Raw genomic sequence first — 54,584 nt, 5'->3', positions numbered from 1 at the left:
GCTCGTCGGCCCGTCCGGCTGCGGCAAGACGACGACCATGAAGATGGTCAACCGCCTCGTCGAACCGACCGAGGGGCGGATATTCCTGGACGGGGACGACATATCCACCATCGATCCCGTAGAACTGCGGCGCCGGATCGGCTATGTGATCCAGCAGGTGGGCCTCTTCCCGCACAAGACCGTGCTGGAGAACACCGCGACCGTGCCCCGCCTCCTGGGCTGGAAGCGCTCCAAGGGCCGCGAGCGGGCCGCCGAGCTCCTCGATCTCGTCGGCCTCGATCCCCGCGTGTACGGCGACCGCTACCCCGAGCAGCTCTCCGGCGGCCAGCGCCAGCGGGTGGGCGTGGCCCGGGCCCTGGCGGCCGATCCGCCGGTCCTGCTGATGGACGAGCCGTTCGGCGCCGTGGACCCGGTCGTCCGGGAGCGGCTGCAGAGCGAGTTCCTGCGACTGCAGGCCGCGGTCCGCAAGACGGTGCTCTTCGTCACCCATGACATCGAGGAGGCCGTCCGGCTCGGCGACCGCATCGCCGTCTACGGGCAGGGCAGGATCGAGCAGTTCGGCCCACCCGCGGCCGTGCTCGGGGCACCGGCCGGCCGCTACGTGGCGGACTTCGTCGGCGCGGACCGTGGCCTCAAGCGGCTGTCCGTCACCCCCGTCGAGGAGGGCGACCTCGAGCAGCCGCCGGTGGTCCGCCTCGACGACCCGCTGCCGCGCGTTCTGGACGCGCCCTGGGCGGTCGTCCTGGACTCCCGTGGCGACCTGCACGGCTGGATCTCCGCCGAGCACGCGGGCCGCACCGGCACCGTGCGCGAGCACGCCCGCCGCATGGACGCCTGGATGCCGGTCGGCGCCTCCCTGAAGCAGGCGTTCTCCACGATGCTGCAGCACGACGCGGGGTGGATCGCGGTCGTCGACCGGGAGGAGAAGGGACGCTTCCTCGGCGTACTGACCCCGGATCGGCTGCACGAGGCCCTGCGCCGCTCCGTCGACGCGGACACCCGGGACGTCCCCCGCACCGCGGTGGACATCGACAAGGTCCCGTCGCGCTGATCACGGCCGACCCACCCGGGCCGGTCGTGCCGGACGAGGCCGGACGAGGCCGGACCGCGCCGGCCGGATGTCAGCCCGTGCCGAGCCGGCCGCTCATCCACACCAGCGCCGGCGGGATCTCACGGCGCCAGGTGTTGAAGTTGTGCCCACCGCTCTCCAGCGTGATGGACGACACGCGCGCGGGGGCCTTCACCTTCCTGATGAACTCGCGCGTCCCCGCGAGGTTCCCCTCGCCCTGCTCGGAGGTGGTCACCAGGAACGAGGAGGCGCCCTGCGGCCGGTGGTCCAGGCTCCACAGCAGGTTCGCACGCCTGCGCTCGGCCTGGTTCCCGTGGAAGAGGTCACCGGTCGTCGGGTCCTCCGCGGCCTTGTAGTACGCGGACAGGCCCGCCCCCGCGGCGAACCGCCCGGGGTGGTGCAAGGCGATCTTCAGCGCGCAGTATCCCCCCGTCGAGTTGCCCATGATGCCCCAGTTGCGCGGCCCGGTGCCCACCCGGTAGGTCTGCGCCACGGCGGCCGGCAGGTCCTGAGCGAAGAACGTCTCCGTCTGCGGTCCGTCCGGGACGTCCACGCACTCGGTGTCCCTGGGCGGCGCCACCGTCGGCCGGAGCATCACCAGGATCATCGGCCGCATCCGCCCCTCGCGGGCTTGCATGAACGCGGTCCTCGGATACTCCAGGCCTGTGATCAGGTTCTCCGCGGTGCCCGGGTAGCCGGTCAGCACGACGGTCACGGGAAAGGCCCTGCTCGCGTGGGCGGGCTGGAAGTACTCCGGCGGCAGATACACGTACGCCGGGCTGTCGATCCCCGACCTCTCGCCCACGATCACCACCTTGTGGATCTGGCCGCCCGTCTCCGGCCGCGCACCTCCCGGCACGTCCGGCCGCTGCTTTCCGACCACCTTGACGGTCCTGCTGCTCGCCGAGTGGTCCACGACCACGCCCATCTCCTGTTCCCGGCCGAGGAGATCGGCCCAGGAGCCGTAGAAGAGGAAGGACTTGTTCGCGGCCAGACCCACCGCGGCGAAGATTGCCGACTGCGTGGCGAGCAGCAGGCCCACCCGGCCGAGGACGGCGCGCCGGCCGCGGTGGGAGAGGCGCGGCCACAGCCGGATCGTCGCGACGAAGAGGGCCACGGCGGCCAGAACGGCCAGCGCCAGAACCTTGTTGCTGGTGAGACCCATGGGGCGATCGAGCTTCTTCCGTGAGAATTTCCTGAGAGCCGATGAACCCGCCACCCGCAAGTGCCGTCCTAGAAAGCGCAAATCGTCCGAGCCGAACGTTCTGCGGCGATGGACTCCACCATCTCTCTCGAGAGCCTCAGGAAGCGATGTCTGCCACCATAGATGGGGATAAGTCGGGGTTGGTTCCGGAACGCGTACGCCGGATCCTGCGCGGCCCGCGCGCCGAATCCGTTCCCGCGCTGGTCGGCACGGCCTGCACCTTCATCGGCCTGATCGACATCGCCGCGGGAGTCTTCCCGCGCTTCCGGCACAGCCGGATGCACGCCCTCGCCGAGGTACTCCCGGGCGCCCTGGGGTCGTTCGCGGCCGCGCTGTCGCTCAGCGCGGGCGTCCTGCTGCTGCTCCTGGCGCACGGGCTCAAGCGGCACAAGCGGCGCGCCTGGCGGGCCGCGGTGATCCTGCTCCCCGCCGGCGCCGCCGCCCAGTTCGCCTACCGCCACTCGGTCGTCGGCGTCGTGCTGTCGCTGGCACTGCTGGCCCTGCTGCTGCGCCACCGCAGCGAGTTCGCCGCCCTGCCCGACCCGCGCAGCCGCTGGAAGGCACTCGCCAACTTCGTGCTGATGGGCGCCGGTTCGATCGGCCTCGGCCTGGTCGTCGTGAGCGCCCATCCGGGCAGGGTCATCGGGAGTCCCAGCCTCACCGACCGCCTGGAGCACGTCCTGTTCGGGCTGTTCGGCTTCGAAGGACCGGTCGGGTACGAGGACGGCGTCGACTGGACCGTCGGCTACTCGCTCGGCGCGCTCGGCCTGCTGACCGCCGTGACCACGATCTACCTGGCCCTCCGGCCCGAGCACCCGGCCGCGACACTCACACCGGACGACGAGAGCCGGCTCCGCGAACTGCTCGAGAGGCACGGCGGCCGCGACTCCCTCGGCCACTTCGCGCTCCGCCGCGACAAGGGCGTGGTCTTCTCCCCCAGCGGCAAGGCCGCCGTCACCTACCGCGTCGTCTCCGGCGTCATGCTCGCCAGCGGCGACCCGATCGGGGACGTCGAGGCGTGGCCGGGTGCCATCGAGCGCTTCATGGACGAGGCCAAGGCGCACTCCTGGACTCCCGCCGTCATGGGGTGCTCGGAGACGGGCGGCCAGGTGTGGACCCGGGAGACCGGCCTCGACGCCCTGGAGCTGGGGGACGAGGCGGTGGTGGACGTGGCGGATTTCTCGCTCACCGGGCGCGCCATGCGGAACGTGCGCCAGATGGTGAAGCGCATCGAGCGGAACGGTTACGAGACCCGCGTCCGCCGTGCCCGTGATCTCTCCGACGCCGAGCTGGACCGGATACGCCGCGCCGCCGGCGCCTGGCGGGGCACGGACACGGAGCGCGGCTTCTCCATGGCCCTCGGCCGGATCGGCGACCCCTCGGACGGCGACAGCGTGATCGCCACCGCCCACAAAGCCGACGACGGCGAGGCGGGCCCGTACGGCGACCTGAAGGCCGTGCTCCACTTCGTGCCCTGGGGGACGGACGGCATGTCCCTGGATCTGATGCGCCGCGACCGCTCCGCCGACCCCGGCATGAACGAGCTGCTGATCGTCGCCGCCCTGCAGGCCTCCCCCAGGCTCGGCATCGCCCGGGTGTCGCTGAACTTCGCGATGTTCCGGTCGGCGCTCGCCCGCGGGGAGCAGCTGGGTGCGGGGCCGGTCCTGCGGGTCTGGCGGGGGCTGCTGGTCTTCCTCTCCCGCTGGTTCCAGATCGAGTCGCTGTACAAGTTCAACGCCAAGTTCCGGCCGCGCTGGGAGCCGCGGTTCGTGGTCTTCCGCAAGACCCGTGACCTGCCCCGGATCGGATTCGCCGCCATGCAGGCGGAGGGCTTCGTGACGCTGGCCGTGCCGCGGCCGTTCCGCCGCCGGACGCCCCGGGCGCCCCGGCCCTGCGCCCACATCCGCCCGGTCGCCGCCGACGAGCACGAGGCGCGGGCCGCGTAGGCGTAGCGGGCCGCGCACCGGGCAGCCGCGGGGCGGGGCGGGGCAGCCGCGGGCCCGGGCAGCCTCGGACAGGGCCGGGGCCGAGGACGGACGGAGCCGAGGACGGCCGGACCCGGGCAGCAGGGGCGCGGCTCCACCGGGCCTAGGCTGGTCGTATGAGTACCTTGCGCGGACGGGGCACGCCCACGGGCCTGCCGGAGTGGGACCGCTGTGCGGTCATGGGGGTCGTCAACGTGACGCCCGACTCCTTCTCCGACGGAGGCCGCTGGTTCGACACCACGGCCGCCGTCAAGCGCGGCCTCGACCTCGTCGCCGAGGGCGCGGACCTGGTGGACGTCGGAGGTGAGTCCACCCGGCCCGGCGCCTCGCGCGTCGACGAGGAGGAGGAGCTGCGGCGCGTCCTCCCCGTCGTGCGGGGCCTGGCGGGCGAGGGCGTGACGGTGTCCGTCGACACCATGCGCGCCTCCGTCGCCGCGCAGGCGGTCGCCGCGGGCGCCACGCTCGTCAACGACGTCTCCGGCGGGCTCGCCGACCCGCAGATGGTCCCGGCCGTCGCCGCCGCGGAGGTCCCGTTCGTCGTGATGCACTGGCGCGGCTTCAGCGAGGACATGAACAGCAGGGCGGTGTACGGGGACGTCGTCGCCGAGGTCGTCGCGGAACTGCGCGAGCGGATGGACGCCGTGGTCGCGGGCGGGATCGCCGCCGAACGGCTCGTCGTCGACCCGGGCCTCGGCTTCGCCAAGCGGGCCGGGGACGACCTCGCCCTGGTCGCCCACCTCTCCGAGCTGCGTGCGCTGGGCCGTCCGCTCCTGGTCGCCGCGTCCCGCAAGCGGTTCCTCGGCCACGTCCTGGCCGGTGGCGCCCCGACCCCGCCGCCCGCCCGCGAGCGGGACGCCGCCACCGCAGCGGTGTCCGCGATCGCCGCCCACGAGGGTGCCTGGGCGGTCCGGGTCCACGAGGTAAGGGCCACGGCGGACGCCGTACGGGTCGCACGGGCCGTCGAGGGAGCCCGGTGACCTCGCGTACCGACGTCGAGAACGTGGAAGCGGCCAACACCGCCTTCTACGAGGCCGTGGAGCGGGGCGACTTCGAGGAGGTCTCCGGGCTCTGGCTGGACGGCGGGGACGCCGGCGACATCTCCTGCGTGCACCCGGGCTGGCCGGTGCTCTCGGGGCGCGGCGAGGTGCTGCGCTCGTACGCCCTGATCATGGCGAACACCGAGTACATCCAGTTCTTCCTCACCGATGTGCGGGTCAGCGTCTGCGGTGACACCGCCGTCGTCACCTGCACCGAGAACATCCTCAGCGGCGGCCCCGCGGAGGAGGCCGGCGAGCTCGGGCCCCTCGTCGGGCAGCTGGTCGTGGCCACCAATGTGTTCCGCCGCACACCCGAGGGGTGGAGAATCTGGTCACACCACGGTTCGCCCGTTCTGGCGGAATCGGACGACGAGGAGAACGGCGATTCCGCCCCGTGAGTGGGTAAACCGGCTAGTGGGAGGTTGGTTTCCGCGGCCGCGGGTAGGGGCGGCCACCAGCCGGTGACGCTTCCGTCCGCGGCCCCCGCGGGCCGGTCGTGTCCGAGCCCGCGGGTAGATTCGCATCCGTGCACTGCTGCCGCCCGCACGCGGCCGGGTGCGCGCCGGACTACGACAGCAGGAGTGATTCGCGTGGATCGTGTCGCGCTGCGCGGCCTGAGGGCCCGCGGGCACCACGGCGTCTTCCCCCGGGAGCGCGAGGAGGGTCAGACCTTCGTCGTGGACCTGGTGCTCGGCCTCGACACCCGTCCCGCGGCGGCCGACGACGACCTGGCGAAGACCGTCCACTACGGAGTGGTGGCGGAGGAGGTCGTCGACGTCGTCCAGGGGGAGCCGGTGGACCTGATCGAGACGCTGGCCGAGCGCATCGCCCAGCAGTGCCTCAAGCACGCCGGCGTCCAGGAGGTCGAGGTCGTCGTGCACAAGCCGGAGGCCCCGATCACCGTTCCGTTCGACGACGTCACCATCACCATCACCCGGAGCCGTGCATGAGCGACCCCACCGTGCAGCCCGTGCCCACCGCCGTCGTCGAGCAGGTCGACGCGGCCGACATCACCCTGTCCAACCCCAAACGCGCCGTGATCGCGCTCGGATCCAACCTGGGCAACCGGCTGGAGACGATCCAGGGCGCCATCGACCTGCTGGAGGACACGCCCGGGGTGCGGGTCAAGGCGGTCTCCCCCGTGTACGAGACGGAGCCGTGGGGCGTCGAGCCGGGCACCCAGCCGTCGTACTTCAACGCGGTGGTGCTCGTGCGGACGACCCTGCCGCCGGGCTCCCTGCTGGAGCGCGGTCAGGCGATCGAGGAGGCGTTCGACCGGGTGCGCGAGGAGCGCTGGGGTCCGCGCACGATCGACGTCGACATCGTGGCGTACGCGGACGTGGTCTCGGACGATCCGCTCCTCACCCTTCCGCATCCCCGGGCGCACGAGCGGGCCTTCGTCCTCGCCCCGTGGCACGACGTGGAGCCCGAGGCCCAGCTGCCCGGCCGGGGCGGCGTCGCGGAGTTGCTGGACGGCGTGGGGCGGACGGGTGTCGCTCCGCGCGCGGACCTGGAACTCCGTCTCCCCGAGTAGTCGTTACGCTCTTCAGGGTCTCCGGCACCAAGACGAAGGGCACAGGGGCGCGTGGTGAAGCAACTACGGCTTGGGGTACTGGCCGGGCTGTTCGTGGCGGCCGGGGTGCTGTCCTGGGGCGGCGCCCGGCTGTGGGACTCGGTGGGCACGCTGCCGAGCGTGCCGCTGGCGGCGCCCATCGTCCTCGCGGCGATCGCCGCGATCCTCCTGGCGACCGCGCTGTCACTGCGCGCCCGGCTGCGGGCCCAGCGGGAGCGCCGCCCGGGGGCCAAGGGCGTCGAGCCGCTGATGGCCGCCCGCGCCGTCGTCTTCGGCCAGGCGAGCGCCCTGGTGGCGGCGCTCGTCAGTGGCGTGTACGGCGGTGTGGGGGTCTTCCTGCTCGGCTCGCTCGACGTGCCGGCCCGCCGTGACCAGGCGATCTACGCCGGCTTCTCGGTCCTGGCCGGAATGGCGGTGATCGCCGCGGGACTGTTCGTGGAGCGGGTCTGCAAGCTCCCGGACGACGAGGACGACGGCACGGGCCAGGTCCCGGCGCGCTGAGGGTCCTCCCGGCCGTACATCACGACGGAGCACCCCCGGCCCGAGAGGCCGGGGGTGCTCCGTCGTTCGGGCGCGGCGGCGGATCAGCGCGCCATGATGAGGCTCATCGCCTCGTTGCGCGTGGCGACGTCGCGGAGCTGGCCGCGGACGGCCGAGGTGATCGTCTTGGCGCCCGGCTTGCGGATGCCGCGCATCGACATGCACATGTGCTCGCACTCGATGACCACGATCACCCCGCGCGGCTCCAGGATCTCCATCAGGGAGTCGGCGATCTGCGTGGTCAGGCGCTCCTGCACCTGGGGGCGGCGGGCGAACACGTCGACGAGGCGGGCGAGCTTGGACAGACCGGTGATCTTGCCTGTGGTGGACGGGATGTAGCCGACGTGGGCGACGCCCCGGAAGGGGACCAGGTGATGCTCGCAGCAGCTCACCAGCTCGATGTCCTTCACCAGGACCATCTCGTCGTGGCCGAGGTCGAACGTCGTGGTGAGCACGTCCTCCGGCTGCTGCCAGAGGCCCGCGAATATCTCCCGGTACGCGCGCGCCACCCGCGCCGGGGTCTCCCTCAGACCCTCGCGGTCCGGGTCCTCGCCGACGGCGATGAGGAGCTCGCGCACGGCGTTCTCGGCGCGCTTCTCGTCGAACTCGCCGATCGTGCCCTCGCCGTCCAGGGTCACCGGGTCGGTCATCTGTGCCTCGTTCCTGTGCTCTGCCGTGGCGCGAAAACGCCGCACCTCCCAGGCTAGAACCCGGGAGATGCGGCGTTCATTCCGGTACGGCGGTTCTCACCGCCGCATCATGCCTGGTCAGGCGTCCGGACGCTCGTCCTGGACCGCCTCCTTGGGCGTCTTGGTGACATCGGTCACCGTGGGGGCGGAGGTCCCGTTGGCACCGTTGGTGAGCGCGAGCTCCTTCGGCGACAGCACCGGCGGGCGGGTGGACGGCGTACGGCGGGAGGACCCGGTCCACGCCGGCCGGGCCGGGCGCTTCACGATCGGGGCGAAGATCTCCGCGATCTCCTCCTTGCCGAGGGTCTCCTTCTCCAGCAGCGCGAGGACGAGGTTGTCGAGGACGTCGCGGTTCTCGACGAGGATCTCCCACGCCTCGTTGTGCGCGGCCTCGATGAGCTTCTTGACCTCTTCGTCGACCAGCGCGGCGACCTCTTCGGAGTAGTCGCGCTGGTGCGCCATCTCGCGGCCCAGGAACGGCTCCGAGTTGTCGCCGCCGAACTTGATCGCCCCGAGGCGCTCGGTCATGCCGTACTGCGTGACCATCGCCCGGGCCGTGGCCGTGGCCTTCTCGATGTCGTTCGCCGCGCCCGTGGTCGGGTCGTGGAACACGAGCTCCTCGGCCGCGCGACCGCCCAGCATGTACGCCAGCTGGTCCAGCATCTCGTTGCGCGTGGTCGAGTACTTGTCCTCGTCCGGGAGCACCATCGTGTAACCGAGGGCACGCCCGCGGGACAGAATCGTGATCTTGTGGACCGGGTCCGAGTTCGGGGAGGCCGCCGCGACCAGGGCGTGTCCGCCCTCGTGGTACGCGGTGATCTTCTTCTCCTTGTCGGACATGATCCGGGTCCGCTTCTGCGGGCCCGCGACCACGCGGTCGATGGCCTCGTCCAGGAAGTGGTTGTCGATCAGCTTGGCGTCACTGCGGGCCGTCAGCAGGGCGGCCTCGTTCAGCACGTTCGACAGATCGGCGCCGGTGAAGCCGGGGGTGCGGCGGGCGACGGCCGAGAGGTCGACGTCCGGTGCGACCGGCTTGCCCTTCTGGTGGACCTTGAGGATCTCCAGACGGCCCTGCATGTCCGGGCGGTCGACGGCGATCTGCCGGTCGAAGCGGCCCGGGCGGAGCAGCGCCGGGTCGAGGATGTCGGGCCGGTTCGTGGCGGCGATCAGGATGACGCCGCCCTTCACGTCGAAGCCGTCCATCTCGACGAGGAGCTGGTTCAGGGTCTGCTCGCGCTCGTCGTGACCGCCGCCGAGACCGGCGCCGCGGTGGCGGCCCACCGCGTCGATCTCGTCGACGAAGACGATCGCCGGGGCGTTCGCCTTGGCCTGCTCGAAGAGGTCGCGGACCCGGGAGGCGCCGACACCGACGAACATCTCGACGAAGTCGGAGCCGGAGATCGAGTAGAACGGCACGCCCGCCTCGCCCGCGACGGCGCGGGCGAGCAGCGTCTTGCCCGTACCGGGCGGGCCGTACAGCAGCACGCCCTTCGGGATCTTGGCGCCGACGGCCTGGAACTTCGCCGGCTCCTGCAGGAACTCCTTGATCTCTTGGAGCTCCTCGACGGCCTCGTCGGACCCGGCCACGTCGGAGAAGGTGGTCTTCGGCGTGTCCTTGGTGATGAGCTTGGCCTTGGACTTCCCGAAGTTCATGACCCGGGAGCCGCCGCCCTGCATCTGGTTCATCAGGAACAGGAAGACGACCACGATGAGCACGAAGGGCAGCAGCGAGAGGAGAACCGAGAGGAACGGGCTCTGCCGCTCGGGCGTGACCGTGTAACCCTTCTCGATCTCACCCGCGTCGTACTTCTGCTGCAGGGTCGTGGCCAGCTCGACGCCCTGGTCGCCGATGTAGCTCGCCTGGACCTTGTCGCTGCCGTCGACCTTCTGGCCGTCCTTCAGCTCGATCTTGATGATCTGCTCGTCGCCGGTGGTCAGCTTGGCCTGATCGACCTGGTTCTTGGTGATCGCCTGGACGACCTTTGCGGTGTCCACCGTCTTGTAGCCGCCCGACGAGCCGACGACCTGCATCAGCACGACCACGGCGAGGACGGCCAGCACGATCCACATGACCGGCCCACGGAAGTATCGCTTCACGTCCATCCATACGGAGCGGTGCCGCCCCGTCCCTCCTGCCCGTAGGTAAATGCTGCTCTGAGACTGCTGCTGTGAGACTGACTGAAAGACTGCTCTTCGGACGGTACCCCAGCATTGTCACTCGGGACCGCCTTCCCATGCTCCAACGGCGGGAAGGCGGCCGGGGTTCCCCGGGGCGCGTCCGTGCCTCAGCCCCCGTACACGTGGGGCGCGAGCGTACCCACGAACGGGAGGTTGCGGTACTTCTCCGCGTAGTCGAGGCCGTATCCGACGACGAACTCGTTCGGGATGTCGAACCCGATCCACTTCACGTCGATCGCCACCTTGGCGGCGTCCGGCTTGCGGAGCAGCGTGCAGACCTCGAGGGAGGCCGGCTCGCGGGAGCCGAGGTTCGACAGCAGCCAGGACAGGGTCAGCCCGGAGTCGATGATGTCCTCGACGATCAGGACGTGCCTGCCCTTGATGTCGGTGTCCAGGTCCTTGAGGATCCGGACCACTCCGGACGACTGGGTGCCCGCGCCGTACGAGGACACCGCCATCCAGTCCATGGTGACGGGCGTGGACAGGGCACGCGCCAGGTCCGCCATCACCATCACGGCGCCCTTGAGGACCCCGATGATGAGCAGGTCCTTGCCCGCGTACTCCGCATCGATCTTCGCGGCCAGCTCGGCCAGCTTCGCGTCGATCTCTTCCTTGGTGATGAGCACCGATTTGAGATCGGCGCCCATGTCCTTCTCGTTCACCCGCGTCGCTTTCTGTATCGGCGTCCCGGCACCCGGCCCGCTGCCGGCTCAGCTTTGCCGAATGACCAGTCTGCCACCCTGGCGGCGCGCCTCGACCCGGCCGGGCAGGTTCAGGGGCTTCTGCCCCCGCCATCCCACGATCAGCCGCTCGACCTCCTCCACATGCCGGGCGAACAGCGAACCCGCAGGTGAACCGGCTGCCACCAGGGCCCGGCGGAGCACCCGGCGGCGGACGGCGGGGGGCAGTGCGTACAGCTTGGCGCATTCGAGCAGCCCGGCGTCGTCGCGGACGGTCTCGTCGGCCTGCGCGGCCCAGGCGTCCAGCGCGTCGGCGTCGTCACGGGAGAGCCGGGCGGTGCGCGCCAGCGCCTCGACCACGCCCTTGCCGAGGGCCTTCTCCAGCGCGGGCAGGCCCTCGTGGCGCAGCCGGGAGCGGGTGTAGGCGGGATCCGCGTTCATCGGGTCGTCCCAGACGGGCAGGTGCTGGACCAGGCACGCCTTGCGGGCGGTCTGGCGGTCCAGCCGGAGGAAGGGGCGCCGGTAGCGGCGTCCGGCGCCGGAGACGTCCGCCATGCCGGACAGCGAGCGGATGCCGGAGCCCCTGGCGAGGCCGAGGAGGACGGTCTCCGCCTGGTCGTCGCGGGTGTGGCCGAGGAGGACGGCGGCGGCGCCGTGGCGCTCGGCGGCCTCGTCGAGGGCGGCGTAGCGGGCGTCGCGGGCGGCGGCCTCGGGGCCGCCGGCGCGCCCGACGGTCACGGCGACGGACTCGACGGGGTCCAGCCCCAGGGCGGTGAGCCGGGCGGCGACTTCGGCGGCGCGCAGATCGGATCCGGCCTGCAGGCCGTGGTCGACGGTGACGGCACCGGCGCGGACGGCCAGCTTGGGGGCCTCGAAGGCGAGAGCGGAGGCGAGCGCCATGGAGTCGGCGCCGCCGGAGCAGGCGACCAGCACGACGGGGCGGTCGTCCGGGCCCGGCGCGGCGGTGGAGCACCCGCCGGAGCTGGGTACGGCGCTCGGGATCTTGTGCAGTTCGTTGAGTACGTCGTGGAGTACGCGGCGGACCGCCAGGCGTATCGCCGCGACCGCAGGATGCGGACCCATGTCCGGTGCCCTTCGTGGAGTCGGGGGGTGGTCGGGGGTACCTCCGACCGGAGGCCGACCGGAGGCCGACCGGCGGAGTGGAGGTGAGGGGGTTTGGTCACTCAGAGTGTCTCGATGGTGACAGAACCGTGCCGTTCCCCGAGCATTGCACGCCTACCCCTCGCCCACGGTCCCTCGGACGGGTGATTACGACGGCGTCCGTCTGCCGTCGGCCGCACGGGGGCTCAGGAGGCCCAGCAGGCTCACGAGTCCGTCCTCCGGTGCACCCTCGCGATCCAGTCCGCCGGTTTGGTGATCTCGGCCTTGGTGGGCAGGGTGTTCGGCGACGTCCAGACCCGGTTGAAGCCCTCCATTCCGACCTCCTCGGCGACCGCCCGCACAAACCGCTCGCCGTCCCGGTACTGGCGCAGCTTGGCGTCCAGCCCGAGCAGCTTGCGCAGCGCCAGGTCGAGGCGGGAGGCCCCGCGTGCCCGGCGCTGCTGGAACTTCTCGCGGATCTCGGCCACGGACGGGACGACCTGCGGCCCCACGCCGTCCATCACGAAGTCGGCGTGCCCCTCGAGCAGGGACATCACGGCGGTGAGCCGGCCGAGGATCTCGCGCTGCTCGGGGCTCTGGACGATCTCGACCAGCGAGCGCCCCTCGTCCTCCTCGCCCTCGGGACGGCCGCCGGCGAGCGTCTGGGCGGCCTCGCGGAGCCGCTCCAGCACCGTCATGGGGTCCACGTCGGTCTCGGCGAGGAACGACTGGATCTCGCCCTCGAGATGGTCGCGCAGCCAGGGCACGGCGGTGAACTGGGTGCGGTGGGTCTCCTCGTGGAGGCTCACCCACAGCCGGAAGTCGTGCGGGGCGACGTCGAGTTCGCGTTCCACGTGGACGATGTTGGGGGCGACCAGGAGCAGCCGCCCGCCGCTGCCCGGCGCCCCGGGCAGCTCGCGCGTGGGCGGGGCGAAGGTCTCGTACTGGCCGAGGACCCGGGAGGCGAGGAACGACAGCAGCATGCCCAGCTCGACTCCGGTCACCTTGCCGCCGACGGCGCCGAGCACGGCTCCGCCGGCGGTGCCGGCGCGACGCTCCTGCATCTTGTCGAGCAGGGGTTTCAGCAGTTCGCGGAAGCCCGCGACATTGGCCCTGACCCAGCCCGGCCGGTCGACGACGAGGACCGGCGTGTCCTCGGGTTCGTGCCCGTCCGGGATCATCCGGGTGAAGTCGCGGACGTGCTCCTCGGAGGCCTTGGCGTGCCGGCGCAGCTCGGCGACGACGGCACGGGCCTCTTCCCGGGTGACGTCCGGCCCTGGCCGGACGAGGCGGATCGCGGTCGCGACCGCGAGGTTCCAGTCGACCATCTCGGCACCACCGATGCTCGTCATGCGTCAACCGTACGTTGTCGCCCCGGCACACGGTGAGGTGTCGGCTCCCCGGGCCCCGGCGCACGCGGTCACCCGGCCCCGCGGCACCAGGCCACGCGGGGGTGGCGGGTGGCCGTGCGGGCGGCCGCGGACGCGAAGGCGGCATGGCGACCTTGTTGCTGGAAGCGGCGACCTGGTCGAAGTCCTTCTTGAACGAGTTGGTCTGGGCGCCTTTCGACATGCGCCGAGCTCAAGGCCGCCAAGCGGGCCGGTACCGAGGTGCAGCGCCTGCGCGGCAAGAACATCGCCCTGATCTTCGAGAAGACCTCCACCCGGACCCGCTGCGCCTTCGAGGTCGCCGCCGCCGACCAGGGCGCGTCGACGACGTACCTCGACCCGGCCGCCTCCCAGCTGGGGCACAAGGAGTCGGTCAGGGACACCGCCCGGGTGCTCGGCCGGATGTTCGACGGCATCGAATACCGGGGGGAGAGCCAGGCGGCCGTCGAGGAGCTCGCCGCGGCCACGCCGGGGTGACGGGGCGACGGGGCCGTCAGGGCAGCAGGGCTGCCGCGAGGCGGTCCAGGGCGGGGCGGGCCGCGGACGCGGACGGCGTGTCACCGGCGAGGAAGGCGAAGGCGAGCAGCCGGCCGTCCGCGGACAGCACCGTGCCGGCCAGGGTGTCGACGCCCCGGAGCGTGCCGGTCTTGGCCCGCACCAGACCGCCGGACCCCGCGGCTGCGCGGCCGCTGAGGGTGCCGGTGAAACCCGCGACCGGGAGGCCGGTGAGCACGGGGCGCAGCTCGGGGTGGGCGGGGTCGGCGGCCCGGACCAGCAGCGTGGTGAGGAGCGCCGCCGAGACCCTGTCGGCGCGGTTCAGCCCGCTGCCGTCGGCGAAGCGCGCCCCGGCCAGGGGCAGCTTCAGCCTCTTGAGCCGGTCGGTCACCGCGGCCTGCGCCCCGGCGAAGCTCGCCGGGCGGCGGGTGGCGAGCGCGGTCTGCCGGGCCAGCGCCTCGGCGATGTCGTTGTCGCTGCTGGTCAGCATCCGCTCGACGAGTGCCGGGACCGGCGCCGAGTACGTGGTGGCGAGGGCCGGGCCCTTCGCCGGGGCCTTGCCCGGGACGGGGCCGGCCGCGGTGTTCACGCCGTGCTCGCTGAGCAGGCCGACGAAGGCGCGGGCGGCGTCGCCCGCCGGGTCGGCGCTGCGGGGCGCGGTGCCCTCCGTCGAGTCGTCGAGACGCCCGGCGTTGACCATCAGGGCGGTGACCGGGGCGATGTTGTCGTTGCCGGCGCCGATGGGGTGGATCACCGGCCCCTGGTAGAGCGTGGTGTCGTAGGTGAGCCGGACCGTGGTGACGCCCCGGTCGCGCAGGGACTTCGCGGTCCGGCTGGCGAGGGTCCGCATCCGGGGCAGGTCGAGGGTGGGGTCCCCGCCGCCGACGAGGGTGATCCCCCGGAAGTCGGGCGTGGCGACGACGCCGGTGGGGATGCGGTGCGCGGGGCCGGTGGCGGACAGCACCGCGGCGGCTGTGGCGATCTTGACGGTGGAGGCCGGGGTCATGGGCGTGCCGGTGGCCCGGCCGTACAGCTGCTCGCCGGTGGCGGCGTCCACGACGGAGGCGGTGCGCAGCGGGCCGAGTCCCGGGTCGTCGAGCAGGGGGCCGAGGACATCGGCGAGGGCGGGCGCGAGGGCGGGCGCGGCGGACGGCGCCTTGGGGGCGCTCGCGGCGGCGAGTACGCCGGGGGCGCTCGGTGCCGGCGCGGGCCCGGGCGCCTCCGCCGCTTCCCGCCCCCGCCCTGTGACCTGGTGATCTGCGCCACCTGTCCGGCCGAGAGCGGCGGCGTGCTCGCGCTCGGCCTTACGCTGGCCGTTGTCCCAGGGGCCGGCCGCGGTCACCGCCGCTGCCGCGAAGGCCAGGCCGATCACGGCCGCACCTGCCGTGAGCTGCCACGTTCCTCGGTCGGGCACCATCGGCCAGCCCCTTTCGCGATCACACGCCTGCGTAGGGGACACTTAATCACTGCGGACAGCCGCATCACCTACATATGTGTTGATCATGGAGGAGTGCCACCCGTGGAGTTCGACGTCACCATCGAGATCCCGAAGGGGTCGCGGAACAAGTACGAGGTGGACCACGAGACCGGCCGGATCCGTCTGGACCGTCGCCTCTTCACCTCGACCAGCTACCCGGCCGACTACGGCTTCGTCGAGAACACCCTGGGCGAGGACGGTGACCCGCTCGACGCCCTGGTCATCCTGGACGAGCCCACCTTCCCCGGCTGCCTGATCAAGTGCCGCGCCATCGGCATGTTCCGGATGACCGATGAGGCGGGCGGCGACGACAAGCTGCTCTGCGTCCCGGCGTCCGACCCCCGTGTGGAGCACCTGAGGGACATCCACCACGTGTCGGAGTTCGACCGCCTGGAGATCCAGCACTTCTTCGAGGTCTACAAGGACCTGGAGCCGGGCAAGTCGGTCGAGGGCGCCAACTGGGTGGGCCGGGCCGAGGCCGAGGCCGAGATCGAGGCCTCCTTCAAGCGCCTCGAGGCGCAGGGCGGCGCGCACTGACGCGTCACCCCGTACGCACGGCCGGGCGGTGCACCCCTCGCGGGTGCACCGCCCGTCGCATACTGGGGCGCACACGCAGTACGCCAGCGGGAGGAGTCGGTAGAGCGTGGTGGCGGAGCCGGAAGGTCCCCTCGAGGACCGGAAGCCGCAGTCCGACGAGGCACGCAGCGCCTTCACCCCACCGGAGGGTGTCGACCAGCCGGGACCGCCCGAGGAGGACCATCCCTCCTCCGAGTTCGCCGTTCCCGAGGGGCTGGCCACGGAGGCACCGGCCGAGCCGGAGGGCTCGGCGTTCGCGCCCCCGTCGACCTACCGCGCCAAGTCGTCCCCGCCGGTCTACACGCCCGCCCACGGCTTCCCGGTGGTCCAGCTCTCCAAGGACGTGCCCTGGCAGGACCGGATGCGCACGATGCTGCGGATCCCGGTGAGCGAGCGCCCCGTACCGGAGCCCGTGCAGCGGCACGACGAGTCCGGGCCGGCCGTGCCCCGCGTGCTCGACCTGACGCTGCGCATCGGGGAGCTGCTGCTCGCGGGCGGCGAGGGCGCGGAGGACGTCGAGGCGGCGATGCTCGCCGTCAGCAGCGCGTACGGTCTCGACAACGCCGAGCCGACGGTGACGTTCACGCTGCTGTCGATCACCTACCAGCCGTCGCTCGTGGACGACCCGGTGACGGCGAACCGGACCGTGCGCCGCCGGGGCACCGACTACACCCGGCTGACCGCCGTGTACCAGCTGGTCGCGGACATCAGCGGCGACGACCACGAGGTCAGGCTGGACGAGGCGTACCGGCGTCTGGCCGAGATCCGCCGGAACCGGCACCCGTACCCGGGCTGGGTCCTCACGCTCGCGGCGGGCACCCTGGCCGGGGCGGCCTCCGTGCTGGTGGGCGGTGGCGTGCTGGTGTTCCTGGCCGCGGCGGTCGGCGCGATGCTGGGCGACCGGCTGGCGTGGCTGTGCGCTGGCCGTGGGCTGCCGGAGTTCTACCAGTTCGTGGTGGCCGCGATGCCTCCGGCCGCGATCGGTGTGGCGCTCAGCGCCCTGCACGCCGATCTGCGCCCCTCCGCGGTCATCACCGGTGGCCTGTTCGCCCTGATCCCGGGGCGGGCGCTGGTGGCGGCGGTCCAGGACGGGCTGACGGGCTTCTACATCACGGCGTCGGCCCGGCTGCTGGAGGTCGCCTACTTCTTCGTGGCGATCGTCGTCGGAGTGCTCACGGTCCTGTACGTGGGCGTCCAGTTCGAGGCGAACCTCAGCCCTGAGGGGGCGTTGATCAGCGTCGAGCGGCCGGTGACGCAGATCCTGGCCTCGATGGTGCTGAGCCTGACCTTCGCGGTACTGCTCCAGCAGGACCGTTCCACGGTGCTGGTCGCCGCCGCCAACGGCGGGGTGGCGTGGGTGATCTACGGCGCGGTCGCGCTGGCGGGCAACGGGTCCGCCGTGCTGGCGACGGCGGTGGCGGCCGGGCTGGTGGGTCTGTTCGGGCAGCTGCTGGCCCGCTTCCAGCACACCTCCTCGCTGCCGTACGTGACGGCCGCGATCGGCCCCCTGCTGCCGGGTAGTGCCATGTACTTCGGAGTGCTGCACATCGCGCAGAACGACATCGACGCGGGGTTCGCCTCGCTGGCGAGGGCCGCGGCGCTGGCGCTGGCCATCGCGATCGGAGTGAACCTGGGAGGCGAGATCGCCCGGATGTTCCTGCGCAGCCCGGCTGCGGCGGGCCGGCGCCGGGCGGCCAAGCGGACGCGCGGCTTCTGACCGGGGCCGCACTCATCGGGGTACGGAGAACGCCCCGGACCGTCATGCCACGGTCCGGGGCGTCTGCGTACGGGCTCTCAGCGCTTGGCGTGCCGGCCGCGCGGGGCGGTCCCGTCCGCGGCCGTGTCGCCGGCGTCGCCGGCCGCGGCCTCCTTCTTGTTCCTGGACCGTGCCCGCATGAACTCGATCACGATGGGCAGCACCGAGAGGAGCACGATGCCGATCAGGATCGCCTCGATGTTCTGGTGCACGAAGTCGACCTTGCCGAGCGCGGCTCCGAGCAGCGTCACGCCGGCGCCCCAGAGCACACCGCCGATGATGTTGAACGTGACGAACGAGCGGTAGTTCATCCGGCTCACACCGGCGATGATCGGCGTGAACGTCCGCACGATCGGCACGAACCGGGCGAGGACCAGTGACTTCGGGCCGTACTTCTCGAAGAACTCGTGCGCCTTCTCCACGTTCTCCTGCTTGAAGAACCGGGAGTCCGGGCGCTTGAAGAGCGCGGGGCCGACCTTGCGGCCGAAGAGGTAGCCCACCTGGTCGCCGATGATCGCGGCGAGCACGATGAGCGTGCACACCAGCCACAGCGGCTGCTTGATGACGTCGGTCGTCACCAGGAGGCCCGTGGTGAACAGCAGGGAGTCTCCGGGCAGGAAGAATCCGATCAGCAGACCGGACTCGGCGAACACGATGACGAGTACGCCGATCAGTCCGAAGGTGGTGATCAGAAAGTCCGGGTCCAGCCAGCTCGGTCCGAGCGCAAGGGGGTTCACGAGGTCCGGGCTCCAGTGGTGTGAGTCGTCGGGCGTGGCGCCCAAACTATCAACGCATTCTTTCCGGTCCGGTTCCAGTGCCCCACTCCGGATGCGCGTGGGGCGGACGGCCGCGAAGCTGTGCCCATGGGAATCGAGGATTTCGGCGGAGGCCAGGGGCCGCACCCCGATGTGCTGGTCGTCACGACGAACGACGTCCCGGGTTTCCGGGTGGAGCGGGTGATCGGCGAGGTCTTCGGCCTGACCGTGCGTTCACGCCATCTCGGCAGCCAGATCGGCGCGGGCCTGAAGTCGATGATCGGCGGCGAGCTGAAGGGCCTGTCCAAGACCCTGGTGCAGACCCGCAACCAGGCCATGGAGCGGCTGGTCGAGCAGGCGCGGTCGCGGGGCGCGAACGCGGTGCTGATGTTCCGGTTCGATGTCTCGGAGGCGGCGGACGTCGGCACCGAGGTGTGCGCCTACGGCACGGCGGCGGTGATCACACGCGTCTGACGGCGCATCGCGGCGCGACCTCGAATGACCCACGATATGGGCGTTTTCTGCCGTTATCGTGAGGGCCGTGACGACGACCGACCCCTCCCCGGCGGCGACTCCTCCCCGGGTGCTGCTGCCGCTGATCGTCCCGGCGATCGTCGTCGGCGTCGGCTCGAGTCTGCTGCTCCTCGGGCTGACCGAGGTCTCGGAGCAGTTCAAGGGCGTCCTGTGGGGGATCCTGCCCGACGCCGTCGGCATCGGCCGCTACTCGGTGCCGTGGACGGTCGCCGTGCTCACCGCGACGGGCCTCGCGGTCGGGCTGGTGGTGTGGAAGGTGCCCGGGCACGCCGGCCCCGACCCCGCCACCACCGGGCTCGTGGACCCCCCGATGCCCGCCTCGGTGGTGCCCAGCCTGCTGCTCACGGCCGTACTCGGACTCGCGGGCGGGGTCAGTCTGGGCCCGGAGAACCCGATCACGGCGGCGAACATCGCCCTCGCCGCATGGCTGGGCGGCAAGGCCATGCGCGGCTCGCGCGCGGAGCTGTGGGCCTCGCTGGCCGCGGCCGGCACGGTCGGCGCGCTCTTCGGCACCCCCGTGGCGGCGGCCCTGATCCTCACCGAGTCCCTGGCCTCCCGGCCGGCGCCCGGCGCGCTGTGGGACAAGCTGTTCGCCCCGCTGATCGCGGGCGGCGCCGGTTCGCTGACCACCGTGCTGATCGCCCATCCCACCTTCGACCTCGACCTCCCCCCGCTGAGCGGCTCGCACTGGGGCGACGTGCCGGCGGCGCTCGCGGTCTCCTCGCTGGGCGCGCTGCTGGGGATGGCGGCCGTGTACGCGTTCCCGTACACGCACGCCGCCTTCCGGAAGCTCGGACACCCGGTGGCCGCGATCACCGTGGGCGGGCTGGTGCTGGGGCTCCTCGGGGCGCTGGGCGGCCAACTCACCCTCTTCAAGGGCCTGGAGGAGGTGAAGGTACTGGCGGCGGACCCATCGGGCTGGTCCTCCGGGCAGTTCGCGCTGATGACCGTGGTCAAACTCGCCGCCCTCACCATCGCGGCGACGAGCGGCTTCCGCGGCGGCCGGATCTTCCCCAGCATCTTCGTGGGCGTCGCGCTGGGCCTGGGGGTGAGCGCCCTCGTACCCGAGGTGCATCCCACGGTCGCGGTGGCGTGCGCGGTCCTCGGCGTGCTGCTGGCGATCACCCGGCAGGGCTGGCTCAGCCTGTTCACCGCGGCCGTACTGGCCGGCGACCCGCACGCGCTGCCCCTGCTGTGCATCGGCCTGGTCCCGGCATGGCTGCTGGTGACCGGCCGGCCCCAGATGCAACTCCACCACGACGGCACCCCACTGCGCTGAAAGGCGATCGGACATGGCACTGCACAAGGTCGGTATGCGTCCCGAGGCGAGCGAGGAACGGCGCAGGCTGTCGATCAACCCGTTCTACGGGGAGGCCGACCCCCTGGGGTCGATGGTCCTGGCACCGCCCCAGCACCGGCTGCCCGACGGGCCCATGGCGCCCTCGGCGGCCTACCAGTTCGTGCACGACGAGCTGATGCTGGACGGCAACTCACGTCTCAACCTGGCCACGTTCGTGACGACGTGGATGGAGCCGGAGGCCGGGAGGCTGATGGCCGAGTGCCGGGACAAGAACATGATCGACAAGGACGAGTACCCGCGGACCGCCGAACTGGAGCGGCGGTGCGTGGCGATGCTCGCCGACCTCTGGCACGCCCCGGACCCGGAGGCCACGGTGGGCTGCTCCACGACCGGCTCGAGCGAGGCGTGCATGCTCGCGGGGATGGCGCTGAAGCGGCGGTGGGCGCACCGCAACCGGGACCGGTACCCCGGCGCCGGCGCCCGGCCCAACCTGGTCATGGGCGTCAACGTGCAGGTCTGCTGGGACAAGTTCTGCAACTTCTGGGAGGTGGAGCCCCGCCTGGTCCCGATGGAGGGCGACCGCTACCACCTCGACCCGCAGGCGGCGGCCGACCTCTGCGACGAGAACACCATCGGTGTGGTCGCCGTCCTGGGGTCCACCTTCGACGGGTCGTACGAGCCGGTCCAGGAGGTCTGCTCGGCACTGGACGCCCTCCAGGAGCGCACCGGCCTGGACATTCCGGTGCATGTGGACGGGGCCTCCGGCGCGATGGTCGCCCCCTTCCTGGACGAGGACCTGGCCTGGGACTTCAGGCTGCCGCGAGTGGCCTCGATCAACACCTCGGGGCACAAGTACGGACTGGTGTACCCGGGGGTCGGCTGGGCGCTGTGGCGCTCCCCGGACAACCTGCCCGACGAACTGGTCTTCCGGGTGAACTACCTGGGCGGCGACATGCCGACGTTCGCGCTCAACTTCTCCCGGCCCGGGGCCCAGGTGGTGGCGCAGTACTACACCTTCATCCGGCTCGGCCGGGACGGCTACCGGGCGGTCCAGCAGACGGCCCGGGACGTGGCGCGGACCCTGGCCGAGAAGATCGACTGCCTGGGTGACTTCCGGCTGCTCACCCGCGGGGACCAGCTGCCGGTGTTCGCCGTGACGACGAACCCGGAGATCAGGAACTTCGACGTGTTCGACGTCGCACGGCGGCTGCGGGAGAGCGGCTGGCTGGTGCCGGCCTACACCTTCCCGCCCAACCGGGAGGATCTCTCGGTGCTGCGCTTCGTCTGCCGCAACGGCTTCTCGGCGGACCTCGCCGAGCTGCTGGTGGAGGACCTGCAGCGGGCCCTGCCGGAACTGCGGGCCCAGAGCGCGCCGCAGAGCAAGGACAAGGCGGCCGCCACCGGCTTCCACCACTGAGGGGCGCCGCCGGGGGCGCCTCGGCCGGACCCGCAGCAGCTTGCCGGCGCCCCCCGGCCGGTCTCTCACGGCTTCGGCCGGTACTTCCACCGCCGGCAGCCGGGCCCTCAGGGCTTCCACCGGTACTTTCCGCCGCCGACCCAGCGCACCAGCGCGGGGTCGTCCAGATCCACGCCGTGCCGGCCCGACGCGTGCGCCATGCTGATCACGTCGATCATGTCGTGCGCGATCCCGACCGTCTGGCCCTCGATCTCCACCACCCGGAACGGCGGATCACCCGGCTGGACGGGCAGGACGACGATCGGGGCCACTCCTGGTGCGTCACTCATGGTTCAAGGGTGTGGCACGGACCCGCCTTCCGCACGAGGGGGGGCGCCTGCCCCGTACGCGCCGCCTGCCCGTACGCGCCGCCTGCCTGCCGCGTACGCCCGCCGGTCCGGCCCGGCTCCCCCGCCCCGGCACCGCGAGGCCGTACGCGCCCGACGGCCCGGCCGCGCGGGGAAGGGGCACGGGCAAGGAGCACGGGCAAGGGCCCCCTTCGGGGCGCCCGGAAGGATGCGCGCGGAAAGGGGGCCCGGGAAGAGGGGTCCGGAGAGAGAGGCCCGGGAAGAGGGGCGGCGCTCAGAACGGGAAGACCGAACGGCCCCGCTGCACCGAGATCCACTTCTGGGTGGTGAAGACCTCGACCATCGCCTCGCCGTTCAGCCGCCCGATGCCGGACGACTTCTCGCCGCCGAACGGCACGATCGGCTCGTCGTGCACGGTGGAGTCGTTGATGTGGATCATCCCGGTGTGGATGCGCTGGGCCAGCGCCACGCCGCGCTCGATGTCACCGGTGTGGACGGCGCCGCTGAGGCCGTACGGGGTGTCGTTGGCGATCCGGACCGCCTCATCCTCGCCCTCGAACGGGATGAGCAGCACCACCGGGCCGAAGATCTCCTGGGACAGCACGGGCGAGTCGGCCGGGAGTCCGGTCAGCACCGACGGGGACACCACGTTGCCCTCCGTCCGGCCGCGCAGCAGAGCGGTGGCACCCGCCTCGACCGACTGCTCGACCAGGCTGGACACGGCCTCCGCCTGGAGCGAGTTGATCAGCGGGCCGATGTGCGTCCCGGGGTCGGCCGGGTCCCCCACCTTCAGGGTCCGCACCTTGGCGACGAGCTTCTCGGTGAACTCCTTCTCCACCCTGCGGTCCACGAGGATGCGGTTCGCGGCCATGCACACCTGGCCCTGGTGCACGTACCGGCTGAAGACCGCGGCGTCGACCGCGTAGTCGATGTCGGCGTCGTCGAGCACGATGAAGGCGCTGTTGCCGCCCAGTTCGAGGACGGCGTGCTTGAAGTTGGCCGCACAGACGGTGGCGACGTGCCGGCCCACCCGGTCGGAGCCGGTGAAGGAGATGACCTTGGGCACCGGGTGCTCTATCAGCGCGTCGCCGATCTCGGCGATGTCGGTGATCACCACGTTGAGCAGTCCGGCGGGCAGGCCGGCGTCCTCGAAGACCTTGGCGACCAGGGAACCGCCGCAGATCGGCGTGTTCTGGTGCGGCTTGAGGACGACCGCGTTCCCGAGCGCCAGCGCCGGCGCGACCGACTTGATCGACAGCAGGAAGGGGAAGTTGAAGGGGCTGATGACGCCCACCACACCGACCGGGAGCCGGTAGACCCGGTTCTCCTTGCCGTCCACCGGGGACGGCAGGATGCGTCCCTCGGGACGCAGCGCCAGCTGGATCGCCTCGCGCAGGAACTCCTTGGCGAGGTGCAGTTCGAAGGCCGCCTTCAGCCGGGTGCCGCCCAGTTCGGCGACGATGGCCTCGGCGATCTCGTCCTCGCGGTCCTCGATGATCCTCAGGGCCCGCTCGAAGACCGAACGCCGCGCGTACGGGTTGGTGCCGGCCCACTCCTTCTGCGCCCGCTCCGCGGCACGGTACGCCTGGTCCACCTCGCGGGCCGTGGCGACGGTGATCGAGGCGAGTTTCTCCTCGTTGTACGGGTTGAAGTCGATGATGTCCCAGGAACCGCTGCCCGGGCGCCATTCGCCATCGATGTACTGGAGTGCCAGCTCGCTGAAGAAGGAGGAGGACATGGGTTCCCTTACCGGCCGCGGGAGCAGGGTCGTGTGCAGTCGCCTGAAGGACTGATGTCGCGTCATCCTACTTGCCGGTCACGTCAGTTGGAGCAGTCCTCGGAGAAGGTCACGGCTCTCGTCCGGCCCGGGGCTGTCCTCCCGGAGGCGCTCCATCGCCCGCTCGTACTGCGCCACCTCCTCGGGTTTGTCGAGGTACAGCGCGCTCGTCAGCTGCTCCAGGTAGACGATGTCGGAGAGGTCCGACTCCGGGAAGCGCAGCATCGTGAACGCCCCGGACTCGCCCGCGTGGCCGCCGAAGCTGAACGGCATGATCTGGAGGGTGATGTTCGGCTGCTCGGAGACCTCGATCAGATGCCGCAACTGGCCCTGCATCACCGACCGGTCGCCGTAGGGGCGGCGCAGCGCGGCCTCGTCCAGGACGGCGTGGAAGCGGGGTGCCTGCTCGGAGACGAGGGCCTTCTGGCGCTCCAGGCGCAGCGCGACCCGGCGGTCGATCTCGGCGGCCGGTGCGCCGGGCATACCGCGTTCGACGACGGCGTGGGCGTACGCCTCGGTCTGCAGCAGGCCGTGGACGAACTGGACCTCGTAGATCCGGATGAGCGAGGCGGCGCCCTCCAGGCCGATGTACGTCTGGAACCAGCCGGGCAGCACATCGCCGAAGCTGTGCCACCAGCCGGCCACGTTGGCCTCCTTGGCGAGACCGAGCAGTGACCCGCGCTCCGCCTCGTCCGTGACGCCGTAGAGCGTGAGGAGGTCCTCGACGTCTCTGGCCTTGAAGCTGACCCGCCCCAACTCCATTCGGCTGATCTTGGATTCGGACGCACGGATCGAATAGCCCGCCGCCTCGCGGGTGATGCCGCGCGACTCCCGAAGGCGCCTCAGCTGCGAGCCCAGCAGGATGCGGCGCACCACCGAACCCCCGCCGGGGCCGTCGGCCCGGGGGTAGCCCCACGACTCACTTGCGGTCACGTCTCCCGCCCTCCCCATCGCCATCACTTCCCGGAGCACCCCCGAACCCCGAACTCCGGATTCTGCCACCAAAACGCTTCGCCCCGTACTCGTTCGATTACGGAAACAAGAAGCCGTGGCGGAAAGGGCGCAAGGAAGCACGCGGAAGATATGAGAGTGAACCGGCACGGGTGGGGACAGTTCCGGCGCGTGCACGTGCATCTGCCCTTGCATCTGTTCTGGGCATTCGGAACCATGGAGCCCGCGCACCTGCGTACTCGTACGTGCTCGTTCGTGCTGTAGCGCCACAGTTGCGATTCCCGGGAGTGCCTCGCATGGGAACGAATGGATCGACCATGCTCGAGCCGTTACGGCAGGGCCTTCCGCCGATCGACCCCGCGGCCGTGTCCAGCTCCGCCACCTGCGCGCTGCCCGCCCGCTACGAAGCGGTGCGCGGCGCCCGGAAGTTCACCAGCAGGACGCTGACCCGGTGGGAACTCGACGAGCGCTTCGACGACGTCGCCCTCGTCGTCTCCGAACTGGTCACCAACGCGCTTCGGCACGCCCTGCCCGCGGACGCCCCGCGCGACCAGGAAACCCCGGTGCGGCTCCATCTGATGCGCTGGACCAGCCGGCTGGTCTGCGCCGTGCGCGACCCCAGCGAGGAGAGCCCGGTGGCCGGCGAGGCGGAGGACTCCGCCGAGTGCGGCCGGGGACTGTTCCTCGTCGACTCCTTCAGCGACAGCTGGGGCTGGCACCCGCTGGCGGGGCCGCTCACCGGGAAGGTCGTCTGGGCGCTGTTCCGCCTGCCGCCGGCGTGAGCCTGCCGCGCCCCGGCCCGGACGGTTCGGGCGCCCGGGATGTTCGGGCGCCCCGGACGGCTCGGGCACCCCGGACGCCGCCGTACGACCGCCCATCGGCGGGCCTGCGCCGGGCCGGTCGTCGGCGCGCTGCGGCCGGCCCCACCGCACGCGCGTTCCTGCGGGGTGCGGGCCGGGCCCGGCCTCCGTGCGGGTCAGCCGCCGGCGAGGTGGTCGAACTCGCCGTCCTTCACCCCCAGCAGCATGGCCCGGATCTCGGCCGGCGTGTAGACGAGCGCCGGCCCCTCGGGAAAGCGCGAGTTGCGCACCGCGACGTTGCCGCCGGGCAGTTGCGCGAACTCCACGCACGATCCCTGAGAGTTGCTGTGCTTGCTCTTCTGCCAGACGACCCCGTGAAGCTCTGTCGCCGCCATGCCGTTGTACACGTCGTGCACAGGACGCTCCCCGAGTTACAAGGTTCAGGTGTCAACTGTCTCGGATCATAGCTGCGTTCACATGCAGACGCATGAGCAGATGCACGTGCACGCGACGTGTCCCCATGGTGACAGCCCGGGCCGCACCTCGCACGGAACCTCCGCCGACCGCCGCACGGCCGCACCGCCGGCCGTGCGTGGTCTTCCACGACCCACCGTGCCGGATCACCCGATCACCCGATCACCTGATCGCCGGGGTCGCGTCACCGGTCCACGAAGAGAGACGTGCGCCGGGCCCTTCCGGCTCCACGATCGCGTGACCAACGGGGGAGCACCGGGTAGCGCGGCTGCCAGGGGGAGCACCGGGCAGCGCTGCCGCCGGGCCGGACACCGGACCGCACCTACCCGGGCCGCTCACCGGACGCGCCTACCCGGGCCGGTCACGGGACCGCGCCTCGCCGGGCGGCTCAGCGCGGCGCCGACGCGTACGGCAGCAGGGCCATCTCCCGCGCGTTCTTGATCGCCCTGGCGAGCAGACGCTGCTGCTGGGCCGTCACCCGGGTCACCCGGCGGCTGCGGATCTTGCCTCGATCGGAGAGGAACCTGCGGAGCAGGTCGGTGTCCTTGTAGTCGATATAGGTGACGCCCGCCGCCTCCAGCGGGTTGGGGCGGGACTTCACGGGCGTGCGCTCGGATCGGCGCTTGGGCATGTCATACCTCCAGGAGGGAGTCGAAGGCCGGCGGCAGGCGCTTCCACGCCTCGGCGCCGGCGGCGTACTCGGCATCGGTCAGCAGGCAGGAGTCGAGCAGTTCCGTCAGGCCCTCGCGGTCCAGCCCCGGCGAGGTGAAGACCAGGTGCTGGCAGCGGTCGCCGTGCTCCGGATGCCAGTCCAGCGCCGCCGCGGCCCGGCGCACGGGCGGGACCATCTCCCAGGCCGCGTCGGGCAGGGAGGCCAGCCAGGGGCCCACGCTCTCGACGCAGAGCGCTCCCCCGGCCGCGTCCCACGCCAGCAGCGTGTCGGGCCGGTCGGCCAGCCAGAACCGGCCCCGGCTGCGGGCCGCGACGCAGGTCAGGTCCTCCAGCGCCGCGTACAGCCGCTCCGGGTGGAACGGCCGCCGGCGGTGCCAGACGTACGTCCCGACCCCGCACTCGTCCGCCTCCTGCGGAAGCAGCGCGCACGCCGGGTGCTGCGCCGCCGCGGCGGCCTCCACGTCGAAGCCGGCCAGGGCGGCCGCGGCCAGGTCGTCGCCGTCCACCGCCACCCGGCGGGCCGTCGGGTGCAACTGGGCCAGCAGGGCCCGGTCCTCCTCGTCTGCCTCGTCCCCGCCGACGAGGGCGAGCACGGGTGCGTACTCCAGCTGGCGCGCCCAGGTGTCGGCGACCGTGCGCCGGTCGTTCGGGGCGGCGGCCAGTCCCGCCTCCGCCAGGTCGTCGCCGTTCGCGAGATACGGCAGCAGGAGGGAGGGGTCGACGGCCGTGATCACGCTCGTGACCCTCAGCCGGTCGCCGTGGGCCGCGACGACCTCGGCCATCGCCTTCGGCTCCACCGAGTCCCAGAGCTCGACGACGGCCAGCCGGGTCAGGCCGCCGTCGGCGAGCCGTTCCAGCTCCGGCACGAGGTCCTCGCGCAGGGCGCAGCAGGCGCAGTCGTTGACGAGCGGCGCCTCGCCGCCGGACAGGACGCCGGTCGCGTCCCGGACGCTGCGCCGGACCGTGCCGCGGACGGCGGTCGACAGGTCGTGGTGGAGGGCGACGCTGCCGCCCACGGCGGTCAGCAGCCTGGCGACCACGGCGGCTCGTGCGTCGGAGTGCAGTCCGCCGACGATCGCGACGGGGAGCGTTCCCTCCATCACCGGGCCCCGTGCCGTCGGTAGCGCCGCTCGAAGCGCTCGACCCGGCCCGCGGTGTCGAGAACCCGCGCGGTGCCGGTGTAGAAGGGGTGGCTCGCGGAGGAGATCTCCACGTCCACGACGGGGTAGGTGTTGCCGTCCTCCCACTCGACGGTCCGGTCGCTCGTCATCGTCGAGCGGGTGAGAAAGGCGAATCCGGCGGCTCGGTCGCGGAAGACGACGGGGCCGTAGGCCGGATGGATTCCTGGCTTCATGGGGATCTCCCTCCTGCTTCCGCTCAGCGCTCTTCGCGGAAGTCGACGTGGCGGCCGGCGACCGGGTCGTACTTGCGCAGGGTCAGGCGGTCGGGGTCGTTACGGCGGTTCTTGCGGGTGACGTAGGTGTAGCCGGTCCCCGCGGTGGAGCGGAGCTTGATGATCGGGCGTAGTTCGTTGCGGGCCATGCGGGTAGAGTAGATGGAAATGGTTTCCATTACCAAAAAGAAGGTCGTGTGACGTTGTCCGCACACTGCCGGCTGACCGGGCCCGGCCCGGCTTCGGCAACCGCGTCTCGCGCGCAATGACCGGCGCCGGGAGGTCGTGGAGCGGTACGCCGCACGGCGCGCGGAGCTGAAGGAGATCATCCGCCGCCCCGGCGCGAGCGAGGAGGACCGCCTGGCCGCACAGCGCGAGCTGCGCCGTCCGCCGCGCGACGCGAGCGCGACCCCCGTCCGCAACCGCGACGCGGTCGACGGCCGCCCGCGCGGCCACATCCGCACGTTCGGCATCTCCCGCGTCCGCCTCAGGGAGCAGGCGCACGCGGGGTTCCTGCCGGGAGTGACGAAGTCCTCCTGGTAGGGGACGGGGCCGCGCCATGGGAGCCCGTGTGCGGCGCGGGCGGCGGGGCGCGGCCAAAGGGCGGCGGGGCGCGGCCAACAGGTGCCGTGGAAGCCGATGCGCGGCGAGGGGCAGGGGGCCTCCCCGGGGAGGCGCCCGCGGGCCACCGCCGGACGTGGCCGGGGCCGAGTGCCGGGGCGCGCGCCCCGCCCTCCGCGCCGCGCGGATGCTCGGCGGCCCGCGGCGACCGGCTCCTCGCCGCTAGCGGGGGAGCTCGCCGCGGCGGTCCGGGCCGCGCACCCGGGCGCTGTCGGCCGCCGCGGTGCCGTCGTGCCAGCCTGCCGCGTCCGTGGCACCGCGGACGCGGGTGCGGACCGTGTCCGGGAAGAGGCGTTCGGCGTGGTCGGCGACGGCGACGTCGCGGGCCGCGAGGGCCGGCAGCAGGTCTCCCCCGGCCGTGTCCCGCGTCGCGTGGGACGTCGCCCGCGCCAGCCGGTCACCGATGCGGTGCGCGTAGGCCAGCAGGAACGACTGCCGGAACGTCTTCGTCCGCTTGCGTCCACCGGCCCGCTGGGACGCCTCGGCGCGGGTCATCGCCGTCGTGCCCTGCACCAGCAGGGAGGTGTACAGCAGCTCCGCCGCCTCCAGGTCCGTCTCGTAGCCGACGACCGTCGAGAAGCCGAGGCCGCTGTTCCAGACCGCGCGGCAGCGGTTCGCCGAGGCCACCACGTCCAGCAGGATCGCCTTGGCCGTCTCGTACGGGGGGTCGACGCCGATCCGGCAGGCGGCCGGCGCGTCCGCACGATGGGTGCGGGCCGCGAGCACCGCGTCGTCGATGCTGTGGCGCGCCATCAGTTCCTGAGCCTTCGCGGTCAGCGCCTCCGCCTCCTCCGGATAGCCGGTGGCCTCCGCCTTGGCGAGGAGAGCGCGGATCCGGGTGAGCATCCGCGGCTCGGTGCCCGCGGAGGGGGACCGCCGGTGGACGGGTGACCCCGGGACCGGACCCACCGGCTCGATCGCCGGCAGCCGTGCCAGGAGCCGGTACAACCGGAGCACGGCGGTCGCGTGCGAGAACCGGTCCGCGGGACGCCGCCCGCTCCCCCCGTCCGGCAGTGCGTCGAGCTGCGCACGCCATCGCGGCGGCAGATCGTCCCCGTAGCGCCGGGCCTCCCCGGCGATCAGGGCGGCGGCCAGCTCCACATGGCGCTCGTCGAGGTCGCGGCGGACGATCCGTACGACATCCGCAGGCTGCCAGCCGCGCTCCCACGCCCGGCGCACGAACTCCTCGCCGCGCCGGACCAGCTCCGCGTCGGCGTCGGGCGGCGCGGCGGCCAGCAGTGAGGCGCCGAGGTCGAGCGCGTCGTCGTCATCGGCGTACAGCGCCCCGCCGAGCGCACGCTCCACCACATCCACGCCGATCGAGCCTACGCGAGCCCTCGCCCCGCGCGCCGCGCAGGCCGCCCGTCGTGGCCGGGCGGGGCCCGCGCACGGGTGCCGATGCCGTTGGTCGATTCGGGGCCGTCCTGCACCCGGGGGCACCACCGGGCAGGAGGCGAGGGCGTCCTCCGGCGGCAGGAGGCGAGGGCGTCCTCCGGCGGCCGTGGATCGCACGCCCCGCCGGCATCGGCGGGAGCCTCGCGGACGGCCGCGTGCGCGGGCGCCCGTCACGGCGGAAACACACCGGTGCCCTCGCGCCGGCGGACCGTACGGTGACGCCATGGGTGAGAACAAGCAGCGCATGCTGGCAGGAGACTGGTACCTCCCCGACGACCCCGAACTCGCCGCCGACAGCGAACGGCGCTCCCGGCTCTGCGCGGCGTACAACGCCGAGGGCGGCGACCCGCCCGCCGCACGGGACGCCGTCCTCGCCGAACTCCTCGGCTCCGTCGGCCCCGGCGTCCGCATCCGCCCGCCGTTCCGGTGCGACTTCGGCTACCACATCCGCATCGGCGAGGGCACGTTCGTCAACTTCGGGGCCGTGTTCCTGGACGTCGCGCCCATCACGATCGGCGCACACTGCCAGTTCGGCCCCGACGTCCAGCTGCTCACTCCCTCCCACGACCTGGACGCGAGGCGCCGCCGCGAGGGCTGGGAGAGGGGGGACCCGATCACGGTCGGCGACAACGTCTGGCTCGGCGGGGGCGTCATCGTCTGCCCCGGCGTGACGATCGGGGACGACACGGTGGTCGGAGCCGGGGCCGTCGTCACCAGGGACCTGCCCGCCGGGGTGCTGGCGGTGGGCAACCCGGCGCGGGTGATCCGCACCCTCACCTGACGACAAGCCCGGTGTGGCGGCCGGTGCCGGCCGCCGCACCGACGATGCCGGGACTGCTCTGCTGCCCGCGCCCGGGCCGGCGAACGGCGCCGCGGCGGGCTCGGCGACGAGCCGGGCGAACGGCGCCGCGGCCGGACCGGCGACGACCCGGGCGAACGGACTCGCGGCCGGAGCTGCGCTGTCAGTCGTGAGTGTCAGACTCGCCACCGTGAACGAACGGTGGGCCCTGGCCCCGGCCGAGGACGGCGGAGCGGTGCTCGTACCGCTCGGCCCGGACGGGTTGCCCGCCGGAGAGGTGCGCAGGGAGGCCGATCTCGTCACCGCGGTGAGGTCGCGGCCGGAGGTCGGCCGGTGGGTGTGGCGGTCCACGGCCGAGATCTACCCACGGCTGCTGGCGGCCGGCGTGAGGGTCGAGCGGTGCTACGACATCGAGGACGCCGAGCTGCTCCTGCTCGGGTCCGAAGGCCGCCACGGTGAGCCGCGTTCCGCGGCCGCCGCCTGGGCGCGGCTGCGGCGCGCCCCCGTTCCGGACGACCCGCCGCCGCGCGCCGCCGTGCCGGGCGCGCAGTCGTCGCTGTTCGAACCGGAGCCCGTGGCCGTGCCCTTCACGGGTCTGCTGGAGGTCTACGCCGAGCAGCAGCGACGGCACGAGGGCACCGAGCACCCCGGCCGGATGCGGTTGCTGACGGCCGCCGAGTCGGCGGGGATGCTGGTCGCCTCGGAGATGAACCGGTCGGGGCTGCCCTGGCGGGACGACGTCCACCGGGACGTACTGCGCGAGCTGCTCGGGGAGCGGTACGCGGGCGGGGGCGAGCCGCGCCGCCTCGCCGAGCTCGCGGACGAGGTCTCGGCCGCGTTCGGGCACCGGGTGCGCCCCGATCTGCCCGCGGACGTCGTCAGGGCGTTCGCCCGGGCCGGGGTCAAGGTGCGGTCGACCCGGCGCTGGGAACTGGAGGAGATCGACCACCCGGCCGTACGTCCGCTGATCGCCTACAAGAAGCTGTACCGGATCTGGACGGCCCACGGCTGGAGCTGGCTGCAGGACTGGGTGCGGGACGGCCGCTTCCGCCCGGAGTACCTGCCCGGCGGCACCGTGTCCGGCCGCTGGACCACCAACGGCGGCGGCGCTCTGCAGATCCCCAAGGTGCTCCGGCGTGCCGTGGTCGCGGACGACGGCTGGCGGCTCGTGGTCGCCGACGCCGACCAGATGGAGCCCAGGGTGCTCGCCGCGATCTCCCGCGACCCGGGGCTGATGGAGGTCGCCGCACACGACGACGACCTGTACACCCGGCTGTCGGACCGGGCGTTCTCCGGGGACCGCGACCACGCCAAGATCGCGCTGCTCGGCGCCGTCTACGGCCAGACCAGCGGCGACGGGCTGAAGAACCTCGCGGCGCTGCGCCGCCGCTTCCCCCGCGCGGTCGGCTATGTGGACGACGCGGCACGCGCCGGCGAGGAGGGCCGCCTCGTTCGCACCTGGCTGGGCCGAACCAGCCCGCCGGCGGCCGGTGCCCGCGACGACGACGAAGCCGGTATCCCCCAGGAGAACGACGACACCCCGGCCCGGAACGAGTTCGCCCCGGGCTACGCCTCGACGAACGCCCGCGCCCGCGGCAGGTTCACCCGCAACTTCGTCGTCCAGGGCAGCGCCGCGGACTGGGCGCTGCTGCTCCTCGCCGCACTCCGCAGGGCGACCGCGGACATGCGCGCCGAACTGGTCTTCTTCCAGCACGACGAGGTGATCGTGCACTGCCCGGCCGAGGAGGCCGAGGCGGTGGTGCGGGCGATCCGCGCCGCCGGAGAGCTGGCCGGGCGAATCGCCTTCGGTGAGACGCCGGTGCGGTTCCCCTTCACGACGGCGGTGGTGGAGCGCTATGCGGACGCCAAGTGATCCGGCCCCGCCCGGCCCTCGGCGCGCTCGCGGTCGGCGGCCCGGCCGGTCCGCCGACGGCTCCCCGCGGCCGGCCGCGGCCACCCGAAGTGACGTGCTGTCCGGTGCCGCGCGCTCTCCGGGCGGCCTGCCACGCGGCCGTTCCGGCCGCCGGGACGGACATGGACGTCCAGGGGGGTCCTCGGTGTTTCCGCCGCACTGCCGCCGCCGGAACCCGTCGTGCCGGACCTGCGCGCGGCAGACCTGCTTGCGCGGGTCGGTCGCCGCCCGGCTCGAGGTACCGCCGACCGGTCGCACCCGCACCCGCACCAGAGCCAGACCCGGAGCCAGAGCCAGGGCCAAGGGCGCACGGCCTACGTGGCGCCGGGCGAGGTCCGGTTGGCCGAGGGTGAGGCGTGCGTAGCCGATGTTGCAGTGGGCCGTGTGGCGCAGCAGCGGGCTGCCGAGCCGGACGCCGACGTCGAGGCTGCGCTCATGGCAGGCGATGGCGTGCGAGGCGTCGGTGTGCTCGTGGAGGTTGCCGAGATGGCGGAGGATCACGCCCTCGCCGTAGTCGTCGCCGAGCCGCCGGGCGGCTTTCGTCATGCGGCGGGCGGTTCGGCCCTGGTCTCGCCCATCGCCCGGCCGGCGAGCCGCACATGACGGCGGGCCGGCGCCCCCGGGTAGCCGGTGCGATCCCGCCGGGTACTCCGGAACGGCGACACGGCCGGACGGCATGCGACGGGAGCCCCGAGGAAGCACCCCCGAGAACCGAGAGACAAGGCAGGAATTCATGTCGAGCCCTTCCGGCTTCAGCTACGAAGCCCGTGCGGACGGCACCATCGTCATCACCCATCGCCGCCGGAAGGCCGCGACACTGCGCGGCGACCGCGCCGCGAGGTTCGCCGAGGAGGTGGCGTCCGGCGACGCCCAGGAGGTGATGGCCCGCTGGACGGGCGCGTACAAGTTCGGCAACGAGCGCACCGCCCGCAACCACCCCAGGAACAAGGGGCGCCGCGCCTGAACCGGTCCGCCGGGAAGCGGACCGCGGGCCGTCGCGCAGCCGCCCCGGAGCGGGAACGCCCGGCCGCCGTACCAGTGGCGGTCGGCGTCTACTCCCCCGGCTGCCGGTGCGGCCGGGGGATGCCGAGGCTGCCCCACGGCGCGCACAGTTCGCACATCACCAGCTCCGGGAACTCCTCCAACGCGATCACCACGTGCTTCTCGTCCAGGTAGCCGAGCTGCGTTCGGTACAGGCCGCAGTTCCCCCGGTGCAGCATGGGTTGCGCGCCCTCCACCCGGGCGGGCTGCAGCTTCCACGACATCTCGATCCGGGCGACCTCACGGCGCCTGCGGTCTTCCTCCTCCTCGCGCTTCAGCTCGTCGAGGGTGCGCTCGGTCTGCCTCAACTGGTAGGCGAGCCAGTCGCGCAGCCCCTCGTTGAGCCTGATCCGCTCGGAGCGCGACAGGTCGGGCATCGGACCGTGCCCGCTCACGCCGCGGCGGAGCTCGTCGGGGGGCCGCCGCCGGACCCCTCCCCGGCCGAACCGGGCACCGCGCCGCCCCGGCCGGACCCCCCTTCCGCCGCTCCCCGCCCGCGGTCCCCGCCGGAACCATCCGGGGAGAGGGCGCCCGCGCCCTCGGCGTGCTTGAGCGCCATGCGGGCCTTCACCACCTCCGGCCGGTCGAGACCCGCCCAGTACGGGTGCGTCGACACCTCGATCGACAGCGTCAGTACGCGCTCGCGGAGCGTGGCCTCCTCGGCCCTCTGCGCCTCGGTCCACCCGGGGCTCGCCGGGAACTCGCGACGGTAGCCGGAGTAGTGCCCCTCCTCCCCCGTCCACCCTTCAGCGGATTCGACCGACCACGGCAGCTCCCGGCACAGCGCCCGGTACGCGGACCGGGCCTGGTGCAGGCGCAGCTGGGCGTCGCGCAGCTCATCGGGGAAGTCGTCTTCGGCCACGGTTCGAATAATACGCCTGTTCGAATATTTGCCGGGAGAGCGACGTGACTGACGTGCACACGCTCACTCGGCGGCCACCCCCCGGCAGCGAGACCCGGCCTTCCTCCGCGACCCGCGGCCGACCGCCGGAACGACCCGCCCACCGATCACCTCGAGACCCTTCGACACCGGCGCACCCCCGCGATTCCTGCAGGCGACCGCCCGCCCTCCCGAGCGGGCACACCTGGACGCACCCCCGCCCACCGCCGCCCTCCGGCGCCCGGCGGCGCAACGATCCCGCCACCGCAGCCCGATGACGCAGGCCGCACCCCCACCCGAACTTGTAAGCCGTCCGCCGACAGGAAAAGATTCCTCGAAGACTGTTATTGCGAGTAACCGGGCGCCGACGGAGGGGAACCATGACGAAACAGGAGAGGGCTTCGCGGACCTACGAGCGATTCCTGGATGCCTCGGCGGACGAGTTTTCGCGCCACGGCTACGCGGGTGCCAATCTCCAGCGCATCGCGACCCACGTCGGCATGACGAAGGGCGCGCTGTACGCCCACTTCCCGTCCAAGGACGCTCTCGCCGCCGTGTTCACCTCGTCGTTCAACCAGGTGGGGCGCGAACTGCTGGAGGAGATCGCCGAGGGGGACTCTCCGCTGACGAGCCTGGAGCACGTCACCGTCGGTTTCGTCCACCGCATACAGTCGGACCTGCGTTTCCGCGCCGGCCTCAGACTCGCGCTGGAGGACGCCCGCACCCAGGGACGGATGCCGGCGGTCATCACCGATCTGTCTGCCGCGCTCACCCGGCTCGTCGGCGACGCCCAGGAGCGGGACGAACTGATCGGCCGGCAGCGTCCGGAACTGATCAGCTCCCTGGTCGTGGCCCTGATGTGCGGCACGTACTACACCGAGCCGGCGAACGGGCCCGGTGACGGCACCGAGCAGATCTGCCAGATCTGGCAGTTGCTGTCCTCGGGCGACAGGGACTGAGACCCACGCCGCGACGCCGGCCGCGGCCCCAGGGCCCTCCGATCACACCGGCCCGGCAGCCGGCAGCACGCGAGCGCCGGGGAGCCCTGCCGCCAGCTCCGGGTCGTCACCGACGACGACGGGGTGTCCGACCTCCGTCAGCATCGGGAGGTCCGACCGGTGGTCACCGTATCCGTAGCAGTCGGACATGCTGATGTCCGGGTAGCGCTCGACCAGGCGTCGCACGGCTCTTCGCTTGCCCTCCCCGATGCACGGCTCCCCGGCTATGCCGCCGGTGAGGACCCCGTCCCGCACCGCGGGGCGGGTGCAGAGCACGTGGTGGGCGCCGATGCCGACCGCGACGGGATCCACCACCGCGGGAAAGGAACCCGACACCAGGACGATGCCGTCCCCGGCGTTCCGGTGCTCGCGCAGTGCCGCGCGCGTGGCGGGCACGTAGAAGCCGGGCACGGTGCTTCTCCGGGCGAACCATTCGGCTCCCCAGGCCGTCACGACGTCCAGCCGTTCACCCGTCCACGCCTCGTAGTACGCACGGTTCCCCACCTCACGAGAGGAGCCTGCGGCCACCAGACCGGCGATACGGCGCCGGGTCCTCGCCGCGTGCCGGGCCCCGTCGGCCCCGTGCCGCCCGGCGAAGTAGAAGTCCAGGAAGTCGAACAGGCTCTTGCCGCTGAGCAGCGTCTCATCGACGTCGCTGAACGCCAGCCGCCGGGGTGCCCGCGCAATCGCGTCAGGCATCGCCGGCCCCACCGGTGCCGAGGGCGCCGGCGTAGGCCTCGGCAGCCGCTTCCAGGCGCAGGGCGCCATGGGACGCGATGGTCAGAACATCCGTCCAGTGCCGGTGCAATTCGCCTTCCGAATCCAGAAGATGGGTCCCCCCGGTGCGGAAGAGCCGGTCGACGGCGGTGGCCAGCCAGTCCGCGGCCACGGCGGCGTCCCGGCGGTTGGCGGCGATCGCCTCCGCAGTGATCGCCTCGGTGTCCGCCCTCCCCGCCGCCGTGCGCAGCATCAGTTCGGCCGCCTCGATCTCGGCGGAGGAGCGGGCGAGACGCTCCCGCACCGAAGGCCGGTCCAGCGGCCGTACGCCGTCGGGGGCGGTCGCCCCGGCCCATCGGATCCAGACCGTCAGGGCGCGCCGGGCAGCGCCGACCGCGGGTGCGCAGAACATCAGGCCGCCCGCGAGGTGGGCGGGCGCAGTGTGGCACCGGGATCGAAGCGCCGTGCCGGCGCCGGCGCCGGCGCCGCCGAGCAGCGTGGCGAGGGAGACGCTGCGGCCGTCGGGCACCACGGCCGCGTCCAGCACCACCGTGCTGCCGCCGGTGGCGAGCAGCCCGGTGGCCTTCCAGGTGTCGCGGACGGAGACCAGGCTCCTCGGAACCGCGAAGACACGTGCCGGACGGCCCGGTCCGTCGGCCTCCGGGGCGGCGAGCAGAACCCAGTGGGCGTGGTCGACACTGCTGGCCGGCTCCCACTCGCCCTGGAGCAGCCAACCCCCGGGCAGCCTGGACGCACTCCCCGACGGTTTGAGGACGGCGGCGATCCGGACGTCGGGTCCCTCGCCCCAGATCTCCCTCTGCCCCTCTTCGGGGAGCAGCGCCGCGAAGCGGCCGTGTGCCGCCCACAGGACGGCACACCACGCTGCCGAGGCACAGCCCTCCCCCACCGCGACGGATGCGTCGAACACCTCTCCAAAGGTCCCCTCGCCGCCACCCCAGCGTCGCGGGACGAAGTGGCGCACAAAGCCCGCGGCCTGCAGGGCGGCGACCGTTCCGGCCGTCAGCCGCCGCTGCCGTCGGGCCTCGCTGGTGCCGCGCAGGGCGGTGCCGGCGGCCCGTCGCACGGCTTCCTCGCTCAGTCCGCCGGACCGGCCGGGCGGCATGACCGGAACTTGTTGCATATCGGCGTCAGCCATGGCGTCTCTGCGTCTCTTCCTCGGTCGGCAACACTCGTGGGGGCTGCTGGGAGTCGTCGGCCGCATGCAACGAGCGCATGCGGGAACCCTTCGGCTTTTCGCCGGCCTCCAGTACGCTTCCATCCGACGCCGAGCAAGCGGGCATCGCGGACCATGCCCGAGACGACAAGAGGAGGCGAGAGAAAGGGTGTTGTCGCGTCCCCGCGCGAGCCGGCGGCGTTGGCCCTCAGGCCTGACAGGGCACGGGCGGACCGACGGGCCGATCCCCTCCCGTCACGTGCCGCACCGGAGCCCACACCGAGGCACAACTCGCGATCAGGGTGTCACCCTGCAGCGCGCCGAGGCGTAACCGATGCCCGGACCGCGTCTCTGCGGCGGTCTCGTCCTCCGCCACGACGAGACGGGTGGGGGCGTCGAGCTCGCCGAAGGCCAGACAGTCGACGGCCGCCGACACGAGTGCCAGTGCGGGGCCGCCGGGCTGCGCCGTCGCCGCATGGGCCGTCAGGTGGCCCAGCTGACGGAAGCCCTCGAGCAGCACCATCAGCGGCAGGTGGTCGGTGGGATGGTCGAACAGGATCGCGTGCTCGGGGTCCGGCCTCAGCAGCCATTCACCGGCCGTCGAACCGTGCACCAACACACTGTCCTTGTGCCGCAGCCGACCGACCAGGCCCGGCTCCACGCGCCGGTGTGGCTCTCCGCACGCGACGGCGCCGGACTCGGCTCGGCCGACCCGCCCGCGGACGATCCGGTAGCTGCGCTCGTCGAGGGCCACCACCCGCAGGCTGCCACGGCCGCAGCTCCGGCCACCGACGGAGAGCCCGACCTCGATCCGGGCACCGTAGCGGCGTGGCGGGCGGCGATCGGTCCACTGCCAGCGGGCCTCCAACACCACCGGCATCGGCCGGCCTCCCACCCGCAGGGCGCCCGGGTCGGTGATCTCGAAGTCCATGTCGTAGCCGACGAAACGGTGGCTGAGCGGGACTTCGTAGTGCCAGTGGGCGAGGTAGACCAGAGCCTGCCTGATCGTCTCGGCGAACAGCAGCGGGTCGCTGCCCCGATGAGCGTCGGGGTGGTAGAGCGCGTGGTCGCGCGGCCACTGGCTCCCCACCAGGAAACAGTCCCGGCCGAGCGCCACCGCGTCCGTGACGAATACCTCGGCCACGGCCGCCCGGTGCACCAGCCCTCTGGACACCGTCCGCTGGAAGTCGAGCTCCCTGCCCGGTCGAAGCGCGCCGTCAAGAGCCTCTCGCCGGAGTCGACTTCGGTACATCGCCCCTCCCCCTCCCCCTAGGTCTGGGGGCAGGCGGAGATGCCTGTTCCCCGGCCGTCAAATATACCTTCGAGCAGGTTTCTCCAAAAGAGCGGAAAGTGAATCACCATGGAAATGGCCGATGATGTCCACAGCCTCCAGCAACCGCAACCTGCACGGGAGTTGAAGCAGGAACGAGCCGTGCGGACGAGGAAGCGGATACTCGTGGCCGCCGCCCGGGCGTTCGCCGCCAAGGGCTATCCCGCAGTCACGATCCTGGACGTGGCCGAGGCGGCCGGGATGACGAAAGGTGCCGTCTACTTCCACTACGAGAACAAGGACGCCCTCGCGCTCGCGGTGACCAACCTGTTCTATCGCCGGATCGGCGAGATCGCGGACTCCGTGGAGCGGTTGGGCCTCACCCCGCTCGGGTCCGTCGCGGAGCTGCTGCTACGCACGGCCACGGCCTTCCGGGACGAGACGGTCATCCAGGCAGGAGCGCGGCTGCAGCTCGAGCGGCAGATGGTCGGCGTCCGGCTTCCGATGCCGTACGAGGCGTACACCGAGCGGATCACTTCCTGGCTGGCCAAGGACCGGGAAGCGGCGGCTCGGGGCGACCTCCCGGGGCCGGACACCCTGGCCACCGTCCTGGTCTCAGCCTTCTTCGGTGCTCAGCACATCTCGTGGGTGCTCGGCGATCGCGCCGACCTCGTCGAGCGCACCACCGCGCTGGTGCGGACGATCATTCCGTCCGCGGAGGCCGACATCGGCCGGTGCCCGTCGGCGCCGCCCCGGCCGTAAGACCCTCGCGAGGCCCCGGACCGCGGACCGCGGACCGGTTCCTCAACCGGCCGTGTCGTCCGGCCAGTCGAGTGCCGTACGAGCATGGCGCACCGCCTCCTCCGCGGTCAGCCGCGCGCCGCGCTCGAACGCCTCGGCGAAGGCCGGTCCGCCCAGCGCCTTCCGGGCCGACGCCGTCACGCGGTCGACGTCGCCGCGCTCGGCCGGCGGCAGTGGGGCGCCCACCCCACGGCGAGCCGCGTCCGCCGCGCCGAGGAGCAACGCCGCGCTCTCGGCCGCGGGCCCCGGCCCACGCAGTGCCGCGGCGCCCGCGAGGCCTTCGAGGGAGAGGGCGAGCGCGCGCGGCTCGCCGAGGGAGCGGGCGACGGCCAGTCCGCGCAGGTGGTGGTGGACGGAGTCGGCTGCCTCACCGCGGAGTTCGGCGATGAAGCCCGACTCGGCGAGGAGCAGATGGTCGCCCGCGTCCGAGGAGACGTCCGCGTAGCCGTCGCGGATGTGCCGCAGGTGCGCCTCGGCAGCCTCGAGATCGCCGGATCGGCGGGCGCCGAGCGCGAGGCCCATCTCGGAGTGGATCTCGCCGTATGTGTAGCCCTGTTCGGCGGCGATGCGGCGGGCCTGCTCGTGCAGGCTGCGGCCCTGGTCCCAGTCGTGAGCGAGCAGCGCGAGCCGGCCGAGCCCGGAGAGCCGCGCCGACACCTCTGCCTCCAGGCCCAGTTCCCGCGCGATGCGCAGCCCCTCCCGCTGCAGACGGGCCGCTTCCTCGTAGTCGCCCTTGATCTCGGCGAGGGCGGCGAGCGGTGACACCGTCTGCAGTTCACCCCAGCGGTCGCCGAGTTCCCCGAAGAGCGCGGCACTGCGCAGCCCGTCCCGGCCCAGTGCCTCGAGGTCGCCACCGACGAGGGCAAGCGTGGCTCGCAGACCCAGCGCGGCGGCGGTGCCCCACTGGTCGTCCGCGGCGCCGAAGAGGTCGAGAGCCCGGGTGTTCAGCTCCGTGCTCGCGGTGACCTCGCCCGCACTGAACAGGCCGTACGCGCACAGCCAGAGGGCACGGGCGCGGCGTACGGGATCGGGGACGGCGTCGGCCGCCGCGACCGCCGCCGCCTTGTGGTGGCCGGTCAGGAGCGCGAAGGCCGTGTACAGCACCTCGAGTTCGGGTGCGGTACCGCCCGGGACGGCGCCGAGGACGTTCGACAGGCTGCGGCGCGCCTCGGTGAGCCTGCCACGGAGCAGCCACCACCAGGAGAGGTCGGTGGCGAGCCGTACGGCCTCGTCGGCCTGCCCGGCGGCGGCCCGGCGCACCGCCTCGTCGAGCGCCGTGCGCAGATTGCCCGCCTCCGCGTCGAGCCGGGCCAGCCAGGACCGCTGGCCCGCACAGCGCAACCCGGACTCGGCGCGCCCGGCGAGCGCCAGGTAGTGGCGCAGATGGCGGTCGCGTACGGCGTCGACGTCCCGCATCTCGTGCAGGCGTTCCACGGAGTACGCGGCGACGGACTCGAGGAGCCGGTAGCGCGGGCCGGTGGGCCCCTCCACGACGACCACGAACGACCGGTCGACGAGCCGCGTCACCAGGTCGAGCACCTCCTCGCCGGACACCCCGTCGCCCGCGCACACCGCTTCGGCGGCGGCCAGGTCGCAGCCGTCGCTGTGCACCGCGAGACGGCGCAGCACGATGCGCTCGGGCGCGCTGAGCAGTTCCCAGCTCCAGTCGATCACCGCCCGCAGGGTCTGCTGGCGGGCGGGCGCGACCCGCTGCCCGGCGGTCAGGACCCGGAACCGGTCACCGAGCCGGCCCGCCAGCTCCCGTACTCCCAGGGCGCGTACGCGGGTGGCCGCGAGTTCCAGGGCGAGTGGGATGCCGTCGAGACGGCGGCAGATCTCCGCGACGGCCGCGCGGTCCGCCGGGTCGGCGCCGTCCGGGTCCAGCGGGAAACCGGGGGCGGAAGCCGCGGCACGCTCGGTGAACAGCCGTACGGCGTCGTCGGTCCGCAGCGGCTCCACGAGGAACACGGCCTCGCCCGCCAGCCCCAGCGGTTGCTGACTCGTGACCAGGATCCGGAGACCCGGGGCCGTGCGCAGCAGCAGGTCGGCGAGCGTCGCGGCGGCGTCGACCACATGCTCGCAGCCGTCCAGGACCAGCAGGACGCGACGGTCCCGCAGGGCGGCGGCGAGGCGGTGCGCCGGGGAGGGTGCATGCGCTCCGGCCCCGGCGCCCGGCATCGCGGCCGGGGCGCCGTCCCGGATGCCGAGGGCGGATGCCACCACCTGGGCGAGGTCGGCGGAGGTCCCGGGCCGGACGCCGGAGAGATCCACGAGCCATACGCCGTCGGGAAGTTCGTCCGCGTCCACCGTGCCGGCCGCCGCCGCCGCGAGCCGTGTCTTGCCCACGCCTCCGGGGCCGGTGAGCGTCACCAGGCGGGCGGTGGCGAGGTACCGGGAGACGCGGCCGAGGGCTTCGGTGCGGCCGATGAGAGGGGTGAGAGGGACGGGGAGGTTCGAGTGGGGGCTTCTGGTGGGGGGATTCGGGGCCGCCGCGGGACTCGCCGGGGGCGTCGTGGTGGCTCCGGGGGCGGTCGCCGGCCCGTCGAGTACGGGCGCGGCGGTGCGGAGGGCCACCGCGCCGCCGCCGGGGGGCGGGCCGGCTGCCTTGGAATCGGTCGCCGCCGGGCCGGGCACCGCTGCCTCCGTGGCCGATCCCGCCGCAGCGGGCGCCGTTGTGCCGGGCGCCGCTAACGGGGGCGCGGTTGTGATCGTGGGGGTGGACGTGGGGGTGGACGTGGTCGTGGTCGTCCGGTCCAGCTCCGGGTCGTGACGGAGCAGCGCCTGGTGCAGTGCGCTCAGCGCGGGGCTCGGGTCGACACCGAGACTCTTGGCGAGATGGACGCGCAGGACCTCGTACGAGGCGAGGGCCTCGCCCTGGCGGCCGGACAGGTAGAGCGCCCGCATCTGGAGAGCGCGCAGGCGTTCCCGCAGGGGGTGCCGGGCCACCAGGTCGGTCAACTCGCCCGCGAGCAGGGCGTGGTCACCGGTCTCCAGCCGGGCCTCGGCCTGCTCCTCCACCACGGACAGCCGCTGCTCGGCGAGGCGCCGGGCGGTCACCCGCGCGAACTCCTCGTCCGCGAAGTCCGCGTACGCGGGCCCCCGCCACAGATCGAGAGCCTCGGTGAGGAGCGCCGCCCGTGCGCGCGGGTCCCGGGCAGGACGGGCTTCGGCCACGAGGGCCCGGAACCGGTCCGCGTCCACCTCGTCGGACACGAGGTCGAGCCGCAGACGGTAGCCGGGGGCCTGACGTACGACGCGGTCCCGGCCGAGGACGCGACGGAGCTGGGAGACCTTGGCCTGGAGGGCGCCGGCCGGCTTGCCGGGCGGTTCGTCACCCCACAGGTCGTGGACGAGGCGGTCCACGGAGACCGGCTTCCCGTCGTGTGCGAGCAGGTTCGCCAGCAGCGCCCGGACCTTGAGCTCGGGGACCTTGAGCGCCTCCCCGTCGTCGTCCCACACCGCGAGTGGCCCGAGCACCCCAAACCGCATGCGGCAACCGTACATGTCCGGTGTGCCGACCGGCCCTCGGACCGGGTGTGCGGCGCCCGCCCCGCCCGCGTCGTGCCGGACCGGGCGCGCTCCCCGCCGGGGCCGCCCGGCACTTCCCCGCAGCCGGCCGTCAGCGGATCGTCAGCGGCTCCGAAGCCTCTCCGAAGGACCTCGGCGCACAGTCGTGCACGCCGGGTGACACGGCGCGCCCGGCAGCGCGGCCACCAGGAAGGGAGCGGCAGCCATGACCAGGTACGCGGGCAGAAGGGCCGTGGTCGTCGGCCAGGGCACCGGGATCGGTCTGGCCATCGCCAAGCGGCTCGTGGAGGGCGGCGCGAAGGTGCTGCTGACCGCGGGCACCGCGCGTGATCGGGAGCACGCAAGCGCCGAGTTGGGCTCCGCCGCACGGGTGGTCGCCCCCGACGCCGCCGTGTCCGCCGTCGAGAACGGTGGCGGCATCGACCTCGTGTTCGCCGACGCCGTACCGACGGCACGTCCACTGCTCCCGCACCTCGAGGACGGAGGCGCGGTCGTGCTCACCGCCGCCGCCCCGGCCCCGGCCTGCGTGCGTGCGCTCGCCGCCGAGCTCGTCTCCCGCGGCATCCGCGTCAATGCGGTGGACCCGGGCTGTATCGAGGCGCCGGCCGGCAGCGCCGCACTGCTGCCGCCGATGGGCCGCCTCGGCTCGGCCGAGGAAGTGGCCCGGGCGGCGCTGTTCCTCGCCACGGACGCGACGTTCACCACGGGCGCGCGGCTCCCCGTCGACGGCGGTCTCGGCCATCCCCAACCGCACACCACGGCACGCCCCCTTCCCGCGAAGAACCCCGGACGCACCCCGTCCCCAGATGATCCGGAGATCACGGCATGAGCACCTCATCAGACACCACGACCGCCCCCGGAGGGGGCACCCGCCCGGCACCAGACACCATGGGCGGGGGCGAGGAGCGGCAGAAGCTCCCGCTCTTCGCCCTGCTGGCCCTCGCCACCGCCGTCTTCATCACCAGCCTGACCGAGACCCTCCCGGCGGGCCTGCTCCCCGCGATGAGCAACGACCTGCGGGTGAGTGAATCCGCGACCGGCCAGACGGTGACGATCTATGCGATCGGCACCGCCCTGACCGCCATCCCGCTGACCGCGGCCACCTCCGCCTGGCGGCGCAAGGCGCTGCTGCTGACCGCCATGGCGGGCTTCGCCGTGGCAAACACGGTCACGGCCGTGTCGTCGGTCTACGGCCTGACGATGGTGGCGCGCTTCGTCGCGGGTGTCGCCGCCGGTCTGGCCTGGGCCCTGCTCGCCGGCTACGCGCGGCGCATGGCGCCCGTCCCGCTGCAGGGCAAGGCGATCGCCATCGCCATGGCCGGCATCCCGGTGGCGCTCTCGCTCGGCGTACCGGCCGGCACCTTTCTCGGCGAGACGCTCGGCTGGCGCACGGCGTTCCTGGCGATGACGGGGCTCACCGTCGTACTGCTGCTGTGGATCGCCGCCGCCGTACCGGACTTCCCGGGCCAGGAGCGCGGTGAGCGCCCGAAGATGCTGGGCGCGTTGCGCATCCCCGGCGTGGCCGCGGTCATGTTCGTCACCCTGGTCTTCGTCCTGGCCCACACCATCCTGTACGCGTACGTCGCCACGTTCCTGGACGACCTGGGCATGGGCGGCCACACCGGCATGGTGCTGCTCGTGTTCGGTGCCGCGTCGCTGGTCAGCATCTGGATCGTGGGCGCCGGGATCCACCGCCGGCTGCGCGGCCTGACCATCGCCAGCACCTTGCTGGTCGCCGTGTCCGCGGCGCTGCTGGCGGTGCTCGCCGACAACACCGCCCTGGTGTACACCGCCGCACTCCTGTGGGGCCTTGGCTGGGGCGGTGTGCCCACGCTGCTGCAGACCGCCTCGGGCGACGCCGGCGGCGACTCCGCCGACGCGGCCCAGGCGATGCTCGTCACACTGTGGAACGTCGCCATGGCGGCGGGCGGAGTCATCGGAGGCATCCTCCTCGACTGGGTCGGCAGCGACTCGTTCCCCTGGGCCATGCTGCTGCTCCTGCTGCCGGTGCTCGCGGTCGTCGTCCTGGCGCGCGGCCACGGATTCCCGGCGAAGCGGCCCGGCGCCGCGTAGGACGCCGCACGGCCCTCGGACATCCCGCCGTCCCGGGAGGCCGAGGGCCGTCCGCGCGCAGGCCCCCTCCGCCCCTTCTGACCCTGCTCCCTCTTTCATCCCTACTCCTTCCGCTCCCGAAGGGCCGTATCCCGAAGCCCGTCTCCCAGGGCGGAGAGGAAGGCCATGCGTATCGGTGAAATGTCAGAGCGCCCTGCGCGCATCTGACGTACCCGGTGCGAAGCGGCGCCGGCCTGTGCCGACCCGGGCTCGCCCACAACCCGTTGGGCGGCCGGACGGCGGACACCCCGCCGGCACCGTCCCCTGACCGGCCGCCGAAGGTACATCCCCCGGCCTTCGGCGGCCACCGGCCTGCTGTGCACGCACGGTTGGCCCGGATCCCGAGCGGATGCCGAGCGGATCCCGAGCGGATGCCGAGCGGATGCCGAGCGGATGCCGAGTGCCCGCCGAGACGCCCCCAGCGGGCCGGTTCTCCGTCATCCGCTCCGCTCTGCGCCGCTCGTCGCACCGCCCGGGTCGATCTTCGCGCTGCTCAGCGCGTGAAGTCGCGAAGTCGCATATCTCCTCGTGAAATTTTCCTACGAGACGGTATTTTTATGACCGCGAGGATGCTCGGTACACCCACCGAGATGCGAGCGATTCGACTAGGGGGCGTGACGTCATCATGTCGTCCGGAAAAACACGCGCGGCCGCCACGGACGAAGCGGACCGCCTACGGACGTTCCTCGAGCTGACCTTCGGGCCGCTCCACCGTGCCGAGCAACGCCGTTGGGCCGGGGTCTACCTGCGAGGGCTCCTGCATACGACCGGCCGGAAGACACCGCAGCGGATGGCGCGGGCCGAGTCGCTGCCCCCGGCCGCGGCGCAGAGCCTGCATCAGTTCATCAACGCCAGCCCCTGGGACTGGGCACCCGTGCGCCGCCGGCTCGCCCTCCGGGTCGCCGCGAGCACGACACCGTACGCCTGGACCGTCTCCGAACTCGTCATCCCCAAACGCGGCGAGCACTCGGTGGGTGTGCACCGCCGCCTGCATCCCGCCACCGGACTGGCCGTCAACTGCCAGCGGGCGATCGGGCTCTTCCTGGCCGCCAGCGCCCACTGCTTCCCCGTGGACTGGAGGCTGGTCCTGGACGACACCTGGGGCCGGGACCGGCAGCGCAGGCTCCGGGCTCGCATACCGGACTCGGAGAGCGCGCGCCCCCTGGGCGGCCACGTCCTCGACCTCGCCGGCGGCGTCCCCGCCCAGCCCCGGCTGCCCGATGTGCCCTGGGTCCTCGACCTGACGCGGTGCGACGACGCCGGCGGCGTCATGACCGGGCTCGCCCGGCAGCGGCTCGACATGGTCTGCGAGGTCGACCCCGGCCAGGTCGTGTTCACCGGGGACCGCGTCACGACCGTGGTGGTCACGGTCGGCGAGCTGATGGAGGGCCGCTCCTCCACCCGGCAGACGCAGACCATCACACGGCAGACGGCGGACGGCACGTCCAAGGCGATACCGATCCACTCCTACATCGGGGAGGTGCGGTTGCCGCGGCGCAGCACCGGAAGGGACCACGCGATCAGGTACCGCGTCCTCAAGCGCCCCACGCCGGACGGACGGCGGCCCGCCCGCTACTGGATCACCAGCCTCACGGACCGGGGGGTGGAGGAGATCATGGCCCCGGTGCGCGCCGGTGCCGCCGTACGGACGGCCGTGGCCGCACTACAGGAACGCTTCGGCGTGCTCGACTTCGAGGGTCGTTCCTTCCCCGGCTGGCACCACCACATGACCATGGCCTCGGCCGCGTACGCCTTCCGGCATCTCACCCGCGGCCCCGGCCTCACCCCCACGGTGCCGGCCGACGCCACACCGGCCGAGATCGCGAGCTGAGGCGAAGAGGAAGGCACCCCCGCATGAGCAACGTACTCGTGGTGGAGCAGGACAACTCCGCCGCCGAGGCCATGGTGCGCGATTTACGTCGGCAGGGCCACAACGCCCTCAGCGTCGACACGGGCGCGCGGGCCCTGCGCATCTACCGGGACGCTGATCTCGTCCTGCTCTCCCTGGAACTACCCGACATCGACGGCCTGGAAGTGTGCCAGTCCTTACGGGCCGAGAGCGACACCCCCGTGATCGCCTTCACCCGCGTCGACGAGGAACTGGAACGGGTACTCGCCCTCAAGGCGGGCGCGGACGACTGTGTCGCGAAATCCTGGGGATTCCGCGAGATGGGGGCGCGCATCGAGGCGGTGCTGCGCCGCACCCGGCCCCGGTCCGCCACTTCCGAGACGATTTCCCTGCGCCCGCTCCATATCGATCCGCGAACCCGGGAAGTTCGCCTGCACGAGCGGATAGTCGATGTCACGTCGAAGGAATTCGAGCTGCTCCACACGCTGGCCGCCAATCCGGAGACCGTGGTGTCGCGGCAGGAGCTGATGGCGAAGGTCTGGGGCAGCAGCTGGTCCCGGACCAGCCGTACGATCGACACGCATGTGAGCAGCCTGCGGGCGAAACTCGGATCCAGCGGCTGGATCATCACGGTCCGTGGCGTCGGCTATCGCATGGGCCGGGCCGACCCGAACTGACAGCCCGGCACGGGCTCCGAGGGCCCCGGGCGACGCAGATCGCCCGGGGCCCTCGGCCATGTCACGCCGCCAGCTCGTCCAGGTGCCGCAGCAGCGGATGGGCGGAGGCGGTGTCGCCGCCGACCGCGCGCCGGGCCCACCAGGCTGACGCAAGGTTGGAGGAGAACAGGGGCCGGCCGGTGCCGTCGCCCCGGGCGAGTTCCGAGAGGGCGGCGAGCGTGCCCATGCCGGTGCCGGTGAACAGCAGCGGGGAGCCGTCGGGGAGCCCGTGCTCCCGTATGCGCCGGAGGATCTCCGGCGTGGTCACCCGGTACGGGTCGTAGTGCTCACCACCGTCCGGGGTCCGCTCCGCCGGGACGAGCACGACGTCGTCGACGGTGAGCCCGGCCCGCTCCCAGAAACCGCGGGAGGTGTCGGTCAGCCACGGCCGGTAGGGCGAGACGAGTGTCAGGCGGGTCGCGCCGAGTGCCTCGCACAGCGCGAGGATGGCCTGCGTCGAGGAGGCCACGGGGTAACCCGCACTTTCCGACAGCTCGTCGCACAGCGCGCGGTCACCGTCGGGGTCGAGCAGGTAGTGCGAGGCGCTGCACGCCACAACGGCGGCGTCCAGACGCATGCTCCCGAAGTCGCCGAGAACATCGGGAAGTACGCGGTTGTACGTCTCCAGCATGTCCCTGAGTTCCGCGCCGGGAGTCACCGGAAAGCGCACGGTGTACACATTCGTTCCGGCCCCCACCAGTCGGTTGAACTCCGGTTCGGCAGTGGGATTTTCCGGCGGGACGACGACCCCGAGCCGAGGCAGTGAGAAAAGGTCCATGGCAGCACCGTAGGGCGGGCCTCGCGACAGTGACGGACACCGCCGAGGGAAATGACGTGGAACGCACACACGCCTTGCACTGCTTTTCCGTGCTGACACTTCCTGACAATCCCCGACGGAGCCCTGACCTGAATCATCTTGTTCCGTACCGGAGTTCGGGAGAGCGTGGGGACCACGGCCTGCCGAACCCTTGAGGAGTGAAGGCGATGACCACTGAGGAAATCTCCGAGGAAGTACCGGCGCTGCCCCATGTCTCCGACGCGACGCTGCGGGATTCCGCGCACATGGCCGGCGTCGAGTTCGGGCCGAAGGACGCGGCGGCCATCGCCCGGCTGCTGGTGAAGACCGGTGTCGACCTGGTCGAGGTCGGCATGGTGTCCGGCCCTGGCTCCAAGGACGCCGATCTCGTCCTCGCGGCACATGAGGCCGTCGGCCCCGAGCGCAGCATGACGCTCGTGGTGGTACGGGACCGCCGGCAGGTCGCGAAGGCCCTCGACGAGGCCGAGCGGCTGGGCGTACGCCACATCATGTACTCCATCCCCACCTCCGAGCAGCACGCCAAGCTGAAACTCGGCTCTCCCAGCGCCAAGTTCCTGATGGCGCTGGCGCAGTCGGCGATCAGCCAGGCCAAGGAGCGCGGCCTGCACGTCACCTTCAGCGGCGAGGACGGCGCTCGCACCCCGAGGGGACGTCTCGTCCCCTATGTGACCGCGGGCTTCGAGGCCGGCGCCGACCGCTTCCGGCTCGCCGAGACCGTCGCCTACCTGTCGCCCTGGCAGATGGAAGCCGTGATCGCCGACATCACCGCGATCGACGGCTCCGAGATCGAGATCCATTCGCACAACATGCTGGGCATGGCCGTCGCCAACTCCCTGGCCGCTGTACGCGCGGGGGCCCGGTGGGTCTCGGCGACCGTCGGCGGCATCGGCGAGCGCGGCGGCAACGCTCCGCTGGCCGAACTGCTCACCTCGCTGCGCGTCATCCACGGCGACACGCGCTTCGACCTGACCCATCTGACCGAACTGTCACGCGTCGCGCTCAAGGGCTCGGGTCTGGGCGAGGCGTTCCAGTCGGGGCCGACCACGCCACACGCCTTCGCCTACGAGCTGCCCGGGCAGCTCAACCACCCCGAGGCGTACGAAACGCTTCCCGCCGAACTCGTCGGCAACAGCCGGGAGTTGCGAGTTCGGCGTCGCCTCACCCCGGCGCTCGTCAGCTGGGCGCTGGACGGCTCGGACGGCTTCGTCGACGTCGACGCGTTCACACGGTGGCTCGCCGAAGTGCAGGAACAGGGCGGAGCCCCGCTGCTCGACCGGGACGCCATCCGCAAGGCCGCCATCGACTTCCAAGCCGCCTGATGCGCCCCTAAGGGCTGCCCCCCACGGCGTCCGGGGTCGACCGGGCCCTGCCGCCTTGGCTCCACAACGCCCACTGAGTGTCGCCGTCAGGCGACCGGGCAACCACTCGCTCTCCCTTCCGATTCGTCACACACACCGACGGAGTTCACCCATGCCCACCGCCACCCTCAACGGCGTCTGCCCCGAGTGCGAGACCGACCTGACCGTGCCGCCGATCGACCGCGGCGAGACCCTCTCCTGCCCCGAGTGCATGCTCACGCTGCGCGTCGAGGCGGTCCAGGACCGCCGACTGACCCTGCAGATGGTCGAGGTGCAGCTGCGCGACTGGGGCCAGTGAGATGACCAAGTCAGTCGCCCTCGCGGCGGACCGGATCAGCTGGGAGGAACGTGAGCTGATCAAGGCCGCCCCGGAGTTCGGTTTCACCATCGAATGGGTCAACGACGAGTCCCTGTGCCTCGGGCACCCGGACGCCCCGTCCCTGTCCGGCTACGACGCGCTGCTGGTGCGCAGCCGGAGCTACACCCGCGGCGGTCTGATCGCCGCCCTCGCCGAGGCGGCCGGGCTCCCGGTCCTCAACACGGCGAGGGCCGTGCACACCTGCGAGAACAAGGCGCTGCTGCGCACCGTGCTGCGTACCGCGGGAGTCCCCGTACCGGACTACCGTCTGGCGTTGTCCCGCAAGGACTTCGAGAAGTCCCTGGAGGAGCTTCGGCTGCCGCTGGTCCTGAAGCCGGTCTTCGGCGGCATGGGCAAGCGCGTCACGCTGATCCGAGACGCCGACACCGCCCAGTCCGTGTACGACTACGTCGAGGACCTCGGACACGCCTTCGAGCAGGCCTGCCTGGTCGAGCCGTATCTGGGCGGCGGCACCTCGGTGCGCTGCCTGGTCGTCGGTCGCGAGCTGCTCGGCGCCGCCGAGTTCGCCTCCGGCGGCACCGACTGGCGCAACAACGCGGCACTCGGAAACAGCAGCCGGGCCGTCGCCCACGACCCCGACGTCCTGAAGATCATCGACGGTGTGGTGGCCGAGCTCGGACCCGGGATCTACGGAGTCGACCTCTTCGGCACCCCCGACGGCTACGTCGTCAACGAGGTCAATCACGCCCCCGGATTCCGGGCGGTGTCCTCGGCGACCGGGGCGGACATCCCGTCGGCCGTCTCCCGCCACATCCAGGAGCTGATCGCATGATCCGCGCAGGAGTCGTCGGCGCCTCCGGGCTCGCCGGCGGCGATCTCATCCGGCTCATCACCCAACACCCCGACCTGGAGCTCACCTTCCTCGGCGGCTCCTCGAACATCGGCCGCCGCCCGGCCGAACTGCACCCGGGGCTCCGTCTCGACCTCGGCCTGACGGTGCAACCCGTCACCGAGGACATCGCCGACCTGGTCGACGTCGTCTTCCTGGCCACCCCCGCTCCGGTTTCGGCGGAACTGGCCGCGCTGCTGGCAGACCGGGTGCCGGCCGTCGTGGATCTCAGCGGCGCCTTCCGCATCCGCACCCCGGAGCTGCACGACCGCTGGTACCCCAAGGTCAAACGGCGCACCGACCTCGCGGACCGCTTCGTGTACGGCGTACCGGAGCTGATCGGCGACCAGTTGGCGGACGCGGCGCTCATCTCGCTGCCCGGCTGCTACGCCACCGCGATCACGCTGGGCCTCGCCCCACTCACCCTCGGCCTCGGGCTGGGCCTCAAGACCGTGGTGGTGGACGGCAAGAGCGGATCCAGCGGCGGAGGACTGCAGCTGCGCACCCCCGATCTGCACCCGCTCCGCAACGGCGCCATCGCCCCGTACTCCCCCACGGGGCACCGGCACGCGGCCGAGGTGGGTGACTTCCTGGACCGCGCCAAGTCCGGGACCGTCGGCTCGCTGAGCATGTCCGCGTACGGCGTCTCGCATGTGCGCGGTCTGCTCACCAGCTCCTACGTCTTCACCGACGAGCCCGTCGACCAGCGCGAACTGCAGCGGGCGTACGTCCGCTTCTACAAGGATCACCGCTTCGTACGGGTGCGCCGGCACGCCGAGACGCTGATCCCGGTCCCCGATCCGCAGGCCGTGCTGGGCTCCAACTACTGCGACGTGACCGTCCTGCGGGACGAGGACCAGCGGGCCGGCGGCCGGATCGTGGTGCTCGCCGCGCTCGACAACCTGGTCAAGGGTGCGGCGGGCCAGGCCGTGCAGGCCGTCAACCTCCGTTTCGGACTACCCGAGGAAGCGGGCCTGACCATGCAGCCGGTGATGCCCGCATGAGCGCGACGACACCCGAGAGCACGCCCACCGTGGTGAAGCTGGGCGGCAGCTGCCTGGACGACCTCGTCGGCGACTGGTGGGACGACCTGGCCCGGCACGGGCGGGAGCGGCCGCTGGTCCTGGTGCACGGCTGGTCCAAGCCGCTGAAGCGGCTCAGCCCGCGCTACGGCGAGCCGTCGGCGATCCTGCGCGACCGCTACGGCAACCAGAGCCGCTGGACCACACCCGAGGTCATCGCCGACATCAAGACCGTCAGCGCCCGGCTCGGCGAGGACGTCCTCGGCCGCCTCGAGAGGCGCGGTATCACGGCGGAACGCCTGCTCGGCAGCGACGGACTGGTCTCCGCCGGCGAGGGCGAGCGCTGGTGGTGGCGGAACAGGCAGCTAGTCGAGCTCGAGAACCTCGTCGGTCCGATCACCGGGGTGGACCCGGCCGCGCTGAAGAACCTCCAGCCGGGCCACGCCTACCTCGTCACCCCGCTGGCCAGGAACGCGGCGGACCAGGAGGTCAACACCGACGCCGACCGGGCCGCCGCCGCGATCGCCGGTGCCACCGGCGCCGCCGATCTGGTGCTCGTCACCGACGTCGCCCATCTGCTGATCGACGGGGAGCCGGTACGCCGGATCACCGCGAAGGCCGCGGCAGCCTTCCGTGACAAGGGCGCCACCGGCGGCATGCGCAAGAAGCTGCGAGCCGCCGGCGAGGCCCTGGACGGCGGCGTGGCACGCGTCGTCATCGGCAGCGCGGCCGTCACGGACCTACTCGCCGCCCGCACCGGCACCGTCATCACACGCACCTGAGGAGCATGCACGTGGCGCACTCCCGTGTACTCGTCGTCAACAACGGAACGCTGTCGCTGCAGCAGCTCCGCAAGCGGTTCGAGGAACTTGGCTCGGACACCGAGGCGGTCGACGCCGCATCCGTGCCCGCCCGGGTCGACGGCCGCTATCAGGCCATCGTCCTGAGCGGCACCAAGGTGCGGGCCTGGGACCGCGACTACTACAAACCGCTCGTGGACCTCGTGATGGGCTCCGACGTCCCGGTCTTCGGGATCTGCGGCGGCATGCAGATCCTCGCGGTCTCGGCCGGCGGCCGGCTCGCCGAGGGGCCGCAGCGGGTCGGCGGCTACGAGGCGCAGGTCGATACGTCGGAGGCGCTCTTCACCTATGTGAAGCCGACCGTGACGGTCTTCCACCGGCACACCCTCTACCTCCGGCAGGCTCCCGACGGTTTCCGCTCCATCGGCCGCTCCGAACACGCCCCCGTGGAGTTCATGCGCTCCGACGACGGCCGCATCTTCGGATCCCAGGCCCATCTGGAGTTCCGTAGCGACGGCCTGGAGATCCTGCGCGGATTCGCCCAGCTCTACCGGTGACGGCACCGGCTTCATCCACGTACTCCACGTACTCCACCTACTCACGGACTGGGGACCTGGCAATGAGTGAACTCGCATCGAGCGATCCGGACCACCTGACGCCCCCCGCGTTCACGGTGCACCTGAACGGCAGCGGCGGCGCGCTGAAGGGCTGGGTGGTCGTCGACTCGCTGCACGACGGCCTGGCCATGGGCGGGGTGCGGATGACCCCGGGGGTCACCGAGGAGGAGGTGGCCGGCCTCGCCCGGGACATGACCCAGAAGTTCACCCTGGCCGGGCTGCCCATCGGCGGCGCCAAGGGCGGCATCGTCGCCGGCGGCGGCGACCGCGAGGAGACCTTCCGCACCTTCGGTCGCACCGTGAAGCCCCTGCTGCACGGCGGTATCCACCTGGGCATCGACATGGGCGTCACCCCGGCCGACCGGGCGGTGTTCTTCGCCGAGGCCGGTTACGACCCCCGCTACCGGGCGGGCGTCCCGGACATGCCGATCGACTGGCGCACCTACTACGAGCCGCTGATCGACTGCACCGGGCACGGCGTCGGAGTCGCGGCGGTCACGGCCCTGGAGGCGGGCGGCCGCACCGGCCCGGCCCGTGTCGTGGTGCAGGGTTTCGGCGCGGTGGGCCGGGCCGTCGCGCGGTTCCTGGAGGACCGCGGGCATGTGATCGTCGGCGTCGCCGACGTCGAGGGCACCGTCAGCGCCGAACGTCTGCCGGTGGCCGACCTGGTCGCCGTCACCGACGGGTTCGGGCGGATCGACCGCTCCCGGCTGCCGGAACACGTCACCGTCACCGCAGAGCCGGACGCCTGGCTCGACGTCGACGCCGACCTGTTGATCCT

The 54,584-nt window shown here is 72.4% G+C and carries 54 protein-coding genes and 2 pseudogenes (2 of these 56 only partly in view); 32 read left to right on the top strand and 24 right to left on the bottom strand.

Annotated elements, in window-relative coordinates; translation table 11 throughout:
* Window positions 1-1,051, top strand: partial view of an ABC transporter ATP-binding protein gene (locus tag DDW44_RS16820; RefSeq protein WP_108906955.1) — the 3' portion only. 95 nt of this gene lie to the left of the window's left edge; the window shows 1,051 of its 1,146 coding nt (coding positions 96-1,146); its start codon lies off the left edge, out of view; the stop codon is at window positions 1,049-1,051.
* Between the two features lie 70 nt (window positions 1,052-1,121).
* Here the strand turns inward: DDW44_RS16820 and DDW44_RS16815 are convergent, their stop codons facing one another.
* A complete protein-coding gene (locus DDW44_RS16815) occupies window positions 1,122-2,234 on the bottom strand; it encodes an alpha/beta hydrolase (RefSeq protein ID WP_018892484.1) in 1,113 nt (370 codons plus the stop codon).
* A 146-nt stretch (window positions 2,235-2,380) separates the two neighbouring features.
* Here DDW44_RS16815 and DDW44_RS16810 point away from each other — a divergent pair, with 146 nt between their 5' ends.
* The 6 genes from DDW44_RS16810 to DDW44_RS16785 all read left to right on the top strand — a co-directional run bounded on the left by DDW44_RS16810 (window position 2,381) and on the right by DDW44_RS16785 (window position 7,369).
* The gene (locus tag DDW44_RS16810; RefSeq protein ID WP_206307223.1) at window positions 2,381-4,219 is read left to right on the top strand and encodes a phosphatidylglycerol lysyltransferase domain-containing protein; all 1,839 of its coding nucleotides are present in this window, start codon (window positions 2,381-2,383) and stop codon (window positions 4,217-4,219) included.
* 155 nt (window positions 4,220-4,374) lie between these two features.
* The gene (folP, locus tag DDW44_RS16805) at window positions 4,375-5,235 is read left to right on the top strand and encodes a dihydropteroate synthase (protein WP_078509309.1); all 861 of its coding nucleotides are present in this window, start codon (window positions 4,375-4,377) and stop codon (window positions 5,233-5,235) included.
* On the top strand, window positions 5,232-5,693 hold the full coding sequence (locus DDW44_RS16800) for a nuclear transport factor 2 family protein (RefSeq protein ID WP_108906953.1): 462 nt from the start codon (window positions 5,232-5,234) through the stop codon (window positions 5,691-5,693). Before folP ends, DDW44_RS16800 begins: the two co-directional genes overlap by 4 nt.
* A 192-nt stretch (window positions 5,694-5,885) precedes the next feature.
* Window positions 5,886-6,245 (top strand): dihydroneopterin aldolase, encoded by a 360-nt coding sequence (folB, locus tag DDW44_RS16795; RefSeq protein ID WP_017949735.1) that lies wholly within the window; start codon window positions 5,886-5,888, stop codon window positions 6,243-6,245.
* A complete protein-coding gene (folK, locus tag DDW44_RS16790; protein WP_017949736.1) occupies window positions 6,242-6,829 on the top strand; it encodes a 2-amino-4-hydroxy-6-hydroxymethyldihydropteridine diphosphokinase in 588 nt (195 codons plus the stop codon). Before folB ends, folK begins: the two co-directional genes overlap by 4 nt.
* A 54-nt stretch (window positions 6,830-6,883) precedes the next feature.
* On the top strand, window positions 6,884-7,369 hold the full coding sequence (locus DDW44_RS16785) for a DUF3180 domain-containing protein (RefSeq protein WP_026165559.1): 486 nt from the start codon (window positions 6,884-6,886) through the stop codon (window positions 7,367-7,369).
* An 83-nt stretch (window positions 7,370-7,452) separates the two neighbouring features.
* Here DDW44_RS16785 and folE read toward each other — a convergent pair whose 3' ends face one another.
* The 5 genes from folE to DDW44_RS16760 form a co-directional block, all read right to left on the bottom strand.
* Window positions 7,453-8,058 (bottom strand): GTP cyclohydrolase I FolE, encoded by a 606-nt coding sequence (folE, locus tag DDW44_RS16780; RefSeq protein WP_017949738.1) that lies wholly within the window; start codon window positions 8,056-8,058, stop codon window positions 7,453-7,455.
* A gap of 117 nt (window positions 8,059-8,175) precedes the next feature.
* On the bottom strand, window positions 8,176-10,200 hold the full coding sequence (gene ftsH / locus DDW44_RS16775; protein ID WP_108906952.1) for an ATP-dependent zinc metalloprotease FtsH: 2,025 nt from the start codon (window positions 10,198-10,200) through the stop codon (window positions 8,176-8,178).
* Window positions 10,201-10,382: 182 nt separating this feature from the next.
* Entirely contained in the window at window positions 10,383-10,922 is a 540-nt protein-coding gene (gene hpt / locus DDW44_RS16770) for a hypoxanthine phosphoribosyltransferase (RefSeq protein ID WP_018892481.1), read from the bottom strand.
* Window positions 10,923-10,985: 63 nt separating this feature from the next.
* Window positions 10,986-12,038 carry a tRNA lysidine(34) synthetase TilS gene (gene tilS / locus DDW44_RS16765; protein WP_018892480.1) on the bottom strand — a complete coding sequence of 351 codons (1,053 nt, stop codon included), beginning with the start codon at window positions 12,036-12,038 and terminating at the stop codon, window positions 10,986-10,988.
* A gap of 242 nt (window positions 12,039-12,280) precedes the next feature.
* Window positions 12,281-13,408, bottom strand: coding sequence for a zinc-dependent metalloprotease (locus tag DDW44_RS16760; RefSeq protein WP_017949742.1), 1,128 nt, complete (start codon window positions 13,406-13,408; stop codon window positions 12,281-12,283).
* A 210-nt stretch (window positions 13,409-13,618) separates the two neighbouring features.
* Here DDW44_RS16760 and DDW44_RS16755 point away from each other — a divergent pair.
* A pseudogene (locus DDW44_RS16755) lies at window positions 13,619-13,906 on the top strand (ornithine carbamoyltransferase); the annotation flags it as partial.
* Between the two features lie 31 nt (window positions 13,907-13,937).
* Here the strand turns inward: DDW44_RS16755 and dacB are convergent.
* Window positions 13,938-15,356, bottom strand: coding sequence for a D-alanyl-D-alanine carboxypeptidase/D-alanyl-D-alanine endopeptidase (gene dacB / locus DDW44_RS16750; RefSeq protein ID WP_244224053.1), 1,419 nt, complete (start codon window positions 15,354-15,356; stop codon window positions 13,938-13,940).
* Between the two features lie 102 nt (window positions 15,357-15,458).
* On the opposite strand from dacB, the gene DDW44_RS16745 reads away from it, so the two are divergent.
* Entirely contained in the window at window positions 15,459-15,953 is a 495-nt protein-coding gene (locus DDW44_RS16745) for an inorganic diphosphatase (RefSeq protein WP_017949744.1), read from the top strand.
* Between the two features lie 106 nt (window positions 15,954-16,059).
* Window positions 16,060-17,709, top strand: a complete 1,650-nt coding sequence (locus DDW44_RS16740) for a threonine/serine exporter family protein (protein WP_018892478.1) — start codon at window positions 16,060-16,062, stop codon at window positions 17,707-17,709.
* A 77-nt stretch (window positions 17,710-17,786) separates the two neighbouring features.
* On the opposite strand, the gene DDW44_RS16735 is transcribed toward DDW44_RS16740, so the two are convergent.
* The gene (locus DDW44_RS16735; RefSeq protein ID WP_026165560.1) at window positions 17,787-18,485 is read right to left on the bottom strand and encodes a DedA family protein; all 699 of its coding nucleotides are present in this window, start codon (window positions 18,483-18,485) and stop codon (window positions 17,787-17,789) included.
* A gap of 126 nt (window positions 18,486-18,611) precedes the next feature.
* On the opposite strand from DDW44_RS16735, the gene DDW44_RS16730 reads away from it, so the two are divergent.
* The 3 genes from DDW44_RS16730 (at window position 18,612) to gad (ending at window position 21,754) form a co-directional block, all read left to right on the top strand.
* On the top strand, window positions 18,612-18,977 hold the full coding sequence (locus DDW44_RS16730; RefSeq protein ID WP_017949747.1) for a YbjQ family protein: 366 nt from the start codon (window positions 18,612-18,614) through the stop codon (window positions 18,975-18,977).
* Window positions 18,978-19,086: 109 nt separating this feature from the next.
* A complete protein-coding gene (locus tag DDW44_RS16725; protein WP_108906950.1) occupies window positions 19,087-20,316 on the top strand; it encodes an ion channel protein in 1,230 nt (409 codons plus the stop codon).
* Window positions 20,317-20,329: 13 nt separating this feature from the next.
* A complete protein-coding gene (gene gad / locus DDW44_RS16720) occupies window positions 20,330-21,754 on the top strand; it encodes a glutamate decarboxylase (protein WP_018892476.1) in 1,425 nt (474 codons plus the stop codon).
* A 107-nt stretch (window positions 21,755-21,861) separates the two neighbouring features.
* On the opposite strand, the gene DDW44_RS16715 is transcribed toward gad, so the two are convergent.
* From DDW44_RS16715 to DDW44_RS16705, 3 genes are all read right to left on the bottom strand, one after another.
* On the bottom strand, window positions 21,862-22,083 hold the full coding sequence (locus tag DDW44_RS16715; RefSeq protein ID WP_026165561.1) for a hypothetical protein: 222 nt from the start codon (window positions 22,081-22,083) through the stop codon (window positions 21,862-21,864).
* 292 nt (window positions 22,084-22,375) lie between these two features.
* Window positions 22,376-23,839: an aldehyde dehydrogenase family protein gene (locus DDW44_RS16710; protein WP_017949751.1), complete on the bottom strand. Its 1,464-nt coding sequence runs from the start codon at window positions 23,837-23,839 to the stop codon at window positions 22,376-22,378.
* 78 nt (window positions 23,840-23,917) lie between these two features.
* The gene (locus DDW44_RS16705) at window positions 23,918-24,751 is read right to left on the bottom strand and encodes a helix-turn-helix domain-containing protein (RefSeq protein WP_026165562.1); all 834 of its coding nucleotides are present in this window, start codon (window positions 24,749-24,751) and stop codon (window positions 23,918-23,920) included.
* Between the two features lie 374 nt (window positions 24,752-25,125).
* On the opposite strand from DDW44_RS16705, the gene DDW44_RS16700 reads away from it, so the two are divergent.
* The gene (locus tag DDW44_RS16700) at window positions 25,126-25,611 is read left to right on the top strand and encodes an ATP-binding protein (RefSeq protein ID WP_170811846.1); all 486 of its coding nucleotides are present in this window, start codon (window positions 25,126-25,128) and stop codon (window positions 25,609-25,611) included.
* Between the two features lie 194 nt (window positions 25,612-25,805).
* On the opposite strand, the gene DDW44_RS16695 is transcribed toward DDW44_RS16700, so the two are convergent.
* The 5 genes from DDW44_RS16695 to rpmG all read right to left on the bottom strand — a co-directional run bounded on the left by DDW44_RS16695 (window position 25,806) and on the right by rpmG (window position 28,317).
* Window positions 25,806-26,045, bottom strand: coding sequence for a DUF397 domain-containing protein (locus DDW44_RS16695; RefSeq protein ID WP_108906949.1), 240 nt, complete (start codon window positions 26,043-26,045; stop codon window positions 25,806-25,808).
* A 446-nt stretch (window positions 26,046-26,491) separates the two neighbouring features.
* On the bottom strand, window positions 26,492-26,734 hold the full coding sequence (gene rpsR / locus DDW44_RS16690; RefSeq protein ID WP_017949755.1) for a 30S ribosomal protein S18: 243 nt from the start codon (window positions 26,732-26,734) through the stop codon (window positions 26,492-26,494).
* A 1-nt stretch (window position 26,735) separates the two neighbouring features.
* Window positions 26,736-27,875 carry a CobW family GTP-binding protein gene (locus DDW44_RS16685; protein ID WP_017949756.1) on the bottom strand — a complete coding sequence of 380 codons (1,140 nt, stop codon included), beginning with the start codon at window positions 27,873-27,875 and terminating at the stop codon, window positions 26,736-26,738.
* Entirely contained in the window at window positions 27,875-28,129 is a 255-nt protein-coding gene (locus DDW44_RS16680; RefSeq protein ID WP_017949757.1) for a type B 50S ribosomal protein L31, read from the bottom strand. Before DDW44_RS16680 ends, DDW44_RS16685 begins: the two co-directional genes overlap by 1 nt.
* Window positions 28,130-28,152: 23 nt before the next feature.
* Window positions 28,153-28,317, bottom strand: coding sequence for a 50S ribosomal protein L33 (gene rpmG / locus DDW44_RS16675; RefSeq protein ID WP_017949758.1), 165 nt, complete (start codon window positions 28,315-28,317; stop codon window positions 28,153-28,155).
* A 115-nt stretch (window positions 28,318-28,432) separates the two neighbouring features.
* On the opposite strand from rpmG, the pseudogene rpsN reads away from it, so the two are divergent.
* Window positions 28,433-28,711, top strand: a pseudogene (gene rpsN / locus DDW44_RS16670) (30S ribosomal protein S14); the annotation flags it as partial.
* Window positions 28,712-28,951: 240 nt separating this feature from the next.
* Here the strand turns inward: rpsN and DDW44_RS16665 are convergent.
* Window positions 28,952-30,094, bottom strand: a complete 1,143-nt coding sequence (locus DDW44_RS16665) for a DUF2786 domain-containing protein (protein ID WP_108906948.1) — start codon at window positions 30,092-30,094, stop codon at window positions 28,952-28,954.
* A 313-nt stretch (window positions 30,095-30,407) separates the two neighbouring features.
* Here DDW44_RS16665 and DDW44_RS16660 point away from each other — a divergent pair, with 313 nt between their 5' ends.
* The 4 genes from DDW44_RS16660 to DDW44_RS16645 all read left to right on the top strand — a co-directional run bounded on the left by DDW44_RS16660 (window position 30,408) and on the right by DDW44_RS16645 (window position 33,859).
* The gene (locus DDW44_RS16660) at window positions 30,408-30,965 is read left to right on the top strand and encodes a sugar O-acetyltransferase (protein ID WP_108906947.1); all 558 of its coding nucleotides are present in this window, start codon (window positions 30,408-30,410) and stop codon (window positions 30,963-30,965) included.
* A 208-nt stretch (window positions 30,966-31,173) separates the two neighbouring features.
* Window positions 31,174-32,856, top strand: coding sequence for a bifunctional 3'-5' exonuclease/DNA polymerase (locus DDW44_RS16655; RefSeq protein WP_026282042.1), 1,683 nt, complete (start codon window positions 31,174-31,176; stop codon window positions 32,854-32,856).
* Window positions 32,857-33,279: 423 nt separating this feature from the next.
* Window positions 33,280-33,498 carry a hypothetical protein gene (locus tag DDW44_RS32090; RefSeq protein WP_167455502.1) on the top strand — a complete coding sequence of 73 codons (219 nt, stop codon included), beginning with the start codon at window positions 33,280-33,282 and terminating at the stop codon, window positions 33,496-33,498.
* Between the two features lie 130 nt (window positions 33,499-33,628).
* Window positions 33,629-33,859: a hypothetical protein gene (locus DDW44_RS16645; RefSeq protein WP_017947756.1), complete on the top strand. Its 231-nt coding sequence runs from the start codon at window positions 33,629-33,631 to the stop codon at window positions 33,857-33,859.
* Between the two features lie 88 nt (window positions 33,860-33,947).
* On the opposite strand, the gene DDW44_RS16640 is transcribed toward DDW44_RS16645, so the two are convergent.
* On the bottom strand, window positions 33,948-34,313 hold the full coding sequence (locus DDW44_RS16640) for a DUF6233 domain-containing protein (protein WP_018892467.1): 366 nt from the start codon (window positions 34,311-34,313) through the stop codon (window positions 33,948-33,950).
* A 14-nt stretch (window positions 34,314-34,327) separates the two neighbouring features.
* Window positions 34,328-34,798 carry a hypothetical protein gene (locus DDW44_RS16635; protein WP_108906946.1) on the bottom strand — a complete coding sequence of 157 codons (471 nt, stop codon included), beginning with the start codon at window positions 34,796-34,798 and terminating at the stop codon, window positions 34,328-34,330.
* Window positions 34,799-35,196: 398 nt separating this feature from the next.
* On the opposite strand from DDW44_RS16635, the gene DDW44_RS16630 reads away from it, so the two are divergent.
* Window positions 35,197-35,775, top strand: a complete 579-nt coding sequence (locus DDW44_RS16630) for a TetR/AcrR family transcriptional regulator (RefSeq protein WP_108906945.1) — start codon at window positions 35,197-35,199, stop codon at window positions 35,773-35,775.
* 42 nt (window positions 35,776-35,817) lie between these two features.
* Here DDW44_RS16630 and DDW44_RS16625 read toward each other — a convergent pair whose 3' ends face one another.
* The 3 genes from DDW44_RS16625 to DDW44_RS16615 form a co-directional block, all read right to left on the bottom strand.
* Window positions 35,818-36,513: an HAD family hydrolase gene (locus tag DDW44_RS16625; RefSeq protein ID WP_108908861.1), complete on the bottom strand. Its 696-nt coding sequence runs from the start codon at window positions 36,511-36,513 to the stop codon at window positions 35,818-35,820.
* The gene (locus DDW44_RS16620) at window positions 36,506-37,687 is read right to left on the bottom strand and encodes an acyl-CoA dehydrogenase family protein (RefSeq protein WP_240800419.1); all 1,182 of its coding nucleotides are present in this window, start codon (window positions 37,685-37,687) and stop codon (window positions 36,506-36,508) included. The genes DDW44_RS16625 and DDW44_RS16620 overlap by 8 nt, the downstream gene beginning before the upstream one ends.
* A 226-nt stretch (window positions 37,688-37,913) precedes the next feature.
* Window positions 37,914-38,957, bottom strand: a complete 1,044-nt coding sequence (locus tag DDW44_RS16615) for a ScbA/BarX family gamma-butyrolactone biosynthesis protein (protein ID WP_276323253.1) — start codon at window positions 38,955-38,957, stop codon at window positions 37,914-37,916.
* Between the two features lie 180 nt (window positions 38,958-39,137).
* Here DDW44_RS16615 and DDW44_RS16610 point away from each other — a divergent pair, with 180 nt between their 5' ends.
* Window positions 39,138-39,737 carry a ScbR family autoregulator-binding transcription factor gene (locus DDW44_RS16610; RefSeq protein ID WP_208647969.1) on the top strand — a complete coding sequence of 200 codons (600 nt, stop codon included), beginning with the start codon at window positions 39,138-39,140 and terminating at the stop codon, window positions 39,735-39,737.
* A gap of 42 nt (window positions 39,738-39,779) precedes the next feature.
* Here the strand turns inward: DDW44_RS16610 and DDW44_RS16605 are convergent, their stop codons facing one another.
* The gene (locus tag DDW44_RS16605; RefSeq protein ID WP_208647968.1) at window positions 39,780-43,265 is read right to left on the bottom strand and encodes an AfsR/SARP family transcriptional regulator; all 3,486 of its coding nucleotides are present in this window, start codon (window positions 43,263-43,265) and stop codon (window positions 39,780-39,782) included.
* 244 nt (window positions 43,266-43,509) lie between these two features.
* Between DDW44_RS16605 and DDW44_RS16600 the strand changes: the two genes are divergently transcribed.
* The 4 genes from DDW44_RS16600 to DDW44_RS16585 all read left to right on the top strand — a co-directional run bounded on the left by DDW44_RS16600 (window position 43,510) and on the right by DDW44_RS16585 (window position 47,942).
* The gene (locus DDW44_RS16600) at window positions 43,510-44,133 is read left to right on the top strand and encodes an SDR family oxidoreductase (RefSeq protein WP_108906941.1); all 624 of its coding nucleotides are present in this window, start codon (window positions 43,510-43,512) and stop codon (window positions 44,131-44,133) included.
* Window positions 44,130-45,377, top strand: a complete 1,248-nt coding sequence (locus DDW44_RS16595; RefSeq protein ID WP_108906940.1) for an MFS transporter — start codon at window positions 44,130-44,132, stop codon at window positions 45,375-45,377. Before DDW44_RS16600 ends, DDW44_RS16595 begins: the two co-directional genes overlap by 4 nt.
* A gap of 664 nt (window positions 45,378-46,041) precedes the next feature.
* Window positions 46,042-47,247 (top strand): IS701 family transposase, encoded by a 1,206-nt coding sequence (locus tag DDW44_RS16590; RefSeq protein ID WP_244224051.1) that lies wholly within the window; start codon window positions 46,042-46,044, stop codon window positions 47,245-47,247.
* Between the two features lie 23 nt (window positions 47,248-47,270).
* On the top strand, window positions 47,271-47,942 hold the full coding sequence (locus DDW44_RS16585) for a response regulator transcription factor (RefSeq protein WP_108906939.1): 672 nt from the start codon (window positions 47,271-47,273) through the stop codon (window positions 47,940-47,942).
* 61 nt (window positions 47,943-48,003) lie between these two features.
* Here the strand turns inward: DDW44_RS16585 and DDW44_RS16580 are convergent, their stop codons facing one another.
* Window positions 48,004-48,759, bottom strand: coding sequence for a maleate cis-trans isomerase family protein (locus DDW44_RS16580; RefSeq protein WP_108906938.1), 756 nt, complete (start codon window positions 48,757-48,759; stop codon window positions 48,004-48,006).
* A gap of 206 nt (window positions 48,760-48,965) precedes the next feature.
* On the opposite strand from DDW44_RS16580, the gene DDW44_RS16575 reads away from it, so the two are divergent.
* The 7 genes from DDW44_RS16575 to DDW44_RS16545 all read left to right on the top strand — a co-directional run.
* Window positions 48,966-50,117, top strand: a complete 1,152-nt coding sequence (locus DDW44_RS16575; RefSeq protein WP_108906937.1) for an isopropylmalate synthase — start codon at window positions 48,966-48,968, stop codon at window positions 50,115-50,117.
* A gap of 151 nt (window positions 50,118-50,268) precedes the next feature.
* Window positions 50,269-50,454 (top strand): lysine biosynthesis protein LysW, encoded by a 186-nt coding sequence (locus DDW44_RS16570; protein WP_108906936.1) that lies wholly within the window; start codon window positions 50,269-50,271, stop codon window positions 50,452-50,454.
* Window position 50,455: 1 nt separating this feature from the next.
* Window positions 50,456-51,307: an ATP-grasp domain-containing protein gene (locus tag DDW44_RS16565; RefSeq protein WP_108906935.1), complete on the top strand. Its 852-nt coding sequence runs from the start codon at window positions 50,456-50,458 to the stop codon at window positions 51,305-51,307.
* Window positions 51,304-52,368 (top strand): N-acetyl-gamma-glutamyl-phosphate reductase, encoded by a 1,065-nt coding sequence (argC, locus tag DDW44_RS16560; RefSeq protein WP_108906934.1) that lies wholly within the window; start codon window positions 51,304-51,306, stop codon window positions 52,366-52,368. Before DDW44_RS16565 ends, argC begins: the two co-directional genes overlap by 4 nt.
* Complete coding sequence (locus tag DDW44_RS16555; protein ID WP_108906933.1) at window positions 52,365-53,168, top strand: amino acid kinase family protein; 804 nt, start codon at window positions 52,365-52,367, stop codon at window positions 53,166-53,168. Before argC ends, DDW44_RS16555 begins: the two co-directional genes overlap by 4 nt.
* An 11-nt stretch (window positions 53,169-53,179) precedes the next feature.
* Window positions 53,180-53,743 (top strand): type 1 glutamine amidotransferase, encoded by a 564-nt coding sequence (locus tag DDW44_RS16550; protein ID WP_108908858.1) that lies wholly within the window; start codon window positions 53,180-53,182, stop codon window positions 53,741-53,743.
* Window positions 53,744-53,805: 62 nt separating this feature from the next.
* Window positions 53,806-54,584 carry the 5' portion of a Glu/Leu/Phe/Val dehydrogenase dimerization domain-containing protein gene (locus tag DDW44_RS16545; protein WP_108906932.1) on the top strand. 355 nt of this gene lie beyond the right edge of the window, so only the first 779 of its 1,134 coding nucleotides appear in the window; its start codon is at window positions 53,806-53,808; the stop codon falls past the right edge of the window.

Source organism: Streptomyces tirandamycinicus (genome assembly GCF_003097515.1).
In the GTDB taxonomy this organism is placed as follows: Bacteria; Actinomycetota; Actinomycetes; order Streptomycetales; family Streptomycetaceae; genus Streptomyces; species Streptomyces tirandamycinicus.
The sequence above is the reverse complement of the archived record's forward strand: the minus strand, read 5'-3'. Positions and strand labels throughout refer to the sequence as shown.

What these genes read in the sequence shown, in the direction of transcription:
- rpsR (WP_017949755.1), bottom strand. Translation starts at nt 26,734, where the DNA reads ATGCCCAAGCGCCGATCCGAGCGCACGCCCGTGAAGTCCCGCCCCAAC.
- DDW44_RS16715 (WP_026165561.1), bottom strand. Translation starts at nt 22,083, where the DNA reads ATGAGTGACGCACCAGGAGTGGCCCCGATCGTCGTCCTGCCCGTCCAG.
- hpt (WP_018892481.1), bottom strand. Translation starts at nt 10,922, where the DNA reads ATGGGCGCCGATCTCAAATCGGTGCTCATCACCAAGGAAGAGATCGAC.
- DDW44_RS16680 (WP_017949757.1), bottom strand. Translation starts at nt 28,129, where the DNA reads ATGAAGCCAGGAATCCATCCGGCCTACGGCCCCGTCGTCTTCCGCGAC.
- DDW44_RS16660 (WP_108906947.1), top strand. Translation starts at nt 30,408, where the DNA reads ATGGGTGAGAACAAGCAGCGCATGCTGGCAGGAGACTGGTACCTCCCC.
- DDW44_RS16555 (WP_108906933.1), top strand. Translation starts at nt 52,365, where the DNA reads ATGAGCGCGACGACACCCGAGAGCACGCCCACCGTGGTGAAGCTGGGC.
- DDW44_RS16640 (WP_018892467.1), bottom strand. Translation starts at nt 34,313, where the DNA reads ATGCCCGACCTGTCGCGCTCCGAGCGGATCAGGCTCAACGAGGGGCTG.
- DDW44_RS16590 (WP_244224051.1), top strand. Translation starts at nt 46,042, where the DNA reads ATGTCGTCCGGAAAAACACGCGCGGCCGCCACGGACGAAGCGGACCGC.
- DDW44_RS16565 (WP_108906935.1), top strand. Translation starts at nt 50,456, where the DNA reads ATGACCAAGTCAGTCGCCCTCGCGGCGGACCGGATCAGCTGGGAGGAA.
- ftsH (WP_108906952.1), bottom strand. Translation starts at nt 10,200, where the DNA reads ATGGACGTGAAGCGATACTTCCGTGGGCCGGTCATGTGGATCGTGCTG.
- DDW44_RS16685 (WP_017949756.1), bottom strand. Translation starts at nt 27,875, where the DNA reads ATGGAGGGAACGCTCCCCGTCGCGATCGTCGGCGGACTGCACTCCGAC.
- gad (WP_018892476.1), top strand. Translation starts at nt 20,330, where the DNA reads ATGGCACTGCACAAGGTCGGTATGCGTCCCGAGGCGAGCGAGGAACGG.
- dacB (WP_244224053.1), bottom strand. Translation starts at nt 15,356, where the DNA reads ATGGTGCCCGACCGAGGAACGTGGCAGCTCACGGCAGGTGCGGCCGTG.
- DDW44_RS16710 (WP_017949751.1), bottom strand. Translation starts at nt 23,839, where the DNA reads ATGTCCTCCTCCTTCTTCAGCGAGCTGGCACTCCAGTACATCGATGGC.
- DDW44_RS16645 (WP_017947756.1), top strand. Translation starts at nt 33,629, where the DNA reads ATGTCGAGCCCTTCCGGCTTCAGCTACGAAGCCCGTGCGGACGGCACC.
- DDW44_RS16575 (WP_108906937.1), top strand. Translation starts at nt 48,966, where the DNA reads ATGACCACTGAGGAAATCTCCGAGGAAGTACCGGCGCTGCCCCATGTC.
- rpmG (WP_017949758.1), bottom strand. Translation starts at nt 28,317, where the DNA reads ATGGCCCGCAACGAACTACGCCCGATCATCAAGCTCCGCTCCACCGCG.
- DDW44_RS16630 (WP_108906945.1), top strand. Translation starts at nt 35,197, where the DNA reads ATGACGAAACAGGAGAGGGCTTCGCGGACCTACGAGCGATTCCTGGAT.
- DDW44_RS16570 (WP_108906936.1), top strand. Translation starts at nt 50,269, where the DNA reads ATGCCCACCGCCACCCTCAACGGCGTCTGCCCCGAGTGCGAGACCGAC.
- DDW44_RS16625 (WP_108908861.1), bottom strand. Translation starts at nt 36,513, where the DNA reads ATGCCTGACGCGATTGCGCGGGCACCCCGGCGGCTGGCGTTCAGCGAC.
- DDW44_RS16615 (WP_276323253.1), bottom strand. Translation starts at nt 38,957, where the DNA reads ATGTACCGAAGTCGACTCCGGCGAGAGGCTCTTGACGGCGCGCTTCGA.
- DDW44_RS16600 (WP_108906941.1), top strand. Translation starts at nt 43,510, where the DNA reads ATGACCAGGTACGCGGGCAGAAGGGCCGTGGTCGTCGGCCAGGGCACC.
- DDW44_RS16605 (WP_208647968.1), bottom strand. Translation starts at nt 43,265, where the DNA reads ATGCGGTTTGGGGTGCTCGGGCCACTCGCGGTGTGGGACGACGACGGG.
- folP (WP_078509309.1), top strand. Translation starts at nt 4,375, where the DNA reads ATGAGTACCTTGCGCGGACGGGGCACGCCCACGGGCCTGCCGGAGTGG.
- DDW44_RS16810 (WP_206307223.1), top strand. Translation starts at nt 2,381, where the DNA reads ATGTCTGCCACCATAGATGGGGATAAGTCGGGGTTGGTTCCGGAACGC.
- argC (WP_108906934.1), top strand. Translation starts at nt 51,304, where the DNA reads ATGATCCGCGCAGGAGTCGTCGGCGCCTCCGGGCTCGCCGGCGGCGAT.
- DDW44_RS16585 (WP_108906939.1), top strand. Translation starts at nt 47,271, where the DNA reads ATGAGCAACGTACTCGTGGTGGAGCAGGACAACTCCGCCGCCGAGGCC.
- DDW44_RS16815 (WP_018892484.1), bottom strand. Translation starts at nt 2,234, where the DNA reads ATGGGTCTCACCAGCAACAAGGTTCTGGCGCTGGCCGTTCTGGCCGCC.
- DDW44_RS16760 (WP_017949742.1), bottom strand. Translation starts at nt 13,408, where the DNA reads ATGACGAGCATCGGTGGTGCCGAGATGGTCGACTGGAACCTCGCGGTC.
- DDW44_RS16700 (WP_170811846.1), top strand. Translation starts at nt 25,126, where the DNA reads ATGGGAACGAATGGATCGACCATGCTCGAGCCGTTACGGCAGGGCCTT.
- folK (WP_017949736.1), top strand. Translation starts at nt 6,242, where the DNA reads ATGAGCGACCCCACCGTGCAGCCCGTGCCCACCGCCGTCGTCGAGCAG.
- tilS (WP_018892480.1), bottom strand. Translation starts at nt 12,038, where the DNA reads ATGGGTCCGCATCCTGCGGTCGCGGCGATACGCCTGGCGGTCCGCCGC.
- DDW44_RS16730 (WP_017949747.1), top strand. Translation starts at nt 18,612, where the DNA reads ATGGGAATCGAGGATTTCGGCGGAGGCCAGGGGCCGCACCCCGATGTG.
- DDW44_RS16620 (WP_240800419.1), bottom strand. Translation starts at nt 37,687, where the DNA reads ATGGCTGACGCCGATATGCAACAAGTTCCGGTCATGCCGCCCGGCCGG.
- DDW44_RS16595 (WP_108906940.1), top strand. Translation starts at nt 44,130, where the DNA reads ATGAGCACCTCATCAGACACCACGACCGCCCCCGGAGGGGGCACCCGC.
- DDW44_RS16580 (WP_108906938.1), bottom strand. Translation starts at nt 48,759, where the DNA reads ATGGACCTTTTCTCACTGCCTCGGCTCGGGGTCGTCGTCCCGCCGGAA.
- folE (WP_017949738.1), bottom strand. Translation starts at nt 8,058, where the DNA reads ATGACCGACCCGGTGACCCTGGACGGCGAGGGCACGATCGGCGAGTTC.